This is a genomic window from Methylobacterium sp. Leaf456 (assembly GCF_001425465.1).
GTDB lineage: Bacteria > Pseudomonadota > Alphaproteobacteria > Rhizobiales > Beijerinckiaceae > Methylobacterium.
The window spans coordinates 280,986-336,779 of sequence record NZ_LMQV01000012.1 but is presented as its reverse complement, the minus strand read 5'-3'; the positions used below and the strand labels follow the sequence as shown (position 1 = coordinate 336,779).

The 55,794-nt window shown below is 68.3% G+C and carries 54 protein-coding genes, 2 tRNA genes and 1 riboswitch (1 of these 57 cut by a window edge); of the genes, 24 read left to right on the top strand and 32 right to left on the bottom strand.

Features of this window, described 5'->3' with window-relative positions; all coding sequences use genetic code 11:
• The first annotated feature begins 480 nt into the window (after window positions 1-480).
• A riboswitch (cobalamin riboswitch) is annotated at window positions 481-675 on the top strand.
• A gap of 120 nt (window positions 676-795) precedes the next feature.
• Complete coding sequence (locus tag ASG52_RS11535) at window positions 796-3,027, top strand: TonB-dependent receptor (protein WP_056243027.1); 2,232 nt, start codon at window positions 796-798, stop codon at window positions 3,025-3,027.
• A gap of 130 nt (window positions 3,028-3,157) precedes the next feature.
• A complete protein-coding gene (locus ASG52_RS11530; RefSeq protein ID WP_056243025.1) occupies window positions 3,158-5,140 on the top strand; it encodes a M57 family metalloprotease in 1,983 nt (660 codons plus the stop codon).
• A gap of 50 nt (window positions 5,141-5,190) precedes the next feature.
• On the opposite strand, the gene ASG52_RS11525 is transcribed toward ASG52_RS11530, so the two are convergent.
• Window positions 5,191-6,180, bottom strand: a complete 990-nt coding sequence (locus ASG52_RS11525; protein ID WP_162249994.1) for an alginate lyase family protein — start codon at window positions 6,178-6,180, stop codon at window positions 5,191-5,193.
• 358 nt (window positions 6,181-6,538) lie between these two features.
• On the opposite strand from ASG52_RS11525, the gene ASG52_RS11520 reads away from it, so the two are divergent.
• A complete protein-coding gene (locus ASG52_RS11520) occupies window positions 6,539-6,775 on the top strand; it encodes a hypothetical protein (RefSeq protein ID WP_056243022.1) in 237 nt (78 codons plus the stop codon).
• Between the two features lie 51 nt (window positions 6,776-6,826).
• Here ASG52_RS11520 and ASG52_RS11515 read toward each other — a convergent pair whose 3' ends face one another.
• Both ASG52_RS11515 and ASG52_RS11510 read right to left on the bottom strand, forming a co-directional pair.
• On the bottom strand, window positions 6,827-7,660 hold the full coding sequence (locus ASG52_RS11515; RefSeq protein ID WP_056243020.1) for an ABC transporter permease: 834 nt from the start codon (window positions 7,658-7,660) through the stop codon (window positions 6,827-6,829).
• Window positions 7,661-7,738: 78 nt separating this feature from the next.
• Window positions 7,739-7,927 carry a hypothetical protein gene (locus tag ASG52_RS11510; protein WP_156383891.1) on the bottom strand — a complete coding sequence of 63 codons (189 nt, stop codon included), beginning with the start codon at window positions 7,925-7,927 and terminating at the stop codon, window positions 7,739-7,741.
• A 240-nt stretch (window positions 7,928-8,167) separates the two neighbouring features.
• Here ASG52_RS11510 and ASG52_RS11505 point away from each other — a divergent pair, with 240 nt between their 5' ends.
• The gene (locus ASG52_RS11505) at window positions 8,168-8,428 is read left to right on the top strand and encodes a hypothetical protein (RefSeq protein WP_056243017.1); all 261 of its coding nucleotides are present in this window, start codon (window positions 8,168-8,170) and stop codon (window positions 8,426-8,428) included.
• Between the two features lie 13 nt (window positions 8,429-8,441).
• Here ASG52_RS11505 and ASG52_RS11500 read toward each other — a convergent pair whose 3' ends face one another.
• The 7 genes from ASG52_RS11500 to ASG52_RS11470 all read right to left on the bottom strand — a co-directional run bounded on the left by ASG52_RS11500 (window position 8,442) and on the right by ASG52_RS11470 (window position 15,819).
• Window positions 8,442-8,741 (bottom strand): hypothetical protein, encoded by a 300-nt coding sequence (locus ASG52_RS11500; protein WP_210170409.1) that lies wholly within the window; start codon window positions 8,739-8,741, stop codon window positions 8,442-8,444.
• Window positions 8,742-8,924: 183 nt separating this feature from the next.
• A tRNA-Val gene (locus ASG52_RS11495) sits at window positions 8,925-9,000 on the bottom strand.
• A gap of 136 nt (window positions 9,001-9,136) precedes the next feature.
• Window positions 9,137-11,560: an endopeptidase La gene (gene lon / locus ASG52_RS11490; protein ID WP_056243013.1), complete on the bottom strand. Its 2,424-nt coding sequence runs from the start codon at window positions 11,558-11,560 to the stop codon at window positions 9,137-9,139.
• Window positions 11,561-11,830: 270 nt separating this feature from the next.
• On the bottom strand, window positions 11,831-13,102 hold the full coding sequence (clpX, locus tag ASG52_RS11485; protein WP_056243011.1) for an ATP-dependent Clp protease ATP-binding subunit ClpX: 1,272 nt from the start codon (window positions 13,100-13,102) through the stop codon (window positions 11,831-11,833).
• Between the two features lie 253 nt (window positions 13,103-13,355).
• Window positions 13,356-13,982 (bottom strand): ATP-dependent Clp protease proteolytic subunit, encoded by a 627-nt coding sequence (locus ASG52_RS11480; RefSeq protein ID WP_056243009.1) that lies wholly within the window; start codon window positions 13,980-13,982, stop codon window positions 13,356-13,358.
• Window positions 13,983-14,156: 174 nt separating this feature from the next.
• Window positions 14,157-15,584, bottom strand: coding sequence for a trigger factor (tig, locus tag ASG52_RS11475; protein WP_056243007.1), 1,428 nt, complete (start codon window positions 15,582-15,584; stop codon window positions 14,157-14,159).
• A gap of 150 nt (window positions 15,585-15,734) precedes the next feature.
• Window positions 15,735-15,819 (bottom strand) — tRNA-Leu (locus ASG52_RS11470).
• 346 nt (window positions 15,820-16,165) lie between these two features.
• On the opposite strand from ASG52_RS11470, the gene ASG52_RS11465 reads away from it, so the two are divergent.
• A complete protein-coding gene (locus tag ASG52_RS11465) occupies window positions 16,166-17,674 on the top strand; it encodes a multicopper oxidase family protein (RefSeq protein WP_056243005.1) in 1,509 nt (502 codons plus the stop codon).
• Window positions 17,675-17,837: 163 nt separating this feature from the next.
• On the opposite strand, the gene ASG52_RS11460 is transcribed toward ASG52_RS11465, so the two are convergent.
• On the bottom strand, window positions 17,838-19,343 hold the full coding sequence (locus ASG52_RS11460) for a bifunctional ADP-dependent NAD(P)H-hydrate dehydratase/NAD(P)H-hydrate epimerase (protein ID WP_056243003.1): 1,506 nt from the start codon (window positions 19,341-19,343) through the stop codon (window positions 17,838-17,840).
• A 187-nt stretch (window positions 19,344-19,530) separates the two neighbouring features.
• Here ASG52_RS11460 and ASG52_RS11455 point away from each other — a divergent pair, with 187 nt between their 5' ends.
• The gene (locus ASG52_RS11455) at window positions 19,531-19,869 is read left to right on the top strand and encodes a P-II family nitrogen regulator (RefSeq protein ID WP_056243001.1); all 339 of its coding nucleotides are present in this window, start codon (window positions 19,531-19,533) and stop codon (window positions 19,867-19,869) included.
• Between the two features lie 92 nt (window positions 19,870-19,961).
• On the top strand, window positions 19,962-20,891 hold the full coding sequence (locus tag ASG52_RS11450) for a glutaminase (protein WP_056242999.1): 930 nt from the start codon (window positions 19,962-19,964) through the stop codon (window positions 20,889-20,891).
• Window positions 20,892-21,185: 294 nt separating this feature from the next.
• Here ASG52_RS11450 and ASG52_RS11445 read toward each other — a convergent pair whose 3' ends face one another.
• Complete coding sequence (locus ASG52_RS11445; protein WP_056242997.1) at window positions 21,186-22,232, bottom strand: glutamine synthetase beta-grasp domain-containing protein; 1,047 nt, start codon at window positions 22,230-22,232, stop codon at window positions 21,186-21,188.
• A 558-nt stretch (window positions 22,233-22,790) separates the two neighbouring features.
• On the opposite strand from ASG52_RS11445, the gene glnA reads away from it, so the two are divergent.
• On the top strand, window positions 22,791-24,200 hold the full coding sequence (glnA, locus tag ASG52_RS11440; protein WP_056242995.1) for a type I glutamate--ammonia ligase: 1,410 nt from the start codon (window positions 22,791-22,793) through the stop codon (window positions 24,198-24,200).
• Between the two features lie 90 nt (window positions 24,201-24,290).
• Here the strand turns inward: glnA and ASG52_RS11435 are convergent, their stop codons facing one another.
• Window positions 24,291-25,244 (bottom strand): GlxA family transcriptional regulator, encoded by a 954-nt coding sequence (locus ASG52_RS11435; RefSeq protein ID WP_056242994.1) that lies wholly within the window; start codon window positions 25,242-25,244, stop codon window positions 24,291-24,293.
• Window positions 25,245-25,376: 132 nt separating this feature from the next.
• Between ASG52_RS11435 and ASG52_RS11430 the strand changes: the two genes are divergently transcribed.
• Together ASG52_RS11430 and ASG52_RS11425 are read left to right on the top strand one after the other, a co-directional pair.
• On the top strand, window positions 25,377-26,294 hold the full coding sequence (locus ASG52_RS11430) for an alpha/beta fold hydrolase (protein WP_056242992.1): 918 nt from the start codon (window positions 25,377-25,379) through the stop codon (window positions 26,292-26,294).
• A 77-nt stretch (window positions 26,295-26,371) separates the two neighbouring features.
• Window positions 26,372-26,860 (top strand): DUF302 domain-containing protein, encoded by a 489-nt coding sequence (locus tag ASG52_RS11425; protein WP_056242990.1) that lies wholly within the window; start codon window positions 26,372-26,374, stop codon window positions 26,858-26,860.
• A gap of 189 nt (window positions 26,861-27,049) precedes the next feature.
• On the opposite strand, the gene ASG52_RS27105 is transcribed toward ASG52_RS11425, so the two are convergent.
• Complete coding sequence (locus ASG52_RS27105; protein ID WP_156383889.1) at window positions 27,050-27,523, bottom strand: hypothetical protein; 474 nt, start codon at window positions 27,521-27,523, stop codon at window positions 27,050-27,052.
• A 42-nt stretch (window positions 27,524-27,565) separates the two neighbouring features.
• Window positions 27,566-27,910 carry an FRG domain-containing protein gene (locus ASG52_RS26245; RefSeq protein ID WP_156383888.1) on the bottom strand — a complete coding sequence of 115 codons (345 nt, stop codon included), beginning with the start codon at window positions 27,908-27,910 and terminating at the stop codon, window positions 27,566-27,568.
• Between the two features lie 142 nt (window positions 27,911-28,052).
• On the opposite strand from ASG52_RS26245, the gene ASG52_RS11420 reads away from it, so the two are divergent.
• From ASG52_RS11420 to ASG52_RS11405, 5 genes are all read left to right on the top strand, one after another.
• Window positions 28,053-29,981: a putative bifunctional diguanylate cyclase/phosphodiesterase gene (locus tag ASG52_RS11420; RefSeq protein ID WP_056242989.1), complete on the top strand. Its 1,929-nt coding sequence runs from the start codon at window positions 28,053-28,055 to the stop codon at window positions 29,979-29,981.
• Between the two features lie 70 nt (window positions 29,982-30,051).
• Window positions 30,052-30,630: an NADPH-dependent FMN reductase gene (locus ASG52_RS11415; protein WP_056242987.1), complete on the top strand. Its 579-nt coding sequence runs from the start codon at window positions 30,052-30,054 to the stop codon at window positions 30,628-30,630.
• Between the two features lie 55 nt (window positions 30,631-30,685).
• On the top strand, window positions 30,686-31,024 hold the full coding sequence (locus tag ASG52_RS11410) for a hypothetical protein (RefSeq protein WP_056242985.1): 339 nt from the start codon (window positions 30,686-30,688) through the stop codon (window positions 31,022-31,024).
• A gap of 54 nt (window positions 31,025-31,078) precedes the next feature.
• A complete protein-coding gene (locus ASG52_RS27845) occupies window positions 31,079-31,216 on the top strand; it encodes a hypothetical protein (protein WP_200945596.1) in 138 nt (45 codons plus the stop codon).
• 170 nt (window positions 31,217-31,386) lie between these two features.
• Entirely contained in the window at window positions 31,387-31,593 is a 207-nt protein-coding gene (locus tag ASG52_RS11405; RefSeq protein WP_056242983.1) for a hypothetical protein, read from the top strand.
• Between the two features lie 19 nt (window positions 31,594-31,612).
• Here the strand turns inward: ASG52_RS11405 and ASG52_RS11400 are convergent, their stop codons facing one another.
• Entirely contained in the window at window positions 31,613-31,912 is a 300-nt protein-coding gene (locus ASG52_RS11400; RefSeq protein ID WP_502691046.1) for a hypothetical protein, read from the bottom strand.
• Between the two features lie 264 nt (window positions 31,913-32,176).
• On the opposite strand from ASG52_RS11400, the gene pstS reads away from it, so the two are divergent.
• From pstS to phoB, 6 genes are all read left to right on the top strand, one after another.
• Window positions 32,177-33,220 carry a phosphate ABC transporter substrate-binding protein PstS gene (gene pstS, locus ASG52_RS11395; protein ID WP_056242981.1) on the top strand — a complete coding sequence of 348 codons (1,044 nt, stop codon included), beginning with the start codon at window positions 32,177-32,179 and terminating at the stop codon, window positions 33,218-33,220.
• A 100-nt stretch (window positions 33,221-33,320) separates the two neighbouring features.
• Complete coding sequence (gene pstC / locus ASG52_RS11390) at window positions 33,321-34,298, top strand: phosphate ABC transporter permease subunit PstC (RefSeq protein ID WP_056242980.1); 978 nt, start codon at window positions 33,321-33,323, stop codon at window positions 34,296-34,298.
• Between the two features lie 25 nt (window positions 34,299-34,323).
• A complete protein-coding gene (gene pstA / locus ASG52_RS11385) occupies window positions 34,324-35,229 on the top strand; it encodes a phosphate ABC transporter permease PstA (RefSeq protein WP_056242978.1) in 906 nt (301 codons plus the stop codon).
• Between the two features lie 43 nt (window positions 35,230-35,272).
• Window positions 35,273-36,088, top strand: a complete 816-nt coding sequence (pstB, locus tag ASG52_RS11380; RefSeq protein ID WP_056242976.1) for a phosphate ABC transporter ATP-binding protein PstB — start codon at window positions 35,273-35,275, stop codon at window positions 36,086-36,088.
• Between the two features lie 166 nt (window positions 36,089-36,254).
• Entirely contained in the window at window positions 36,255-36,968 is a 714-nt protein-coding gene (gene phoU / locus ASG52_RS11375) for a phosphate signaling complex protein PhoU (protein ID WP_056242975.1), read from the top strand.
• A 187-nt stretch (window positions 36,969-37,155) separates the two neighbouring features.
• Entirely contained in the window at window positions 37,156-37,860 is a 705-nt protein-coding gene (gene phoB / locus ASG52_RS11370; protein WP_056242973.1) for a phosphate regulon transcriptional regulator PhoB, read from the top strand.
• A gap of 105 nt (window positions 37,861-37,965) precedes the next feature.
• On the opposite strand, the gene ASG52_RS11365 is transcribed toward phoB, so the two are convergent.
• Window positions 37,966-39,444: a carbohydrate porin gene (locus tag ASG52_RS11365; RefSeq protein WP_056243229.1), complete on the bottom strand. Its 1,479-nt coding sequence runs from the start codon at window positions 39,442-39,444 to the stop codon at window positions 37,966-37,968.
• A gap of 76 nt (window positions 39,445-39,520) precedes the next feature.
• Window positions 39,521-39,919 carry an MAPEG family protein gene (locus tag ASG52_RS11360; RefSeq protein ID WP_056242971.1) on the bottom strand — a complete coding sequence of 133 codons (399 nt, stop codon included), beginning with the start codon at window positions 39,917-39,919 and terminating at the stop codon, window positions 39,521-39,523.
• A gap of 228 nt (window positions 39,920-40,147) precedes the next feature.
• Between ASG52_RS11360 and ASG52_RS11355 the strand changes: the two genes are divergently transcribed.
• The gene (locus ASG52_RS11355; RefSeq protein WP_056242970.1) at window positions 40,148-41,047 is read left to right on the top strand and encodes a ParA family protein; all 900 of its coding nucleotides are present in this window, start codon (window positions 40,148-40,150) and stop codon (window positions 41,045-41,047) included.
• A complete protein-coding gene (locus ASG52_RS11350; protein ID WP_056242968.1) occupies window positions 41,037-41,567 on the top strand; it encodes a hypothetical protein in 531 nt (176 codons plus the stop codon). The genes ASG52_RS11355 and ASG52_RS11350 overlap by 11 nt, the downstream gene beginning before the upstream one ends.
• A 242-nt stretch (window positions 41,568-41,809) precedes the next feature.
• Here ASG52_RS11350 and ASG52_RS11345 read toward each other — a convergent pair whose 3' ends face one another.
• The gene (locus tag ASG52_RS11345) at window positions 41,810-42,673 is read right to left on the bottom strand and encodes an outer membrane protein (protein ID WP_056242966.1); all 864 of its coding nucleotides are present in this window, start codon (window positions 42,671-42,673) and stop codon (window positions 41,810-41,812) included.
• Window positions 42,674-42,994: 321 nt separating this feature from the next.
• Between ASG52_RS11345 and pyk the strand changes: the two genes are divergently transcribed.
• Window positions 42,995-44,431 carry a pyruvate kinase gene (pyk, locus tag ASG52_RS11340; RefSeq protein WP_056242964.1) on the top strand — a complete coding sequence of 479 codons (1,437 nt, stop codon included), beginning with the start codon at window positions 42,995-42,997 and terminating at the stop codon, window positions 44,429-44,431.
• Between the two features lie 34 nt (window positions 44,432-44,465).
• On the opposite strand, the gene ASG52_RS11335 is transcribed toward pyk, so the two are convergent.
• The 13 genes from ASG52_RS11335 to bchY form a co-directional block, all read right to left on the bottom strand.
• Complete coding sequence (locus ASG52_RS11335) at window positions 44,466-45,452, bottom strand: alpha/beta fold hydrolase (RefSeq protein ID WP_502691050.1); 987 nt, start codon at window positions 45,450-45,452, stop codon at window positions 44,466-44,468.
• 17 nt (window positions 45,453-45,469) lie between these two features.
• On the bottom strand, window positions 45,470-46,075 hold the full coding sequence (locus ASG52_RS11330) for a tetratricopeptide repeat protein (protein ID WP_056242960.1): 606 nt from the start codon (window positions 46,073-46,075) through the stop codon (window positions 45,470-45,472).
• 81 nt (window positions 46,076-46,156) lie between these two features.
• On the bottom strand, window positions 46,157-46,282 hold the full coding sequence (gene ykgO / locus ASG52_RS11325) for a type B 50S ribosomal protein L36 (protein ID WP_003601867.1): 126 nt from the start codon (window positions 46,280-46,282) through the stop codon (window positions 46,157-46,159).
• A gap of 379 nt (window positions 46,283-46,661) precedes the next feature.
• Window positions 46,662-48,008, bottom strand: a complete 1,347-nt coding sequence (locus ASG52_RS11320) for an HlyD family type I secretion periplasmic adaptor subunit (protein ID WP_056242959.1) — start codon at window positions 48,006-48,008, stop codon at window positions 46,662-46,664.
• Window positions 48,008-49,759 (bottom strand): type I secretion system permease/ATPase, encoded by a 1,752-nt coding sequence (locus tag ASG52_RS11315; protein WP_056242957.1) that lies wholly within the window; start codon window positions 49,757-49,759, stop codon window positions 48,008-48,010. The genes ASG52_RS11320 and ASG52_RS11315 overlap by 1 nt, the downstream gene beginning before the upstream one ends.
• 554 nt (window positions 49,760-50,313) lie before the next feature.
• Window positions 50,314-51,423, bottom strand: coding sequence for a photosynthetic reaction center cytochrome PufC (gene pufC / locus ASG52_RS11310; RefSeq protein ID WP_056242955.1), 1,110 nt, complete (start codon window positions 51,421-51,423; stop codon window positions 50,314-50,316).
• Window positions 51,420-52,397, bottom strand: a complete 978-nt coding sequence (gene pufM, locus ASG52_RS11305; protein WP_056242953.1) for a photosynthetic reaction center subunit M — start codon at window positions 52,395-52,397, stop codon at window positions 51,420-51,422. The genes pufC and pufM overlap by 4 nt, the downstream gene beginning before the upstream one ends.
• A gap of 114 nt (window positions 52,398-52,511) precedes the next feature.
• Window positions 52,512-53,336, bottom strand: coding sequence for a photosynthetic reaction center subunit L (pufL, locus tag ASG52_RS11300; RefSeq protein WP_056242951.1), 825 nt, complete (start codon window positions 53,334-53,336; stop codon window positions 52,512-52,514).
• Between the two features lie 78 nt (window positions 53,337-53,414).
• Window positions 53,415-53,603 (bottom strand): light-harvesting antenna LH1, alpha subunit, encoded by a 189-nt coding sequence (gene pufA, locus ASG52_RS11295; protein WP_056242949.1) that lies wholly within the window; start codon window positions 53,601-53,603, stop codon window positions 53,415-53,417.
• Between the two features lie 10 nt (window positions 53,604-53,613).
• Complete coding sequence (pufB, locus tag ASG52_RS11290) at window positions 53,614-53,844, bottom strand: light-harvesting antenna LH1, beta subunit (RefSeq protein WP_056242947.1); 231 nt, start codon at window positions 53,842-53,844, stop codon at window positions 53,614-53,616.
• Between the two features lie 159 nt (window positions 53,845-54,003).
• Window positions 54,004-54,228, bottom strand: coding sequence for a hypothetical protein (locus ASG52_RS11285; protein WP_056242945.1), 225 nt, complete (start codon window positions 54,226-54,228; stop codon window positions 54,004-54,006).
• A 70-nt stretch (window positions 54,229-54,298) separates the two neighbouring features.
• Window positions 54,299-55,765, bottom strand: coding sequence for a chlorophyllide a reductase subunit Z (gene bchZ / locus ASG52_RS11280; protein WP_056242943.1), 1,467 nt, complete (start codon window positions 55,763-55,765; stop codon window positions 54,299-54,301).
• Window positions 55,765-55,794 carry the end of a chlorophyllide a reductase subunit Y gene (gene bchY, locus ASG52_RS11275; RefSeq protein WP_056242941.1) on the bottom strand. It continues 1,500 nt past the right edge of the window, so only the last 30 of its 1,530 coding nucleotides appear in the window; its start codon lies beyond the right edge, outside the window; its stop codon occupies window positions 55,765-55,767. The genes bchZ and bchY overlap by 1 nt, the downstream gene beginning before the upstream one ends.

Genomic DNA, 55,794 nt, shown 5'->3' with positions numbered 1-55,794 from the left:
CCGCCGCCTTCGGCGGTGTGGGTGTCCTGGGTCCGGGTCAGGCCGGTGCCTTCAACAGCGAACACGACCACGAGCGCGGCGGGCAGCAGGGCAACGGAAATCAGATGGGCATCCAGCGGGGCGCCGGGGTCTCGGGGGCGGATTTCGACACGTCGTTCGTGAGCCGCCGGAGCGCCGGCTTCGCTTCTCGCCACGTTCTGACGCCGGTCGGAGGCCTCTCAATCGGTGATCCATGCGCCGGACGCATGGCCGGGATCGTCTTCGTCGGGATTGTTTTGTGCAGCGCACCGTGAGACGGATGGGCATGCGAGATCGCGATGGCGTCGCGGTCCCGTTGCCCTTCTTGGGCGTTTCCTCCCTAGACTTCGGGCCGCCCTCCATCGGGGCGGCCTTTTTTCTTGGGCCCGCTGCTTCGATGCTTGAGGCACAGGAATCCGCGCTGTCCGCGCGACATCCAGTTGACCTGTCCGGTCCCGCTCCCCTAGCTAGGCCGTAGACGGTTCCCGAGAGGGATCAAAAGGGAACGCGGTGAGGGCCTTGGCCCGACCCCGCGGCTGCCCCCGCAACTGTGAGCGGAGAGTCCCCCATCACCACGTCACTGGGCGCCTCGCCTGGGAAGACGATGAGGGACGGCGACCCGCGAGCCAGGAGACCTGCCGTCGGCCGTGGTCACACGCGAAACGCGCTGGGCGGGGTGCCTCGGCGGGTGTCGGAGCGCGGACCGTCGAGTCGGACCCGTGCCACGGCCTCGTTCGCGGTGACGTGCCACCGTCGCCGCCCGAGGCCCGTCTTCTCATGTCTCTCCCTAAAAGCCGCCGCGTGCGGCCGATCCTCGCGACGCTCGCGAGCGCCCTCCCCTTCGCCGCCGCGGCGCAGGTGGCCGCGCCTCTGGAAACCCGGCTCGACGAGATCGCGGTCGCGGGCAACATCGAGGTGCCCTTGGGCGCGCCCGCCGACGCCATCGGCGCCGAGGCTGCGGCGCTCCTGCGCAAGCCCAGCCTGACCCAGGCCTCGCCGGTCGGTCTCAACCTGCGCACGCCGTCGCGCGGGGCGAGCCGGTTGGGCCTCACGCCGCTGCAGACGCCGGCCAGCCTCGACATCGTCTCCGGCGAGACCATCCGCTTGCGCGGCCAGTCCTCGGTGCTGGAAGCGGTCTCGCAGAACGGCACCGGCATCTCGATCTTCGGCACGCCGGGCTTCGGGCTCGGCGCCTTCACCGCGCGGGGCTTTGCCGGGCAGAACTCGATTCAAACGCTGTTCGACGGCACCCGGCTCTATGTCGGCGCCAACACCCTGACCTTCCCGTTCGACACGTGGAACGTCGAGCGCATCGAGATCCTGCGTGGTCCGGCGTCCGTGCTCTACGGCGAGGGCGCCATCGGCGGCATCGTCAACGTCGTCTCGAAGAAGCCGCTGTTCACGCCGCTGAACGTCGCCCGCGTCGGGCTCGGCTCGGACGGGCTGGTGCGCGCGGCGATCGATACGACCGGGCCGATCGGCGAATCGGTCGCCTACCGCCTCAACGTCAGCGGCAACCGCGCCGACGGCTGGATCACCCCCAACGGCGAGTTCCGCAACCTCGCGGTCTCCGGCGCGCTGACGTGGCAGGCGAGGACCGACCTCGCCGTCACGCTCAGCCACGACCTCGGCTATCAGGAGCCGGTGCGCTACTGGGGCACGCCGCTGGTGAACGGACGCGTGCTGGATGCGGTGCGCTTCAACAACTACAACGTCCGCGATTCCAAGATCACCTGGGCGGACAACTGGACCCAGCTGCGCACCGAGTGGACGCCGTCGGCCGACGTCACGATCCGCAACACCGCCTACCGCCTGCAGAGCCGGCGCCACTGGCTCGATGCCGAACAATACGTCTACGATGCCTCGACCGGGCGCGTGAACCGCTCGGACTACATCGACATCATCCACAGCCAGGAACAGATCGGGAATCGCTTCGACGCGACGTTTCGTGGCTCGCTGTTCGGCCTGCCGAACCAGTTCACGGCCGGCTTCGACGTGAACCACATCACCTTCCGCCACACCAACAACTTCAGCGGGACCTTCAACGAGCCGCCCTCCAATGAGCCGCCGCAGAGCGTCCCCTTGATCGGCTACGATCCTGGCTTCTTCCCGGCCAACGGCCGCGCCGTCCCGGCCTACGCCACGACCACGAACCAGGCCTCCGTCTTCGCCGAGAACCGGCTCGAAGTGACCGACCGGCTCTCGCTCCTGGCTGGCGTTCGCTTCGACGCGCCGACCCTCTACCGCGCCAACCTCCTGAACGGTTCTTCCTTCGAGCGCTCGTACCAGTCGCTCGGCTACCGCTTCGGCCTCGTCTACGCGCTCACGCCCGACACCACGCTCTATGCGCAATACGCCACCGCCACCGATCCGGTGAACAGCCTGATCTCGCTGTCGCAATCGCTGTCGAACCTCAAGCTTTCGACCGGCGAGCAGATCGAGGTCGGGGCCAAGGGCCTCGCCTTCGGCGGTGCGGTCGAGTGGACGCTGGCCGGCTACCGCATCGTCAAGAAGGACGTGCTCTCCCCGGTGCCGGGCAGCAGCCAGCTCGTGGCCCAGGTCGGGCAGCAATCCTCCTACGGGGCGGAGGCCGCCCTGTCGTGGCTGCCTCTTCCGGGCTGGCGCATCGACGCCAACCTCGCCCTGCTGCAGGCCCAGTACGACGATTTCGGCGATTTCGCCGGCAACGTGCCGATCAACGTCCCAGAGCAGGTCGCCAACCTCTGGGTCAATTGGGCGTTCGCCCGCGACTGGGAGGCGCGGGTCGGCGTGCAATATGTCGGCGCGATGTTTTCCGACTTCGCCAACCTCGGCCGTCGCCCGGACTACGCCTTGGTGACGCTGGGCCTCGACCGGCAGGTTACGCCGGCCTCGCGCCTGTCGTTCCGGGTGTCGAACCTGCTCGATACGGTCTACGCCCTCGACGGCACCGTTGCCGGAAACGTGAACACCAACTGGTATCTCGGCAGACCCCGCACTTTCGAGGTCGCCTACACGGTCGCGTGGTAACCGTAACCATGAAAAGCTTCTTGTCGCCCGCGAGACACGGGCGGCGAGAAAGCGAGGATTGCGGCGGGCGAATGCTTGCGCGCGGAAATCCCCCCTCCTATCGCTTGAGAAAAGCGTCGGGGGATTTTCGATGGCGACGACCGTGTCCGATTACCGGGCCCTGATCTCGGGTGATTCGTGGTGGGGCGAAGGCACGGTCGGCAAAGCCGCCTTCATCACCTATTCGTTCGACACGGTCTCCTACGACACGGTCGCCGGCTCGGGCTACTCGGACGCGTTCCGCGCCTCGTTCCAGCCCCTGACCGACGCCGAGAAGGCGGCCGCCCGCGATGCCCTGAAGCAATGGGGCGACAACAGCGGCATCCGCTTCCTCGAAGCCGATGCCGGCCAGGGCGACATCCGCTTCGCCACCTACGACCTCGTCAAGGACCCGAGCCAGTCGGGGGCGGCCGGCTACGCCTATTACCCTTCGGTCCGCCTCGGCGGCGATTACAGCTACGATTCGGTGTTCGGCGGCGACATCTATCTCGACGACAGCGTCGCCCGCTACGGCATCGACGACATGACCCACGTCATCGTCCACGAGATCGGCCACGCGCTCGGGCTCAAGCACCCGTTCGACGACGACCCCGTGCTGGCGAAGGAGATCGACGACACCGACCACACGGTGATGAGCTACAACGGCTACGGCCCGAAGCTCGGCCCGCTCGACATCGACGCGATCCGCTACCTCTACGGCGGCCCGGACCGGGACGGGACGCAGGTCGCCTCCTGGGCCTGGGACGCCGCGACCGACACCCTGACCCAGACCGGCTTTTCCGCCGCCGACACGATCCGCGGCGTCGCCTCGGCCGACGTCATGTACGGCATGGGCGGCGACGACATCCTGTTCGGCGGTCGCGGCAAGGACCGGCTCGACGGCGGCGCGAACAACGACCGGCTGTTCGGCGACGCGGGCGACGACATCCTCGACGGCGGCGACGGCAACGACACCCTGCGGGGCGATGCCGGCAACGACCGGCTGACCGGCGGCGCGGGCGACGACGTCATCGAAACCGGCGACGGCGACAACGTCGCCTTCGGCGGCCTCGGAACCGACACGCTCAACGGCGGCGCCGGCCGCGACCAGCTCGACGGCGGCGACGGCAAGGACACGCTGTCCGGCTGGCTGGGTGGCGACCGCCTCGTCGGCGGTGCCGGCGACGACACGCTGTACGGCGGCGACGGCGCCGACGTGATGGTCGGCGGCCTCGGCAACGACTGGCTCATCGGCGGCGATCAGACGGCCTGGGTCGCCGCCGACATCGACACCGCGGATTTCAGCGCCGCGGTCGCCGCCATCGTCGTCTCGATGAAGGGTGCCTACGAACTCGTCGACAACACTTACGTCTATTACAACGCCAGGGGCGCCGACATCGGCCACGACCGCTTCAGCAGCGTCGAGAACGTCGTCGGCGGCGCGGGCGACGACACCATCGAGGGCAACGAATACGCCAACGACCTCGACGGGCGCGCCGGGGCCGACCGGATGGCGGGTGCAGCGGGCGACGACACCTACCGGGTGAACTCTGTCCGCGACGTCGTCATCGAGGCCAAGGGCGGCGGCCGGGACACCCTCGTCACCACCGCCTCCTACGCGCTGGCCGCCGGCCAGGAGGTGGAGACGCTCCTGTTCGCCGCCTCGACCGGTTCGGCCAAGCTCAACCTGTTCGGCAACGAGTTCGACCAGACCGTGACCGGCAATGCCGGCGTCAACGTGCTCGGCGGCGGACTCGGCAACGACGTCCTGCGTGGGGGCAAGGGCGCCGACACCTTCCTGTTCTCGACCAAGCCCGGCAGCAACAACCTCGACCACATCGCCGACTTCGCCACCGAGGACACGATCCGGCTGTCGAAGAGCGTGTTCACGGCGCTTGCCGCGGGCGACCTCGACGACACCGCCTTCAAGAACGCCAGCAAGGCGAAGGTCGATCTCGACGACCGCCTCGTCTACCGGCAGACGACGGGCGAGCTGTTCTACGACGCCGACGGCTCGGGCAAGGGGGCGGCCGTGAAGATCGCCATCCTCGACAACAAGGCGGCGCTGGCGGCGGACGACTTCTTCATCGTCTGATCCGCGCGCTCCGGATCGCCCCGGACACCGGTCCGGGGTGATCCGGAGGCTTACTTGCAGCGGGCCAGGGCCTTGGGGAGGTTGGCGGTCTCGCCGCCGAGCTTCTGCTCGAAGAACGTCTCCTGGCTCTCGCCGCGCAGGATCCTGACCACCGGATAGTGCTTGGGCACGCCCTGCTCCGCCCCCGCCCGCGCGGCCAGGAACTGCGGGTTCTGCTCCAGTTGCGGCAGGAGCGCGACGAGGCGCTTCATGCCCGCCCCCTGCGACGCCTCTACGCCGCCGCGGCAGCGCTGCATCAGGTTCAGGGCCGCCAGCGGCATCGCGGTGAAGAGGTGGTAGCTCGTGGCGCTCTTGCCGCGCTGCAATTCCCGCGGCAGCGTGCCGTCGTCCTGAATCTGGTCGGTGACGATGGATTCCCGGCCGAGCGCCCAGCGCCATGCGTCCTGATCACCGGTGATGTAGGCGGCCGCGCCGACGGCGACCGCCGCCCAAGCCGCATGGTTGTTCGTGAACGGCTTCGCGGTGTGGAAGGCCCGCACCCCATCGCTCATGGTGCGCAGCCAGTTCTTGACCTCCGGGGTGATCTTCACCCCCGCGGCCTGCGCCTTGACGACGGCGAGCGCGACCGCGCTCAGGGTCCAAGTCTGCTCGAAATTCGCCTGGCCCGATTGCGGCAGCGTGGCCGGGTTGTTGCGGACCCACCGGTCGAGGTTGGTGCCGAAGCAGGTGCCGGCGGCGGCGTCGCCGTTGATCGCGGCGTCGCTCATGCGCTCCAGGCTTTTGATGAAGGCGACCATGCCGCCCATCATCTCCCGGTTGAAGGCGCGGCCTTCCTCGTCGCGCTCGCCGTTCTTCTTGCCGAGCGGCTTGGCGTTGAGGAGAGCCGGCGTCTCCGGCGGGACCGGGCAGGCGCCGTCCCCGGGGTTGGGCGCCTGCGCGGCGGCCTCGCCCGAGGCCAGCGCGGCGATCAGCGCCAGCGTTGCCAGGGAGGCGACCGCGGGGCGCGGCCGACGGAATGCTGCCCGTTGACGTGTGTTCATGGTCGTCGCGTCCAAGCCCGTTGCGCATCCACGGTCCGCGGAGCGAGAGGGCGCCCGCCGACGATGCGCCCCTCCCATCCGCCCGAACGGCGGCGCGACGATGGCAGGGCCCGGCAGCCCGCCTGCGCGAACGGCGGGACGGGGTGTGGCGCCGCCGCCGCGGCCGGGGGACGGTGGCGCGGTTCACTGATTTTTGTTGTTTGTGGAGGACCTTGCGCGGTGTGACATCGGGCGTCGGCGGCCATCTCGGGCCGCGCCCCGTCACGTGATGGCCGCCGACGCGAAGCCGCGGGCTTGCGAACACAAGATCGAGAGGCGTCCTCCGGCGGGGACGGGGCGCCTCGCGAGGACCGGCGCCATGGCTTTCAACCCGTTCCGGCAGGTGGCCCCAGAGCTGCGGGCCCACGTGATCCGGGTCACCGGCGGAGAGGCCGAACGCTTCGCCGTGCTCGCTGCCGATTCCGGTCAGGCCCTGGCGGCAGTGGTCGCGGGCTTGAGACCCTGCGACATCGCCGAGGTCACGGGCGAGGTACTCGCCCCGGCTGCCGCGGCGCGGCTTCCCCTCGAACCGGGCCGACCGCTGCGCCTGGGCTGACGCCCGGACCCGATGGCGTCCCGGACCGTGTCCGGGACGAGGGCGCCGCCTTCAGCGGGCGACGACGTAGCGATCCAGCAGGAAGCCGACCGTGAAGGCGGTGAAGATCCAGCCGTAGACGTAGAGGTAGTCGATCGTGACCGGCAGGTTGGGATCGTATCCGAGCCGCACCCACTCGACGACCTGCACCATCGGGTTCCACTTCATGATCGCGTAAATGCGCTCCGGCATGTAGCAGCCCATGAACTGGACCCCACTGGTGATGTAGAGCACGATGGCGAGCACCACGTAGAGCATCATCCAGAACGGGAAGATCGCGGCCATGCCGACGTTGACGCTGCCGATGGAGAGACCCATCAGGATCGCCGTCAGGTAACCCGTCATCGACATGGTGATGTCGACCGGGATCGGATCGACGCCCATGAAGGTCAGGAACAGGCACACGACGCCGAGGCCCATGAAGCTGCTGCAGATCTCGACCGAGCCGCGGGCCACCATCGTGTCGACGCGCTTGACCTGAGGAAACCACGTCAGGGCCTTGTGGACGTTGTAGCCCTTCATCATCTCACGGGAGATGTATTTGAAGGCCAGGAACGGAAACGCTCCCGAGGCGACGAACAGCAGCGAGGACTCGCCCATCGGCGAGTCCATCTCGCGAAAATACATGATCGTGACGATGATCATGACGTGGGCGACCGGCCACAACATCTGGACGAGGTAGCCCCAGTACGACGCGCTGAAGCGGCTGCGCATGTCGCGCAGGATGAGCGCGTTGAGAACGAGAAGGTAGCTGTCGACCGGGCCCGGACGATCCGAGACCTTGTGGGCTGGCGGCTCGACCCAGTTCCGGTCGACCGGAACGGCGGCACGGGACGATGCACTCATGGGATCCGTCGTACGGGAGGGGCTTTCGCAGGCGTCATCGTCCGCAATCGCGCCGAAATCGAGGAAGCCGGCCCGCCGTCAGACGAAGTGGCGGAAGACGATGCGCTCGTCCCCCTCCGCCTCGTCCTCCATCGCCGTCTCGCCGGCCGACTGGGCGACGCCGAGGCCGATCACGGAGACGAGCAGCAGCGACAGCAGGCGGGTGAAGCGATGGGCCCTGCGCGGCCTCCGCCGAGCGTCGGCCCGGACGATGCGACGACCCATCATGACCATACCCCGCGCATCCGGCCCAGCGGACGACGGCCCTACCCTGCGGCCCGAGCTTGGCCCTTTTGTGACGCAACCCCGCTCCGCTCGGCGGACATGGGACGAACGCTCGGCATCACCAGTCGAAGCGTGACGATCGCGTGATGGATCGTCGCCCGAGCCGAACCGGACCCGATTGCCGTTTGCGTATCGACAATCGCCGTGCCTCTTCTGGTCACGAACGCGAATCGGGGGCAGGTCGTGTCTGAAGAGCGACGGCGTCTGACACGCCTCAACGGATTCAAGATCGCAATCTGTCGATCGGTCGATGAGTCGATCGAGACGGAATGCCTGATCTGGAACCACAACGATCAGGGCGCCCTGTTGGAGTTCACCGATCCGGCCACGCCGACCGAGACGTTTCGTCTCGTCTGTGCGGAACTCGGCATCGATACGCTCTGCCATGTGATCTGGCGCGACGGGCGCGAGCGGGGCGTCGTCTACCCGACCCCGTCTCCGTAACCGGCTGCTTGCGTCAATTCACCTGAGCGACCGAACCTTCCGTCTTCGACAGCAGAAGGGCGAGACCGTCGACCGCCTTGCTCAGGGCTTGCAGCGCCTCGCTGCTGGCGCGCAGATGGGCGACGGCGACGTGGCGGCTGAAGGGCTGGCCTCCCTCGTCGATGTCGTGGACATAGGCCGTGAGCGTGATCCTCCCGAAACTGCCGACGAGACCGAACACCGGTACCTCATCAAAGACCAAAACCGGCGCATGCTCCGATCCTTCGAGCTTCGGCACCGGCTGCGATCGGGTGGTGTATCGAACGGCAGGCATCGGCACGTCGCTCCAGATCGCAATGCGGCCATCGACATCGATCGAGGCGGCGGTCCAGATTGAATATCATTCGGTCAATGCAAAGTTACAAAAACACATCCGCTTCGATTGCTGTTGCAAGCGAAACGGTCTTTCTCGATTTCGACTGTCATGATGGCGCCGACGACGGGGATCGGGCGTCCGTGGTGGGCGGTGAGGGACTCGAACCCCCGACCCTCTCCGTGTAAAGGAGACGCTCTACCAACTGAGCTAACCGCCCGGCCGTGACGCGCGAAAGCGTTACGGAAGCGCGGGCGTGCGCGCAAGACGCTGGCCGTTGTCCCGATGGCCTCCGGCACGAAAAAGGCCCCCGGAGCCATCGCTCCGGGGGCCTTCTCATGCCTGCCGCGCTCGCCTTAATGGGCGACGAGCGTGGCGCTGTCGTCGTCGGTCCGGGCCGGGGCCTTGGCGGGGAGCGGTTCGTCCCACTCGATCGGCTCGGGCTGGCGCACGAGGGCGTGGGTGAGGACCTGATCCATCCGCGAGACCGGGATGATCTCCAGGCCCTGCTTCACGCTGTCGGGCACCTCGGCGATGTCCTTGGCGTTCTCTTCCGGGATCAGCACCGTCTTGATGCCGCCGCGCAGAGCCGCGAGCAGCTTCTCCTTCAGCCCGCCGATCGGCAGGACGCGACCCCGCAGGGTCACCTCGCCGGTCATCGCCACCTCGCGGCGCACCGGGATGCCGGTGAGCGTGGAGACGATCGCGGTCGCCATGGCGATGCCCGCCGACGGCCCGTCCTTCGGGGTCGCCCCCTCCGGCACGTGGACGTGGATGTCGCGGCGCTCGAACAGCGGCGGCTCGAGGCCGAAGTCGATCGCCCGCGAGCGGACGTAGCTGGCGGCCGCCGAGATCGACTCCTTCATCACGTCGCGCAGGTTGCCCGTGACCGTCATCTTGCCCTTGCCGGGCATCATGACGCCCTCGATCGTCAGCAGCTCGCCGCCGACCTCGGTCCAGGCCAGACCCGTCACCACGCCGACCTGATCGTCCGCGTCGATCTCGCCGTAGCGGAACTTCGGCGGACCGAGGAAGACCGGAAGCGTGTCGGGGTTGCCCTCGACGGACTTGACCTTGGTGATCAGGATCTCCTTCACCGCCTTGCGGATCAGGTTGGAGATCTCGCGCTCCAAGTTACGGACGCCCGCTTCCCGCGTGTAGCGGCGGATGAGCATCATCAGGCCGTCGTCGGTGATCGACCACTCGTCGGCACTCAGCCCGTGCTTCTTCACCGCCTCCGGGATCAGGTGGCGACGGGCGATCTCCAGCTTCTCCTCTTCGGTGTAGCCGGCGATGCGGATCACCTCCATGCGGTCCATCAGCGGACCGGGGATGTTGAGCGTGTTCGCCGTCGTCACGAACATCACGTTCGACAGGTCGTAATCGACCTCGAGGTAATGGTCGTTGAACGTCGCGTTCTGCTCGGGGTCCAGCACCTCGAGGAGCGCCGCCGACGGATCGCCGCGGAAGTCCATGCCCATCTTGTCGATCTCGTCGAGCAGGATGAGTGGGTTCGACGTCTTGGCCTTACGCATCGACTGGACGATCTTGCCGGGCATCGAGCCGATATAGGTCCGGCGGTGACCACGGATCTCGGCCTCGTCGCGCACGCCGCCGAGCGACATGCGAACGAACTCGCGGCCCGTGGCCTTGGCGATCGACTTGCCGAGCGAGGTCTTGCCGACGCCGGGCGGGCCAACGAGGCAAAGGATCGGTCCGGTGAGCCGGTTGGTCCGCTGCTGCACGGCGAGGTATTCGACGATCCGGTCCTTGACCTTGTCGAGGCCGAAGTGATCCGAATCGAGGACGGCCTGCGCGCCCAGCAAGTCCTTCTTGATCTTCGAGCGCTTGCCCCATGGGATGCCGAGCATCCAGTCGAGGTAGTTGCGCACCACCGTCGCCTCGGCCGACATCGGCGACATCTGGCGGAGCTTCTTCAGCTCGGCGGTGGCCTTCTCGCGGGCCTCCTTCGTCAGCTTGGTCTTCTCGATCTTCTCTTCCAGCTCGGCCAACTCGTCGCGACCGTCCTCGTCGCCGAGTTCCTTCTGGATCGCCTTCATCTGCTCGTTGAGGTAGTACTCGCGCTGGGTCTTCTCCATCTGCCGCTTGACGCGGGTGCGGATGCGCTTCTCCACCTGCAGCACGGAGATCTCGCTCTCCATCAGCGACAGCACGCGCTCCAGGCGCGCGGCCACCGTGGGAATCTCCAGGATCGCCTGCTTGTCGGCGATCTTGACCGCGAGGTGCGAGCCCACCGTGTCGGCGAGCTTGGACGGCTCGTCGATCTGCGTGACGGCGGAGACGACCTCGGGGGAGATCTTCTTGTTGAGCTTCACGTAGTTCTCGAACTCGGAGATCACCGAGCGGGCGAGCGCCTCGGCCTCGACGCGGTCGCCGAGGTCGTCGTCGAGGGTCAGCGCGCGGGCCTCGTAGAACTCGTCGGAGCGGACGAACTCCTCGATCTGCGCGCGGCCGGCGCCCTCGACCAGCACCTTCACGGTGCCGTCGGGCAGCTTCAGGAGCTGGAGCACGGAGGCGAGCGTACCGATCTTATAGATCGCGTCGGTCGCCGGATCGTCGTCGCTGGCGTTGATCTGGGTGGCGAGCAGGATGTGGCGCTCCGAGCGCACGGCCTCTTCCAGCGCGCGGATCGACTTCTCGCGGCCGACGAAGAGCGGCACGATCATGTGCGGGAACACGACGATGTCGCGCAGCGGCAGGACGGCGTAGGAGCCCGTCGAACCGGGAACGACCGGCTGGCGCGATTTCGACTGGGTCATGGGGGTTTCCCTTATCTGTTGACGCCGGGCATGCGCTCCTCGGATCGAGCAAGCATCCTGCCAGGTGCCGACCGGGCCGCGAAGGGTCGGGGGCGAATGATACGTCTGCGGCTGGTAGCGCAGCCCGCACCTTGGGTAGAGCGGGGGGAGGAGAGAAGCGTGCCGGCTGCGATGGACCTGAATTGGTCCTTCGCCGGCGCGCTTTCAAGCGGCCACCCCTGGAACGAAAAAGGGCCGCCGGCATTGCCGGGCGGCCCTTTTTCCTGCCGATCAGGCGCTGACGCTGGCCGGTGCGTCCTTGTTGCGGTCGCCGTGGATGAAGAGCGGCCTCGACTTGCCGTCCACCACCTCCGGGCCAATGACCACCTGCTCGACCGAATCGAGGCCGGGCAGGTCGTACATCGTGTCGAGCAGGATGGTCTCCAGGATCGACCGCAGGCCGCGGGCGCCCGTCTTGCGCTCGATCGCCTTGCGGGCGACCATCGACAGCGCCTCGTCCTGGAAGGTCAGCTCGACGTTCTCCATTTCGAACAGGCGCTGGTACTGCTTGACCAGCGCGTTCTTCGGCTCCTGAAGGATCTTCTTGAGGGCCTCCTCGTCGAGATCCTCCAGCGTGGCGAGCACGGGGAGACGGCCGACGAATTCCGGGATGAGGCCGAACTTCAGCAGGTCCTCGGGCTCGACCGAGCGGAACACTTCGCCGGTGCGGCGGTCGTCCGGCGCCTGGACGCTCGCGCCGAAACCGATCGAAGTGCCTTTGCCGCGCTGGGAGATGATGCGCTCCAGCCCCGCGAAGGCGCCGCCGCAGATGAACAGGATGTTCGTCGTATCGACCTGCAGGAACTCCTGCTGCGGATGCTTGCGCCCGCCCTGGGGCGGCACGGAGGCGACGGTGCCTTCCATGATCTTCAGCAGCGCCTGCTGCACGCCCTCGCCCGACACGTCGCGGGTGATCGACGGGTTGTCCGACTTGCGGGAGATCTTGTCGATCTCGTCGATGTAGACGATGCCGCGCTGCGCCCGCTCGACGTTGTAGTCGGAGGCCTGGAGCAGCTTGAGGATGATGTTCTCGACGTCCTCGCCGACATAGCCGGCTTCCGTGAGGGTCGTGGCGTCCGCCATGGTGAACGGCACGTCGAGGATGCGGGCAAGCGTCTGGGCCAGCAGCGTCTTGCCCGAGCCGGTCGGCCCGATCAGCATGATGTTGGACTTGGCCAGCTCGACGTCGTTGTGCTTCGTCGCGTGCGCGAGCCGCTTGTAGTGGTTGTGCACCGCCACCGAGAGGACCTTCTTGGCGAAGTCCTGGCCGATGACGTAATCGTCGAGGACGCGCCGAATCTCCTTCGGGGTCGGCACGCCGTCGCGGCTCTTCACCAGCGAGGACTTCGATTCCTCGCGGATGATGTCCATGCACAGCTCGACGCACTCGTCGCAGATGAACACCGTCGGGCCCGCGATCAGCTTGCGGACCTCGTGCTGGCTCTTGCCGCAGAACGAGCAGTACAGCGTGCTCTTGGAGTCGTTGCCGCCGGTCTTGCTCATGTCGGTCTCCGGTTCGCGGGCGCGGCCCCAGCCAGCAGGGCACGCGCTTCGGTCATAGGATGTAAGCGCATCCGCCTAAAGAAACAGTCACACCGCGCGGATGCGTCGGGAGTGAGGCGCTCGAATCCCGATGCAACCATGCTGCCGCCTCGGGATCAACCGGCCGGAGGGGCCGGGCAAGCGCCGAATGGCCGCATGGTTTGCCGGCGTGCCCCGGACGCCTCACTCTGAAAAGCGTCCGGGGTCATCCGCCTCAGGCGGCGGCGGGTTCCGGGCGCTTGTGCAGGATGTCGTCGATCAGGCCGAACTCCTTGGCCGCCTCGGCGGTCATGAAGTTGTCGCGCTCCAGCGCCTGATGGATCGTCTCGTACTCGCGGCCGGTGTGCTTCACGTAGATCTCGTTGAGGCGCTTCTTGAGGGCCTCGATCTCGCGGGCATGGATCAGGATGTCGGTGGCCTGTCCCTGGAAGCCGCCCGACGGCTGGTGCACCATGATCCGGGCGTTCGGCAGGGCGAAGCGGTGGCCGGCCTCGCCCGCGGCCAGCAGCAGCGAGCCCATCGAGGCGGCCTGACCGACGCAGAGCGTCGTCACCGGGCAGCGGATGAACTGCATCGTGTCGTAGATCGACAGGCCCGAGGTCACCACGCCGCCGGGCGAGTTGATGTAGAAGGAGATTTCCTTCTTCGGGTTCTCGGCCTCGAGGAACAGCAGCTGGGCGACGATGAGCGAGGCGCCCTGGTCCTCGACCGGGCCGGTCAAGAAGATGATCCGCTCGCGCAGCAGCCGGGAATAGATGTCGAACGCCCGCTCGCCGCGGCTCGACTGCTCGACCACCATGGGCACGAGCGAATTGTGGAAGTAATCGACCGGATCTCTCATGTCAGCCCTCGGCTCCGGGTCCGGCCCGGACGAATCGCCCAGGGCCGGAGGTTACAGCGAACACGGCGCACGTTAACGCCGTCTGATCTTCACGGCCCCCGGCGGCGCCCGTGACGGGCGCCGCTCGAGGATCGCGTTCCGATCGCCGCCCGCCGCGGAGCCGCTGGGCGTCGATCAGCCGGCCGCCTGCTCGGCCGCCGTCTCGTTCTTCTCGCCCTGGGTCTCGTCGGCCTTCGACGCGGAGGCGTCGGCTTCGTCGTCCTCGGCGAAGAGAGCCTCCTTCGAGACGGGCTCCTCGACCACTTGGACCTGACCGAGGACGTGGTCGACGACCTTCTCCTCGAACAGCGGCGCGCGAAGCTCGGCGAGCGCCTGGGGGTTGTTGCGGTAGAAGTCGTAGACCTGCTTCTCCTGGCCCGGGAACTGCCGGATCCGGGCGAAGAGGGCTTGGTTGACCTCGTCATCCGAGATCTTGATATCGGCCGTCTCGCCGACTTGCGCAAGCACCAGCCCGAGGCGCACGCGGCGCTCGGCGATCTTGCGGTAATCGGCCTGCGAGGCCTGCTCGGTGGTGCCCTCTTCCTCGAAGGTCTTGCCGCGGGTCTTCAGGTCCTGCTCGACCTGGGCCCACACGGCGGCGAACTCCTGGTGGACGAGGGAGGGCGGCAGCTCGAACGCGTACTTGCCGTCGAGCGCGTCGAGCAGCTCCTTCTTGAGCTTGCGGCGCGACTGGGCCTCGTAATCGGAGCCGATCGCCTTGGAGATCGCTTCCTTCAGCTTCTCCAGGTCGTCCATGCCGAAGCGCTTGGCCAGCTCGTCGTCGATCTTGGTCTCGCCCGGTGCCTTGACGCCCTTCACGGTCACGTCGAACTCGGCGTCCTTGCCGGCGAGCTGCTCGGCCTGGTAGCCCTCGGGGAAGGCGGTCTTGACGAGGCGGCTGTCGCCGACCTTGGCGCCGACGAGCTGGTCCTCGAAGCCGGGGATGAAGGTGTTGGAGCCCAGCTCCAGCGGCACGTCCTCGCCCTTGCCGCCCTCGAACTCGGCGCCGTCGATGCGGCCGACGAAATCGATCACGACCTGATCGCCGGTTTGCGCCTCGGCGCCCTCCTCGCGGTCCTCGAACGCGCGGCCGTCCTTGGCCATGCGCTCCAGCGCCTCGGTGATCTCCGCGTCGGAGGGGGTCACCACGAGCTTCTTGATCGACACGTCGGAGAGGTCGGCCAGCTCGAAGCTCGGCAGCACCTCGAGCTTCACCTTGAAGGCGAGGTCGCCCTTCGCGTCGAGCGCGCGCTCGATGATGTTCTGCTCCTCGTCCTTCGGGAACTCGATCTGCGGCTCGAGCGCGAGCTTGAGGCCCTTGTCGGCGACGATCTGCTGGTTGGCCTCGTTGACGGCGTTCTGCAGCACGTCGGCCATCACGGACTTGCCGTAGACCTTGCGCAGATGCGCCACCGGCACCTTGCCGGGGCGGAAGCCCTTGATCTGGACCTTGCCCTTGATGTTCGAGAGCTCGGTGTTGAGGCGATCCTCAAGCTCGTTGGCGGGGAGGAGCACCTGAAACTCGCGCTTCAGCCCCTCGGAGGTCGTCTCGGTCACCTGCATCGTCGTTCGTCCGCTTTTGTAAAAACCGCAATCTCGTCCTCGATGCCGCGGCGCTGCGGGAGACCCATCAAGGAGATCCTTGGGGGACTCCGACGGCGCGAACGCCCGGCGGGGACCGGCCCCGGTCCCGAGGCCGGGCCGATGCGGACTTGGTGCGGGCGGAGGGGCTCGAACCCCCACGTCTTGCGACACTGGAACCTAAATCCAGCGCGTCTACCAGTTCCGCCACGCCCGCGAGCGCTTGAGCGACATGGCCCTGTCCGGGCCTTCGAAGCGCGCGTCTATAGCACGCGCGTCCGGGCCCGCAGCAAAAATTTGTTCCTGCTCGGCCTCAAGCGCCGGCAGCCGCGTCTTCCGGCTCGGCCTCGGACGCCTGCAGCTGCCTCCGCGGCCTCGGCTTCGCTCTGCCGGACGCCTCGGCTCAAGGCCGAGGCCGCTCGCGGGGCGCTCCTCGCGCCCGGCCGGACGGCCAATTCTCGTGCAAGCGCTGCTTATTGGACGTCGCGCCCGGCCGTGATTGGCGCATCCCGGACGGCCCGGCTACAACGCGGGCCCCTTCCCCGCCAGCCGAACGAGCCCCCATGCGAACGCCCGCCCCCGAGGCCCGACCCGAGCCGATCCGGGAGGTGGAGGGCCCGTCCCGCCGCACGCTGATCGCGGGGAGCGCGGCGCTGGCGCTCGCCCCCTTCGCCGCCGCGGCGCAGTCGCCGGCCCGCAAGCCGGCCCCGGCGGTCAAGCCCGCCGAGGCGCCCGCTCCCGAGGCCAAGCCCGATGCCGGGCCGGCCGAGGCAAAGCCCCTCAAGGCCGCCCCGGCTCAGGCCCGGCTCAAGCCCGAGCCCGCCCCCGAGACCGCCGTGTGGCGCCTCGGCACGGGGACCGCCCCGCCGGTGCTGCGGATCAAGCTCGGCGAGACCGTGCGCCTGCGCGTCGAGAACAACACGGAAAAACCGCTGGCCTTCCACTGGCACGGCGTGCGCAACCGCAACGCCATGGACGGCGTCGGCGGCGTCACCCAGGAGCCGATCGCGCCGGGCAAGGACTTTTCGTACGAGTTCACGCCGCCGGACGCCGGCACCTTCCTGGTCCGCCCGCTGGTCGTCGGCGGCGCGAGCGAGCCGTCGGGCCGGGGCCTCGCGGGCCTGCTCGTCGTGGAGGAGCCGAACCCGCTCGCGGTCGATCAGGACGTCACGCTGCTGCTCCAGGATTGGCGCCTCGACGAGGCCGGTGCCCTGCTGCCGTTCGGACAGGTGGCGTTCGCGGCGGCCTCGGGCCGGCTCGGCAACGCGGTGACGCTCAACGGCGGGCCGATTCCCCTCGCCCTCGAAGGCCGCCCCGGCGGCCGCGTCCGGCTGAGGCTCGCCAACGCCTGCAACGCGCGGGCGATCCGCATCCGCTTCGACGGGGTGAAGGTCTACGTCGCCGCCGTCGATGGCCAGCCCGCCGACACGTTCGAGCCGCTGAAGGCCACCCTCCCCTTCGCGCCGGGCACCCGCTACGACCTGCTCCTCGACCTGCCGAAGGAGCCCGGCCCGGCCGGCACGATCACGGCCTTGGTCGGCCAGGGTCTGCCGCTGGCGACGTTCGCGGTGGCGGGCGAGCCTGTGGCGCAGACAGGCCGCGGGCAGATCGCCTCGATCCCCGAGAACAAGCGCCTGCCGAACGAGATCAAGCTCCAGAGCGCGTTCCGCCGCGACCTCGTCCTCACCGGCGGGGTGAAGCCCGACCGCACCAAGCCCGGCGCCGAGACGCCCTATGCCGGCGACCCCCAAAAAATCTGGCAGATCAACGGCGCGAGCGGCGCGGCGGGTGCGGCTCCGCTGTTCACGGTCAAGCGCGGGCAGGTCTTGGTGCTGACGATCCGCAACGACACCGGCTTCCCGCAGGTGCTGCACCTGCACGGCCACGTCTTCCGCCTGCTCCACCTCCTCGACGACGGCTGGGAGCCCTACTGGCTCGATACCGTGCAGATCCCGGAGGGCCGCCACGCCCAGATTGCGTTCGTGGCCGACAATCCTGGCCGCTGGCTCCTGTCCTCGACGGTGCTGGAGCGGTTCGACACGGGGCTGTGGGCGAGTTTCGAAGTCGGCTGAAACGCATATCCCACAAAATCCCTCATCCTGAGGTGCGGAGCGAAGCGCAGCCTCGAAGGAGGGCTCCAGCAGAGCGCGCGATACGCTGGAGCCCTCCTTCGAGGCCCGCTGATGCGGGCGCCTCAGGATGAGGGGGATGGGTGGGAAGTGCGTCGAACCGCTCTCAGGCCAAGTCCCGCAGAACCGCCGGCATCAATTCCGAAATATCCTCGGCGATCAGCCCCGGCCCGTGCCGGAGGCCGGCGTCGCCGTGGAGCCAGACGGCGGCGCACGCCGCCTCGAACGGCGCCATCCCCTGCGCCAGCAGCCCGCAGATCAGCCCGGCGAGCACGTCGCCGGAGCCCGCGGTGGCGAGATGGGGCGAGCCGTGGTCGTTGATCGCGATCCGTCCGTCGGGGGCGGCGATCACCGTGTCGGCGCCCTTCAGCACCACCACGGCCCCGGCGAGATGGGCCGCCCGTGCGGCGCGCTCCGGCTTGGAGAGGCCCTCGGCGACGGCCTCGGTGCCGGAGAACAGCCGGGCGAACTCGCCCTCGTGCGGGGTCAGCACACCTTGCGCCTCGCCGTCGCGGATGTGGCGGGCCAAGGTCCGCACCTCACTCCGAAAACTCGTCAATGCGTCGGCGTCGAGCACCAGGGCACGGCCGGCGGAGGCCGCGACCGCGACGAACGCGCAGGTGGCCGGGCCTGTGCCGAGGCCGGGGCCGAGCAGCAGGGCATTGAGGCGGTCGTCGACGAGGATGTCGTCGAGGTCGTCGGGACTCTCGCAGGGGCGCAGCATGATCGCGGTGAGCTGCGCCGCGTTCTCCGGCAGGCCCGAGGTCGGCGAGGCGACGGTGACGAGGCCGGCGCCGACCCGCAGCGCCCCGCGAGCGGCGAGCCGGGCCGCGCCGGTCTTGTAGGCCGGGCCCGACAGGACGAGGGCATGGCCGCGGGTGTATTTGTGGCTCGCGGCCGACAGGACGGGCAGCGTCCACAGCCCCGGCGCGTTGCGAAAGAGCGTGGGCGCGCCCTCCAGCCCGTCGGCGAGCGCGGCGGGGCCGGTGTCGATGTCGGCGAGCGTGATCGCGCCGCACAGCGAGCGGCCGGGCTGGAGCAGATGGCCCGGCTTGAGCGCCACGAAGGTCACGGTCTCGCGCGCCTGCACCGCGACGCCGCGGACGCGGCCGGTATCGCCGTCGAGCCCGCTCGGCACGTCCACCGCCAGGACGGGATGGCCGGACGCGTTCACCGCCTCGACCAGGGCGCGGGCCGCGCCGTCGAGATCGCGCGACAGCCCGGCGCCGAACAGCGCGTCGACGATCAGGTCGCAATCGGTCACCGGAGCGTCCGCCGCGGCGACCGGGCCGGTCCACTCGGCCGCCGCAAGGCCGGCATCGCCGGTGAGCGCATCGCGATCCCCCAGCAGCCGCAACTCGACGGCCCGGCCCGCCTCCGCCAGCAGGCGGGCGGCTATGAGCCCGTCGCCGCCGTTGTTGCCCGGTCCGCATAGGACCAGAATCCGCTCCGACCCGAGCGCCAGCGCTCGCTCGGCCAAAGCCGCGCCGGCCCGTTGCATCAGCGTGAAACCCGGCGTGCCGGCCCCGATCGCCGCCGCATCCACCCGTCGCATCGCCTCCACGGTGAGCAGCCGCAGGGCCGACTTCGGGGGGTGGGCCGGCTCATGCATTCGTGGCGCTCACTCTCTGTCTAAAAATTCATCGAAAGCGGGGGAATTGCCTGCATATTCCGCAGCCAATGCCTGCGCGATGCGCAACTTCACCTGCCGGCAACGCAAATCGCCGTGGCGGTCGGGCGGTCGCGATGATAGACATATCAGCATCTAACAGACGACGCGCGCATCGGACCGAGCCGGGATGAAGAAGATCGAGGCGATCATCAAGCCGTTCAAGCTCGACGAGGTGAAGGAGGCGCTCCAGGAGGTCGGCCTCCAGGGCATCACCGTCATCGAAGCGAAGGGTTTTGGCCGGCAGAAGGGCCATACCGAGCTGTATCGCGGCGCGGAATACGTCGTGGACTTCCTGCCCAAGGTGAAGCTGGAGATCGTCCTGTCCGACGCGCTGGTGGAAGGCGCGGTCGAGGCCATCCGCAAATCGGCCCAGACCGGCCGCATCGGCGACGGCAAGATCTTCGTCTCGACCATCGAGGAAGCCATCCGCATCCGCACCGGCGAGACCGGCGCCGACGCGATCTGAGCCGCAGGCTCCCTCGACCTCCGACGACTTGGCGCGCTTCGTGAACGGGCGTTCGCGCGCCCCCTGAGGCGCGTGCCTCAGCGAGCCAGCCCGTGCCCGATCTCGACAGCATCGTGACAGAGATCGCCGACGAGATGCGGGCGCGGCCCGACCGCGGCGCGGTGGCGAGCTACATCCCCGAACTCGCCGGCGTCGATGCCCAAAAGTTCGGCCTCGTGGTGATCGACCGCGAGGGGCAGGTCGCGGCAGGCGGCGATGCCGACATCCCCTTCTCGATCCAGAGCATTTCCAAGGTCTTCACCCTGACGCTGGCGCTCGGCATGGTCGGCGACCGGCTGTGGCGGCGGGTCGGGCGCGAGCCCTCCGGCAGCCCGTTCAACTCCATCGTCCAGCTGGAGCGCGAGCAGGGGATTCCGCGCAATCCCTTCATCAACGCGGGTGCCATCGCGGTCACCGACGTGATCCTCTCGGGCCACCAGCCGCGGGAGGCTTTGGGCGAGATCCTGCGCTTCATGCAGTTCCTGGCACAGGACAACGCAATCGCCATCGACGAGACCGTGGCGGCCTCGGAGAAGCGCACGGGTTTTCGCAACGCGGCCCTCGCCAACTACATGCGCTCGTTCGGCGTCCTCGAGAACCCGGTGGACTACACGCTCGGGGTCTATTTCCACCACTGCGCCATCGCGATGACCTGCCGCCAGCTCGCCACCGCCGGGCTGTACCTCGCCTATTCCGGGCAGCACCCGCTGGCCGGTTACTCGGTGATCTCGGCCGAGCGGGCGCGGCGCATCAACGCCATCATGCTGACCTGCGGCCATTACGACGGCTCGGGCGACTTCGCCTACCGGGTCGGCCTGCCGGGCAAGAGCGGCGTCGGCGGGGGGATTCTGGCGGTGGCGCCGGGGCGTGCCTCGATCTGCGTCTGGTCGCCGGGGCTGGATGCCGCGGGCAACTCGCATCTCGGGCGCATCGCCCTGGAGATGCTGGTGAAACGGACCGGGTGGTCGATCTTCGGAGTGTAGGCCGTGCATCCCCTCTCCCCGCACGCGGGGAGAGGGCTTCGGCGACCCCGTCGTCGCCGAAGCGAGGCGGCAGCCGAAGGTGAGGGGGCTTCGACGGAAACGACTCCTTCGGAAGCGCCCCCTCACCCCCGCTACCGCTTGTCTCGCCCCCGACGAGGGGGGCTCGACCCTCTCCCCGCGTGCGGGGAGAGGGGGTGGTTCCGGCGCTCCGCACGGCCGACAAACAAAAAACCGCCCCCGCCTTGCGGCAGGGGCGGCTGTGTCTCCGGGAGCCGGCCGACTCCCAAGAAAGACTTACGCGACGGCCTTCTCGGCGGCCTCTGCGGGGAGCGGAACCTCGGAGATCGTCTTCAGGACCTGCGAGGCGATCTGGTAGGGGTCGCCCATGGAGTTCGGGCGGCGGTCCTCAAGGTAGCCCTTGTAACCGTTGTTCACGAAGGAGTGGGGCACGCGCACCGAGGCGCCGCGATCGGCCACGCCGTAGGAGAACTTGTTCCACGGGGCGGTCTCGTGCTTGCCGGTGAGCCGCATGTGATTGTCCGGGCCGTAGACGGCGATGTGGTCGTCGAGGTTCTTCTCGAACTGCGCCATCATGGCCTCGAAGTAGTCCTTGCCGCCGGTCTCGCGCATGAACGTCGTCGAGAAGTTGCAGTGCATGCCCGAGCCGTTCCAGTCGGTGTCGCCGAGCGGCTTGCAGTGGTACTCGATGTCGATCTCGTAGGTCTCGCACAGGCGCTGGAGCAGGTAGCGGGCCATCCACATCTCGTCGGCGGCCTTCTTGGAGCCCTTGCCGAAGATCTGGAACTCCCACTGGCCCTTGGCCACCTCGGCGTTGATGCCCTCGTGGTTGATGCCCGCCGTGAGGCACAGGTCGAGATGCTCCTCGACGATCTTGCGGGCGATCGGGCCGACGTTCGAGGCGCCGACGCCGCAATAGTACGGGCCCTGGGGGGCGGGGTAGCCGGCTTCGGGGAAGCCGAGCGGGCGGCCGTTCTTGTAGAGGAAGTACTCCTGCTCGAACCCGAACCACGCGCCGGCATCGTCCAGCACGGTGGCGCGCTTGTTCGACGGGTGCGGGGTCTTGCCGTCGGGCATCATCACTTCGCACAGCACGAGCACGCCGTTGCTGCGGGACGGATCGACGAAGTGGCGGATCGGCTTGAGCACGCAATCGGACGAGGAGCCCTCGGCCTGCATCGTCGAGCTGCCGTCGAAGCCCCAGAGCGGGAGCTGCTCCAGGCTCGGGAAGCCGTCGAACTCCTTGATCTGCGTCTTGCCGCGCAGGTTCGGAACCGGAGTGTAGCCGTCGAGCCAGATATACTCGAGCTTGTACTTCGTCATTGCTTGTCTCTCGTTCCTGATCGACGAAATCCGTCTGACAGCCCCTAGGTCCGGCGCCCTGTTCGCCTCCGCCTCGGCCCAGGACCGTCGCCGCGTCGCGGGCGCCGATACCCTGGCTGGCTCGAAGGCTTTCGCCCGACCCCGAAACGTCCGGTCAAAACCCGTCCGCTTCGGATGGGCCTAAAGCATGGGCCGTGCCAACCCGCCGCGAAATGCGACGCCGGTTCCCGCGTGAAAGCGTCGCTCCGATCGGCGCAGGTGGGGCGATCTTTTCCGCGAAAGGCCCGCCGGGGCGGAGATTTTTGTCTCAGGACGGGTGGCGGCGGCGGGGCGTGGGCAGTAACGTCCGCGCCCGTCGGCCGGACCGGCTGGGGCACGAGGAGGGATGCCGGCTCGCACGACCCGTGCCGCGCTCGTCGCGCGTGGGCCTGCGAAACGAGCCCTCTCCCTCTCCCCTGCCCCCGGGACGATCCGACGACCGGCCGGGATCAGCCCCGGCCCGGATGCGGCCGCTCCGGCCGCGCCCGCCTGACGAGACGACCCGAGGAGACGCACACGATGAAAACGGCCGCTGATGTGCTGAAGGCCATCAAGGACAACGACGTGAAATACGTCGACTTCCGCTTCACCGACCCGCGCGGGAAGTGGCAGCACGTGACCTTCGACGTCTCCCTCGTCGACGAGGAGATCTTTTCCGAGGGCACGATGTTCGATGGCTCCTCGATCGCCGGCTGGAAGGCGATCAACGAGTCCGACATGCTGCTGATGCCCGACCCGGTCACCGCCTGCATGGACCCGTTCTTCTCGGCGTCCACCATGTCGATCGTCTGCGACGTGCTCGAGCCCTCGACCGGCGAGCCCTATGCGCGCGATCCGCGCGGCACGGCGAAGCTCGCCGAGGCCTACCTGCGCTCGACCGGCATCGGCGACGACATCTTCGTCGGTCCCGAGGCCGAGTTCTTCGTGTTCGACGACGTGAAGTTCGGTGCCGACCCCTACCACACCGGCTTCCAGCTCGATTCCACCGAGCTGCCGACCAACGGCTTCACCGACTACGAGGGCGGCAACCTCGGCCACCGCATCCAGACCAAGGGCGGCTACTTCCCCGTACCGCCGCAGGATTCGGCCCAGGACATGCGCGGCGAGATGCTGGCCGCGATGCAGTCGATGGGCGTCAAGGTCGAGAAGCACCACCACGAGGTGGCGAGCGCCCAGCACGAACTCGGCATGAAGTTCGACACGCTGACCCTGCTCGCCGACCACATGCAGATCTACAAGTACTGCATCCACAACGTGGCGCAGAGCTACGGCAAGTCCGCGACCTTCATGCCGAAGCCCGTCTACGGCGACAACGGCTCGGGCATGCACGTGCACCAGTCGATCTGGAAGAACGGCAAGCCGCTGTTCGCCGGCGACAAGTACGCCGACCTCTCCCAGGAATGCCTGTGGTACATCGGCGGCATCATCAAGCACGCCAAGGCGCTCAACGCCTTCACCAACCCGTCCACCAACTCCTACAAGCGTCTGGTGCCGGGCTACGAGGCCCCCGTGCTGCTGGCCTACTCGGCCCGCAACCGCTCGGCCTCCTGCCGTATCCCGTGGACGACGAACCCGAAGGCCAAGCGCGTCGAGGTCCGCTTCCCCGATCCGATGGCCAACCCCTACCTCGCCTTCTCGGCGCTGCTGATGGCCGGGATCGACGGCATCCTCAACAAGATCGATCCGGGCCCGGCCATGGACAAGGATCTCTACGACCTGCCGCCGCGCGAGCTGAAGAAGATCCCGACCGTGTGCGGCTCGCTCCGTGAGGCCCTGCAGAACCTCGACAAGGACCGCGCCTTCCTCAAGGCCGGCGGCGTGTTCTCGGACGACCAGATCGACTCGTTCATCGAGCTGAAGATGACCGAGGTGCTGCGCTACGAGATGACCCCCCACCCGATCGAGTTCGTGCAGTACTACTCGCTGTAAGCGGCGCGCGGGCCGGCCCGCCCGGCCCGCGACTTTCGAGAAACGACCTGTAGCGCCGGGGCCTCGCGAGGGGCTCCGGCGTTCGCGTGTTCAGGCGGTCGGGCCGGGCTCGTGATGGCGGACGCTGCGCCGGATGACCTGGGGCGGCTGGCCGAACGCCCGCAGGAAGGCCCGCCGCATCCGTTCCCGGTCGGCGAAGCCCGTCTCCCGCGCCACCGTGTCGAGGGAATGCCGGCCGTCCTCCAGCATCGTCCGGGCGGCCTCCAGGCGGAGGTTCTCGACGGCCTTGGCCGGTGATTGGCCGGTCTCCTCGCGGAAGATGCGGCTGAACTGGCGCGGACTCAGATGGGCCGCCTCCGCCAGTTCCTCCACCGACAGCTCGCTCCTCAGGTTGGCCCTGGCATGGGCCAGCACCGTCTGGACCCGGTCGGAGCGCGGTTGCAGGTCCAGCAGCGCGGAGAACTGCGACTGCCCCCCCGTTCGGCGGTGGTAGACCACGAGCGTCCGGGCGATGCCCTTCGACATCTCGGGGCCCAGGTCGTCCTCGACCAGAGCCAGCGTCAGGTCGATTCCCGCGGTCATGCCGGCCGAGGTCCAGACGTTGCCGTCCGCCACGAAGATGCGGTCGTCGTCCACCTTGATCGAGGGATGGCGCCGCTGGAGGTCGCGGGCATGGGCCCAGTGGGTTGCCGCCTTCCGCCCGTCGAGCAGGCCCGCCTCGGCCAGGAGGAACGCCCCCGTGCAGGTCGCGGCGACCCGGCGCGCGCCGGCCGCCGTCTCGCGCACCCGTTCGACGAGGCCCGGCGCCGACGCATCAACCCGGACCGATCCCACCACGATGAGCGTGTCGAAGCGCCGGCCGGAAAACGGCTCCGTCTCGATGACCATGCCGATGGAGGTCCGGACCGGCCCGCCTCCTTCCGACAGGAAGGTCACCTCGTAGAAGTCCCGGCCGAGTTCGAGATTGGCCAGCTCGAAGGCCGTGAGAGGCGCGAGGTTCATCACCTGGAACCCCGGAAAGAGCACGACACCGATGGACGGCATGGGGAGCCCCGCGGCGAATGTCCTAAAAGGTTGGATGTTCGACATATGGGATATGCCGGGGCACGTCTAGGTTCGATGGCGACAGGCGTGGGCGACACCCCCGCCGGACCCGCCGCCCAGGAGCTTCCTTCCATGACCACGCCCAGCATCGCCACCCTCGGCCGCGACGCCGAGACCTACACGCGCCGCTGGCTCGCCTCCGGCGAGATCGCCGTCGCGACTCTGCGGGACGGGACCCGCCTCCGCTACGTCCGGGCGGGGAGCGGGCCGAACCTCGTCCTGACCCACACGGTGCGGACGCAGCTCGACCTGTTCCAGCGGGTGATCCCGCTGCTCGCGCCCCACTTCACGGTCTACGCCCTCGATCTGCCGGGCTTCGGCTGGTCGGACCTGAAGCCGGAAGCCCCGAAGGACGAGCCCACCCTGCGGGCGGCCTTGAAGGATTTCATCGCGACCCTCGGCATCGAGCGCCCGATCCTGGCGGGCGAGTCCATCGGTGCGACGCTGTCGCTCTCCGTGGCTGCCGATCTCGGCGACGCGGTCGAGCGGGTCTTCGCCTTCAACACCTACGATTACTTGCCCGGCCTGGAGCGCTCGAACCTTCTGGCCTCGATCATCATCAAGAGCGTGCGGGCGCCCCTCGTCGGCCCGGTCTTCGCGGCGCTTGAGAACCGGACCATCACCGGCGGCATCATGAAGGGCGGCTTCCACGATTCCCGCAGCCTGCCCTCCGACCTGCTCGACGAGTACGCCCGGGTCGGCGCTCGGGCCGGCTACGCCCGGGCGGCGCGCACCCTGCTCAAGGCGCTCCCGAGCTTCGTCGCGGCCCGCACCCGCTACCCTTTGGTCACCGCGCCGGTCACGCTGGTCTGGGGCGACAAGGACTGGGCGAACCTTCGGGACCGCGCCGGCGTCGAGGCCGCCCTCCCCGCGCCCGAGGTCGTCACCCTCGACCGGACGGGGCATTTCAGCGCCCTGGAGCGCCCCCAGGCCTGGGCCGACATCATCCTGGCCCTGACTTCGAGGCCGAAGTTTTCGGCCGTCGGCTGACGGCCACGAAGCCGCGCGGGCGACCGTCGCGGCACGCGCCACATTCCCCTCTACTGAAGAAGCGAGGATCGACATCCATGTCCGAACCGATGACTTCGACACGCATCACGGTCGAGCACGTGACGCTACGGTCCCCAAAAACCTTCGAGGCGGTGCGCGCCGCCCTGGAGGCGTCGGTGCCGCCCCTCGACCACGCCTATGCCGGGCTGCTGCGCGACGGGAAGGTGGACGCCGCGCGCGATCTCCTCGAACGGCAGGCGCCGCTCTCGATCTTCGGCGCCCGCGACCATGGCGGTCTGCTCCTCACCGCCGGGCTGACCCGCAAGGCCGTCCAGTACGACATCGGCAACCCGCTCACGGCCGCCCGGATGACCCGGCACGTCCTTTCCGCCGCCCTCTACGCGCCGATCCGGGTGCTCCTGCGCGAGGATGAAGCGGGCGGCGTCGCGTTCGAGTACGACCGCCCGGCCACCACCTTCGGGCAGTTCGGGAATCCGGAGGTCGATGCCGTGGCCATCGACTTGGACGCTCAGCTCCGGGCCGTCCTTACGGCCGCGGCCGCCTGACCCCGTCGCTCCCGGCGCCGGGGGGCGCATGTCCGGCCTTGCGGCGTGACCGCCCGAACGGCCGGGCGGCCTTCCGGAATGCCCTGCCGGCCGAACGCGTTCGGGGCTCGCCGACGATGGCCGGGTCTGCGCCACCGACAGTCGAGGCGACGGATGAGAAACCAGGAAAGCGGGGCCGGCATAAGCAATTCAAGCGGGAAGGACTTTACTCATAATATATTTTGCAGCAGATTCTATCTCTGGAAACATGGTGCTGCCATTTATATTTATTAAATCTAGTTCGTCCGAGATCTTCTTTTTAAGATCGGCAGGCACAAGGAGCCGCAAAATTGCTACCTCATGTTCTTCGGGCCTCAGCTCGTGTGGCAGCCCAAATATGAAAAACGCTCCCTGTTGAGCAAGTATGCGTCGATTATTTTGCTTTGGCTTAACGAGTATGATCCTGTGAAGGTCCTCTCGACGTATTGCAGGAAGAAAGTAAGGTTTTTCAGTCTTGATAAAATGCAGAAGCCTTCTGCCGGTGTCCGATGCATTCAATTCCTCATCAGTTGCAAAATGCCTAATTTCATTGCGTTCCTTTGATGAAAGACTAGAGAGGTTTGCAATGCAGCTGACCGTATCGCTGTCAAAATATTTAACTGCACGTTTTTCTACGTCAAACAATATTACATGACCGTCATCTGTCGGGTTGCTTTTTGTAGCGAATTACAGTGCAACCAAATGATTTAAACTTACGTCAAACAATCTCGTCTCAAGTGAAAAATGCTGCATTCGAACTAGCTGATCGAACGCACTTCGATCTTTCTCAAATTCGCTCGGATGCAGGCTGACCAACTCTCGCAGTATATTCTTTTCTTCGCGGGAATTGCCGCTCGTACGATAAAGGCTTGGTTTAAGTAGGTAGCTTGTCTTTGCGTGTCCCCTGTATGTGCGAATAATACCTGAGCGGGGCGCCAGCTCCACGATTTTGGAAATGTACTGCGAAACCGAGGTAATCTCTATTCCTTCAGCCGATGTCTTTTTGCTTTTCTTAGTTGCAGGCTTCGCCATGGTATCCCCCACTCCCTGAGCGGTTCATCAGAGCATGGCTGCTTGAAAAATTCATACTGACCCACTGCCGAGCGGCGTCCCAATTTATTAGGAAATGTTGGTTTCAAGCCGGTTCATCCGACGTGCCGTTCACGAGTGTACGATGTTCCTCCCGGGGCTCCGCCGCCTCATCGGCCTCTACGCCGTGCGCGAGAACGATCCGGTTCTGGCCACGGCGCAGTTCCAGGCGCTCGCCCGCCAGATCCTGATGCTCTACGCGTTCCTCGGCCTCAACGCGGTCGGGCTCGCCTACGCCCATTACGGTCTGGCGCCGGACTGGGTCGTGATCGGGCCGCCTTTCGTGCTGGTGCTGGCCGTCGGCGGGCGCTCGCTTTCCTGGATCCGCGCGGCCCGCCGCCCGCTCCAGGGCCGGCAGGCCTTCGCCCAATTGCGGATGGTCAACCGCTTCACCGTGATCCTCGGCCTCAGTGCCTCGCTCTGGGCCAGCCTGCTCTACGGCCGCGGCGACAGCGCCAGCGACATGCACGTGATCTTCTTCCTCACCATCACGATGATGTTCTGCATGCAGTGCCTCGCGCATCTGCGCAGCGCCGCGCACATCCTCACCACCATCGCGGTGCCTTACTGCCTCTACTTCATCGCGTTCGGCGAGCCGATGGTGCAGATGGCGGTGGTCAGCTACGTCCTCGTCCTGATCGGCTCGACGGCGATGCAGAGCTTCGCCTACCGCGACTTCTGCCATCTGGTCGATCTCACCGCCGAGAACGGCCGGCTCGCCCTCACCGACATGCTCACCGGCCTGCCGAACCGCCGCGCCTTCACCGCCCGGCTGGAGGAGGCCGTGGCCCAGGCCGCCGCGACGGGCGGGCGCTTCGGCGTCGGCATGATCGACCTCGACGGCTTCAAGCCGGTCAACGACAGCCTCGGCCACGGGGCCGGCGACGCGGTGTTGCGCGAGGTCGCCCGGCGGCTGGAGGCGGCCGGACTCGGCTGGGTCGCCCGGCTCGGCGGCGACGAGTTCGGGCTCATCGTCGAGGGCGAGGCCGACCTCGAGGCGATCGGCGGGCAGGTCTGCGCCCTGCTGCGCCAGCCCTACCTGCTGCGGGAAGGCTCGGCCCAGATCGGCGCCTCGGTCGGCTTCGCCCGCTTCCCCGAGGCGGCGGCCGGCGCCGAGACCCTGGTCGACCGCGCCGACTTCGCGCTCTACCACGCCAAGACCTGCCGCCGCGGCTCGGCGGTGTGCTTCGCCCCCGCCCACGAGGCGGCGCTCCGCCGCGACGCCGCCATCGAGCAGGCCCTGCGCCGGGCCGACCTCGCCCGCGAATTCCACCTGCTCTACCAGCCGATCGTGGACGCGGTCAGCGGCCGGGTCGAGGCCTACGAGGCGCTGGCGCGCTGGCAGAGCCCGACGCTCGGCGCCGTCTCCCCGGCCGACTTCATCCCCGTCGCCGAGCGCAGCGGCCTGATCCGCGATCTCACCCGGGCGATGCTGGGGCAGGCCCTCGACACGATGCGGCGCTGGCCCGCCGACCGGCGGCTCTCCTTCAACCTCTCGGCCCACGATATCGCCGCTCCCGAAAGCGTAGACGGCTTGACCGCGATCGTGGTGGCCAGCGGCATCGATCCGGGCCGGATCGTGTTCGAGGTGACCGAATCGGGCCTGATGCGCGACCTCGGCGACGCGAACCGCGCGCTCGCCTCGCTCAAGGCGCTCGGCGTGAAAATCGCGCTCGACGATTTCGGCACCGGCTATTTCTCCTTGAGCTATCTCCAGCGCCTGCCCGTCGATCGCCTCAAGATCGACCGCAGCTTCGTCACTCGGCTCACCGAGGACGCGACCTCGCTCGCTATCGTCCGCTCGATCCTCGACCTGTGCCGCCACCTCGACCTCGACTGCGTGGTGGAGGGCATCGAGACCGCCGACCAGATGCTGCTGCTGCGCTCGGTCGGCTGCCGCATGATGCAGGGCTACCTGTTTCACCGGCCGATGCCGGCCGACGCGATCCCGGCCTTCGAGGCCGCCGCCGCCGAGCCGACGCGCTGGCCCGGACCGTGCTCGGAAGCCGCCTGAAGCGCGGGACGGATCGGGCAGGGTCGGGTAGGTTTTCGGTCTGAAATCGAGAACCGCGAGGCCAAAAACGATGTCCCTGACGATACCCGTGATCCTCGGCTCGGTCCGCTCCGACCGCAATGGCATCCGCGCCGCCCGCTTCCTCGTCGGCCAGATCGAGGCGCGGGGCCACGCCGCGCCGTTGGTCGATCCGGCCGAACTGGACCTTCCGCTCCTCGACCGGATGTACAAGGAGTACCCGAAGGGAGAAGCGCCGGCCCCGCTGGAGCAACTGGCCAACCTCTACCGCCGGTCGGACGCCTTCATCGTGGTCTCGGCCGAGTACAACCACTCGATCCCGCCGGCTCTGTCCAACACGCTCGACCATTTCCTCGAAGAGTATTACTGGCGCCCCTCGGGAATCTGCTGCTACTCCGCCGGCCAATACGGCGGCGTGCGCGCGGCGATGCAGCTCCGGGCGATGCTCGGCGAACTCGGCACCCCGAGCATCCCCTCGCTCCTGCCGATCCCGCGCATCCACAAGGCGCTGAGCGAGGCGGGCGAACCGGCCGAGGAATGGCTGAGCAAGGCGGCCAAGAAGTTTCTCGACGAGCTGACATGGTACGCCGAGGCTCTTCAGGCCAAGCGCGCCACCGGCACGCCGTATTGAGCGCTCTGGCATCGCCCTTGCCCGTGCTCCTCTTCGCTTCGCGAAAGAGGAACCGATGAACGAGAGCGTCGAGCGCGTTAGGGATATCCTGGCCGAGCTGATCAAGGCGGCCCTGGTCTCCGACGATGGTCGGAGTCTTACCTTCCGGCAAGCGGCGGAGACGGGACTCTCGTCCTTGCGGGAGGACCCGCCGGACCCGGCCGGGCTTCGCATGGACGGCGCCTGGACCCTCGCGTTGCCGATCGCGGAGGCGCCGGACCTCCAGCCCCAGGAGGGCCGGGTCAACCTCACCCTGCCGCGGGCCTGCCCCTTCACCCTCGACGAATTGCTGTCGCCCGGCTTCGACCGCGACGCGGCGATCGAGCGTATTCGCAAGAGCGCCTCGACCGGCTGAAACCGAAACGCCCCTCGGACGATTGTCGGCGGAAGGCCATTTAAGGAGAAGCCCTTGTCCGCCAACGATTTCACCCACCGCGTCGGCCACGACGTGAACAGCGTCGATCAGGTGTCGAGCGTGGTCCTGCTCGGCATCGCCGTGGCCGGCGGCATCGCCGTGGTGCTGCTCGACATCCTGTTGATCGGCTGACGATTCCCGCCGTGCCCGCAAGGGCGCGGCGGCCTGCCGCAGGGTGGATGAAGATTTCTATAACCAGCTCGGCGATAAACTTTCATTAACCATCTCGGTGCAGGCTGCACCCTCGGTTGCCGATCCGCATCCCCGCGGTGACGAAACCTTCATCCTCGCTTCGGTCCACCATGGCACAGCTCGCGACCGACTACGCCGCCGATACCCTCGCCCCGGCGCCGCTGCCGAACCTCAGCGGCGAGACGCGCAACCGCCTCGGCCACGCCCTGCGCGAGGCCTATGTCGGCGCTTGCGAATCGCAGCCGATCACCGACGTACAGGTCGAGCTACTGCTGCGCCTGCGTCAGAAGGAGCGGGACCGGCGCCGCGGCCTCTGAGTGGCACTGCCTCTGAGGTTCACTGCCAACGCCGCGCCTTCGGCTGGCTGCGCCGGATCTCCGCGGCGCGGATCAGCGTCATCACCCGGTCGAGATCCTTGAGCAACGCCGTCTCGCTGTGACGGGCGGCCTCGGAGTCGTCGTCGTCGCCGAAGCGTTGCCGCTGCTGCGCCAGCGTAAGCGCCTGCTCCAGAGCCTCCCGCTCGCCGTGCAGCGCGCGGTAGGCCGTCTCCTGCGGATCGAGCGTCTCGATCTCGGCCTGCGGCTCGCCCGTCGTCGGACCGGCCGCCCGGTCGTCCCTGCGGGATGGCTGCGCCACGCTGTCGTCCTCCGTTGCATCGCGCGATCGACGGTCGCGTCCGGCCCGATCGTTGATCTCCCTCAACGCCCGAACGCCGCAAACCGGTCCATCCTCGACGGAATTTGGCGAGAAGAGGGCGTCGGCCTGCGCTGTCATGTCCCCGTCATGTGGCCGTCATAGACGCGGCGCGTCGGAGGGCTATGGCTGCCCCGCCGCGGTGCAGCGCCGGTCCCGGACCGGCACGTGCCCCCAGGCAGCGCCCGACCCGTTACGGAGATGCTTGTGAAACCCTTCACTTACGCCCTGGCCGCCGGCCTCGCGGTCGCCCAGCTCGCGACCTCGGCGCTCGCCGCCGACATCACCGGCGCCGGCGCCACCTTCCCCTTCCCGGTCTACTCGAAGTGGGCCGAAGCCTACCGCAAGGAGAGCGGCAACGGCCTGAACTACCAGTCAATCGGCTCCGGCGGCGGCATCAAGCAGATCCAGGCCAAGACCGTCGATTTCGGCGCCACCGACGCCCCGCTCAAGCCCGCCCAGCTCGAGAAGGACGGCCTCGCCCAGTTCCCGACCGTCATGGGCGGCGTCGTCACCGTGGTGAACATCCCCGGCCTGGAGCCGGGCAAGCTCAAGCTCACCGGCGAGATCGTCGCCGACATCTACGCCGGCAAGATCCAGAAGTGGTCCGACCCGAAGATCGCCAAGCTGAACGAGGGGCTGAAGCTCCCCGAGGCCAACATCACCCCGATCTACCGTTCGGACGCGTCGGGAACGACCAACATCTTCACCACCTATCTCTCGGGCGTCTCCGAGGGCTGGAAGAAGGAGTTCGGCGCCGCCACGACGATCTCCTGGCCGGTCGGTCAGGGCGGCAAGGGCAACGAGGGCGTCACCGCCACCGTCAAGCAGGTTCCGAACGCCATCGGCTACGTCGAGTCGGCCTACGCCAAGCAGAACAAGCTCGCCTACGCCCTGATCCAGAACAAGGCCGGCAAGTTCCCGCAGCCCGACGACAAGGCCTTCCAGGCCGCCGCTGCCAGCGCCGACTGGAAGTCCACCCCTGGCTTCGGCATCGCGCTGACCAACCAAGCCGGCGACGACGCGTGGCCGATCACGGCGGCGACCTTCATTCTCGTCCACAAGGACCCGGCCGACGCCGCCAAGGCCGGCGAAGTGCTGAAGTTCTTCGACTGGGCCTACAAGAACGGCGACAAGCTCGCGACCGAGCTCGACTACGTGCCTTTGCCCGACAACGTGGTCGGCCTGATCCACGAGGAGTGGAAGACCATCAAGACCAAGGACGGCAAGCCGGTCTTCGGCGGCATGTAAGGCGTACCGGGGCTCCTTCCCAGAAGGGGCCCCTTTTTGCACCGGCTCGCCTCGCGCCCGCGACCGCGCTACACGCCCCGCACTCGATGAGCATTCGCGGATGACCGCCTTGACCCAATCCGTCGCCCTGGCCCGCGAGAGCGGTGTCGCCGCCCGCATCGCCCCGAGCAAGACCGGCGACCGCCTGTTCCAAGGGCTGTCCTACGCCTCGGCGCTCCTGGTCCTGCTGGTGCTCGCCGGCATCCTCGGCTCCATCGTCTACGGGGCGTGGCCGGCCTTTGCCGAGTTCGGCTTCGGCTTCCTCACCTCGTCGGCCTGGAACATCGGCACCGAACAGTACGGGGCGCTCCCCGCCGTGATCGGCACCGTCGCCGCGGCTTTGCTCGCGCTCGTCATCGGCGTGCCGATCTCGCTCGGGATCGCGATCTACCTCACGCAGCTCTGCCCCGGCTGGGCCCGCAAGCCGGTGGCCATGACGATCGAGCTGCTCGCCTCGGTGCCGAGCATCATCTACGGCATGTGGGGCCTGTTCGTGTTCGCGCCCCTCTTCGCCCGCTTCGTGCAGGTGCCGGTGTCGAACGTCGTCGAGGGGCTGCCGATCGTCGGCACCCTCCTCTACGCCCGCATCCCCTCGGGCGTCGGCGTGCTCACCGCGGGCATCATCCTCGCCATCATGATCGTGCCCTTCGTGGCCTCGATCACCCGCGACATGCTCGACCAGATCCCGACGGTTCTGCGCGAGAGCGCCTACGGCATCGGCTGCACCACTTGGGAGGTCGTGCGCCACGTCCTCGTGCCGCAGGCCTCCGTCTCGATCATCGGCGCGATCATGCTCGGCCTCGGCCGCGCGCTCGGCGAGACCATGGCGGTCACCTTCGTGATCGGCAACGCCAACCGGCTCTCCGCTTCGATCTTCGATCCGGGCTCGACCATCGCCTCGCGCATCGCCAACGAGTTCAACGAAGCCGACGGCCTGCAGCTCTCCTCGCTGATGGCGCTGGGCTGCCTGCTCTTCATCATCACCTTCATCGTGCTGATCGTCGCGCGCCTGCTGGTGCGGCGCACGAAGGTCGCCTGATCCAACTGCCGGGACGAGCGCCACCATGGACGCCACCAACCACATCACGACGACGGCCCAAGCGCCCGGCCCCGCGCCCCGCGCCAGCCGCGTCCGCTCCGGCCGCCGGATCGCCGACCGCATCCTGATCGTGGCGAGCACGCTCGCCACCCTGCTCGGCATCATCGTGCTCGGCTCGATCCTGCTGATGCTCATCGTCGAGGGCGTGAAGGGTTTCACCCCGGCGCTGTTCACGGCGCCGACCCCCGGCCCCGGCTCGGAAGGCGGCGGCATCGCCAACGCCATCCTGGGCAGCCTGATCATGACCTTCATCGGCATCGTCATCGCCACGCCGATCGGGCTGATGGCCGGCACGTTCCTGGCCGAATACGGCAAGACCTCGAAGATCGCCGACGTCATCCGCTTCCTCAACGACGTGCTGCTCTCGGCGCCCTCGATCCTGATCGGCCTGTTCGTCTACACCCTGATGGTGCGGCCGATGGGGACCTATTCCGGCTGGGCCGGCGCGGTGGCGCTCGCCATCATCGCGGTGCCGGTGATCGTGCGCACGACCGAGGACATGCTGCGCCTCGTGCCGAGCCCGATGCGCGAGGCCGGCGCGGCGCTCGGCGCCCCCCGCTCCCTGGTGATCCGCGCGATCACGTGGCGGGCGGCTTCTGCCGGCATCGTCACCGGCATCATCCTGGCGCTCGCCCGCATCGCCGGCGAGACCGCACCGCTCCTGTTCACCGCGCTCAACAACAACTCGTGGTTCAACGCCAACCTGCTCGGCGGCGTGCCGAACCTGCCGGTGATGATCTACCAGTTCGCGCTCTCGCCCTACCCCAACTGGCAGAGCCTCGCCTGGGCGGGCGCGCTCCTCATCACCGTCACCATCCTCGCCCTCTCGGTGACGGCCCGCTTCGTGATCAAGGAACAGCGGCAGCGCTGAGCGCCGTTCGCGTCCCGAACTCCTACCCGACGAGAGACCTCCGATGAGCGCCTCCCCCGCGATCCGCAGCCAGCTCGACGGCCGCAACCCGGCCGACCACGCCGCGCCGGTCCGCATCGCCGTCAAGGACCTGAACTTCTACTACGGCCAGTTCCACGGCCTGAAGAACATCAACCTCGACTTCCGCGACCGTCAGGTCACCGCGCTGATCGGCCCCTCCGGCTGCGGGAAGTCGACCCTGCTGCGCACCTTCAACCGCATCTACAGCCTCTATCCGGAACAGCGCGCCGAGGGGCAGATCCTGCTCGACGGCCAGAACGTGCTCGACCCCAAGATCGACCTCAACGAGCTGCGCTCGCGGATCGGCATGGTGTTCCAGAAGCCGACGCCGTTCCCGATGTCGATCTACGACAACGTCGCCTTCGGCCTGCGCCTCTACGAGAAGCTGCCCAAGGCCGAACTCGACGTGCGCGTCGAGGAAAGCTTGCGCAAGGCCGCCCTGTGGGACGAGGTGAAGGACAAGCTCAAGCAGTCCGGCATGGGTCTCTCCGGCGGCCAGCAGCAGCGCCTGTGCATCGCCCGCACCGTGGCCCAGCGCCCGGAGGTGATCCTGTTCGACGAGCCGACCTCGGCGCTCGATCCGATCTCGACGGGCCGCATCGAGGAGCTGATCGAGCAGTTGCGCTCCGAGTTCACGATCGTCATCGTGACCCACAACATGCAGCAGGCTGCCCGCATCTCGCAGTTCACCGCGTTCATGTATCTCGGCGAGCTGATCGAGTTCGACGCGACCTCGAAGATCTTCATGAACCCGGCCAAGCGCCAGACCCAGGATTACATCACTGGTCGCTTCGGCTGACCGGATCGTCCGCTCAACCATTCGACTAGAGCATCATCCCAGATATCGGATCCAGGACGATGCTCTAGGTTATTGTGCCGCATCGTCTTCTTCCGAAAGCCGGCGACCACCTTTCGGGACGATGCTCTAGGCGACGGGTGGCGACGCCCGACCGGAGAGTCCGAAGATGCCCGAACATATCGTCTCGTCCTACGACAACGACCTCGAGAACCTGCGCCGCTCCATCGCCGAGATGGGCGGCGTCGCGGAGAAGATGCTGGCCGAGGCCACCGAGGCGCTGGTACGCCGCGACACCACGCTCGCCCAGGCCGTGATCGTCGCCGACAAGCGTCTCGACACGCTCCAGCGCGAGATCGAGGAGCGCTCGGTGCTGCTCATCGCCCGGCGCCAGCCGCTCGCCATCGACCTGCGCGAGACCATCTCGGGCATCCGCGTCGCGGGCGACCTCGAACGGATCGGCGATCTGGCGAAGAACATCGCCAAGCGCGTCGTCGCGATCAGCGATCAGGCCCAGCCGCAGAAGATCGTGCTCGGCGTGCAGCACATGAGCGACCTCGTGCAGGAGCAGCTCAAGGACGTGCTCGACGCCTATGCCAGCCGCGACACGGCCGCCGCCCACGACGTCTGGGAGCGCGACGGGGCCATCGACGCGCTCTACAACTCGTTGTTCCGCGAACTCCTGACGTACATGATGGAGGACCCGCGCAACATCTCGTTCTGCACGCACCTGCTGTTCTGCGCCAAGAACGTCGAGCGCATCGGCGACCACACTACCAACGTCGCCGAGACGATCCAGTATCTCGCCACCGGCGAAGTGCCGACGGGCGAGCGCCCGAAGAACGACGCCTCGAACTACGCCACCGTTCAGCCGGGCGCCTGAGCCATTTAAGTAGACGCAACCTGCATGGTCTTCGCGCTCCCCGTGTCTCGGATCGCGCGAAGGCCGACGTGAGACGCTGTTTGCCGGGACTGTCCGATCGCCGGGACTGGATTCCCGCGCGCGCCTCGGTCACCGTTGCGGTGAACGCGGAGGCCCCTGGCAAACAATGCGAATGGGACAACGTCCGATGACGAGCGCGCGCATCCTGATCGTCGAGGACGAGGAATCGCTGACCACGCTGCTGCGCTACAACCTCGAAGCCGAGGGCTTCGTGGTGGACGTGGCGATCCGCGGCGACGAGGCGGATCTCCGCCTGCACGAGACCACCCCCGACCTCGTCCTGCTCGACTGGATGGTGCCGGGCCTGTCCGGGATCGAGCTGTGCCGCCGCATCCGAGCCCGCCGCGAGACCGAACGGCTGCCGGTCATCATGCTCACTGCCCGCGGCGAGGAGGCCGACCGGGTGCGCGGCCTCTCGACGGGCGCCGACGATTACGTGGTCAAGCCGTTTTCGGTGCCGGAGTTGCTCGCCCGCGTGCGTTCGCTCCTGCGCCGGTCCAAGCCCGCCCACGTCGCCGACATGCTGACCGCGGGCGACATCGAACTCGACCGGGTGAGCCACCGCATCCGCCGCCAGGGCCGCGAGATCCATCTCGGGCCGACCGAATTCAAGCTGCTCGAATACCTGATGCAGAGCCCCGGCCGCGTCTTCTCCCGCGAGCAGCTCCTCGACGGCGTGTGGGGCCACGACGTCTACATCGACGAGCGCACCGTCGACGTCCATGTCGGCCGCCTGCGCAAGGCCATCAACCGCCCCCGCCAGAGCGACCCGATCCGCACCGTGCGGGGTTCGGGGTATTCGTTCGACGAGATGTTCGCGGTGGCCGAGTAGTTTTTCACAAGCAGCCTCCCACCCAACTACCTCATCCTGAGGTGCTCCGCGAAGCGGAGCTTCGAAGGAGGGGGATGGGTTAGGAGCAGCCGGTGAAACGGCGCCTCAATAGTTCACCGTCGCTCGAAGCCCGATGACCGTCGCATTGCGGATGCGCCGTCCGCCCGCATCCGGCAACCCGCCGCCGGGGCGCATGACGTATTGCAGGTCCGGCTGGAGCGTGAAGCCCGGCACGATCTCGGCCTGATAGGTCGCCTCGATCACCGTCTCGCTGCTGCGGATCGGGCCCGTTCCGGTGCCCAGAATGATGGCGTCCCGGTCGAAGCCGCGTGCGGCGGGCGCGATGCGCGAATGGATCACCCCGAGGCCCGCGGTGTCGTTGGGGCGGCCCGGAATCAAGCCCTTGTAGGCGATGCCGGCATCCACGTAGAGGTCGATGAGGTTGCGGTCGCCGGGCACCGCCGAGAGGCGGACGAAGGCCGAGGCGCCCTCCCCCGGCGCGCCGGGCTCGTTGTAGAGCGTCTGGTCGAGGATGGCGTAGACGCCGCTGTCGCCGCGGAAGCGCCGGGCGATGCCGCTGGCCTCCGGATCGGCCAGGAGCCGCCCGCCGACGCTGTCGAGCCGCGGGCTGTCGAACCGGCCGAAATGGTGCCAAGCGCCGAGCGTCGCCGTGCCGGGCAGCCCCGCGGTGCCGGGCAGCGAGGGGTAGGCGTAGGCGGCCTCGCCGATCAGCAGGGCCGGATCGCTGACGCGGAAATCCGTGCCAGTGCGGTTGCGCCGCTGCGGATCGGTGCCGTCGTCGAAGCGCGGCGTGCCGGCCGGGTCGCCGTTGAAGATCGCGGCCTGGAACGACAGGGCGTCGGTCGGCACGTATTTCACCCGGATCGCGGGCGTGGCCAGCGGGTAGATCGGCCCGCCGCTCGGCATCACCACGGCGCCGACATTGGGCCAGCCGAAGCCGGCGTTGAGGAACACCACACCCGACTGGGCGATGGCGAACTCGGTGTCCGCCGAGACCTGCCCGACCTTGATCGAGAGCTTTTCGCCGAAGAAGCTCTGTTCGACCCACAATTCGAACAGTCGCGTGGAGGGCAGTGCCTCGATGCCGCTCACCGTCGTGAGGTTGTTCACGAACGAGCGCGACATCCCGTGGCCGTGGATCTGAAAGAAGTCGGTGTGAAACCGCGCGCCCTCCCAGCCCATGAAGCGGTCGAGATCGATGTCGAGCCCGGCGTCCAGACGGCCCCCATAGGTCGCGCCGCGCCTGAGGCCGCCGGACACGTCGGCGAGGCCTTCGCCGATATAGGTGAGCACATAGGTGATGCCGCGCCGGGCCAAATAAGCCCGCAGGCCGAACGGGTCGCCGTTCGGGCCGAGCGCGGATTCGATCGAGCCCTTGTTGGTGACCGAGACATGATCCGAGGTGCGCGACTGCGCCACCGCGGTCTGCGGATCGCCGCCGGCACCCGTGAGCGGTAGCAAAAACTCCTGAGACGCGGCCGGACCGGCGGCGAGACAGGCCGCGAGCGCGGCGAGCCGCGCCCATCGTTCCGCCGCGCCCCGGCGCCGAGTTTCGCGTCTCACTTTCAAGACCTGTCGCCCGGCTCTCCGTCTCCCTATCAAGCAGAAGCGGATGACAGAGCCGAGACCATCCAGAACTTCAGCCGGCGCGCAGCAACAACAGAATCGCCGTGACCGCCATGACGGCGATCGTCGCGATGATGCCGCCGCCACGGCAGGCGAACTGGCGCGGGGTGTTGGTGCCGGCGAACATGCCGATCGGGTGCAGGATGCGGGCGATCACCAGCACGATCAGCAAGCCCTGAACCCAGCCATGCGCGCCGCCGCCGGCCTCGTAGAGTGCGATCAGCAGGAGCGTGAACGGCACGAACTCGCCGAAATTGGCGTGCGAGCGGATGCGCCGCTGCAACGCGTCCTGACCGCCGTCGCCGAACAGCACGTTGCCGGTCAGCCGCCCGCCGATCACCCAGGCCGAGAGGCCGGCATAGATCAGGCCCAGCAGGCCGGCATAGAAGGCGGTGGTGGTCGGAAAGATCACAGGCTCAGGTCTCCATCGTCGATCAGGCAACGCACCAATCGGTGCCGGCCCCGCTTGTTCCGGCGCCCGCGCGGACGTGAACGGCTCCGTTTCATGCCCTGTGGATTGTCCCGGCAGGCTCGCGCGTCCGCATCGCGGGGGAAAGGCGAAGCCTGACATAAGTCTGTCTCGCTTCGCGCCGATGTCGGTGCCGAGAGAGTTGAGCGTGAGACCTGAGGAGGACACCCGTTGAGCGGCAAGCTGATCGCGGTCGCCAACATGAAGGGCGGTGTTGGCAAGACGACGACGGTCGTCATGCTGGCCGAGGCGCTCGCCGCCGACGGGGCGCGGGTGCTCGTGGTCGATCTCGATCCGCAGGCCTCGGTCTCGGTCTGCCTCGCGGGCGACGACCTTCTGGCGCAGATGATCTCCCGCGGCCGAACGCTGGAGGCCTACCTCGCCCTCAAGCTCATCACCCGCCACAAGCCGGACCTGCGCGCCCGCATTCAGCCCGGCGTCAGTCTGACCACGCACAAGAACCGGCCGCTCGAACTCTCGCTGCTGCCGTCGGGCCCGCATCTGCGCCTCGTCGAGCGCGAGATCCTCTACGAGCTGACCGAGCGGAAGTTCTCGATGAGCGACATCGAGGGCCGGCTTTGGACCCTCTTTCAGGACGAGTTCGCGCCGCTGGCGCTGGATTACGATTACGTCTTCTTCGATTGCGCGCCGGGCATCTCGCCGATGACCGAGGTCGCGGTGCGGACCGCCGACCTCGTGCTCGTCACCTCGATCCCCGATTTCCTCTCGACCTACGGCCTCAACGCCTTCGTCGAGACGATCTGGCGGCGCAGCGGGCGCAAGGACGGGCATATCGCGCCCCGCAGCGCGCCCTACGTGCTCGTCACCCGCTATCAGGCGCAGGTGCGCCAGCACCAGCAGACGTTGGCCCGCCTCATCGCCGAGGCCGGCGCGGCGGATGCCGGCTTCCACCTGCTCGACACCCGCATCCCCCAGGCGGCGGCGCTCGCCGATGCGCTCGTCCCGGTCGGCGGCGCCCCGCCGACCTTCTCGGCCAAGTACGGCGCGCACGTGCCGAACGTGCTGATCCCCCTCGTCGCGGAAGTGAAGGACATCCTCCATGGCCCTTGATGTCGATGGATACGCGGTGCTGCAGGCGATGGCCGCCGCGCCCGAGGCCTTTCCCGACATCCGCGCCGAGATCCCGAAGGCCGCCCGCGCCCTCGTCGTGCGCCAGCTCAAGGCGCGCGGCCTCAAGGCGCACGCCCTGCGCAACATCCGCGACGTGATCGGGACGGAGGCCTTCGCCCTGATCGCCGACGGCATGACCGATGCCGAGGTGAAGGCGGTGGTGGCCCGCCTCGACCCGCACCACCCGACGCTGAAGCAGGCTACCCCCGGCTGGCTCCGCCGCCGCCTCGCGGCGCTCGCCGCGGGCGAGGCGCCCCTGCGCCGGGGCGAATCGGTCCCGCCGGAGCCCGCCGCCCCCGTCCCGCCTCGCGCATTCGGCAGCCGCCCGTTCGCGGCGGTCTGGGACGGCGTCGATCACGACGCGCCCGCCGCCTCGAAGGCGGACCGGAAGGAGGCGAAGGCGGCGGCCAAGAAGGAGCGGAAGGAGCCCGAGAAGAAGAAGGGCAAGAAGAAGGATTGAGCGCGGCGCCGGGCGCCCGTCGTCCCATCAGACCCCCTCATCCTGAGGTGCTGAGCGGCTGCCTTGAAGGAGAGTTCCAGCTCGCGCGCGATCCTCGGAGCCCTCCTTCGGGGCTCCGCTTCGCTCCGCACCTCAGGATGAGGGGGTCTGATGGGAGAAGCCGACCCCCCAAGGCGACGCTCAAACGAAAACGGGCGCCCCGAAGGGCGCCCGCTCCGTCTCGCCGGTGAGGCGAAATCCGATCAGTAGGCGCTGAACTTGTAGTTGAAGCCGGCGCGGATCAGGCTGCCCTCGGTGCCGAAGCGGGCGGCGTAGCCGTTGGTGCCGGCCGGGTTGAGGACGGCGATGGTGCGGCTGCCGAGATCGTAGCGGATGTACTCGGCCTTGATCGTCACGTCCGACTTGATGCCGAGCAGCTTGCCGAAGGCGAAGGTGTTCAGGAACGAGTCGGTCGGGATCGCGTACTCGATGCCGCCGCCATAGTTGTAGCCGGTCTCGAACTGCTTGTCATAGCCGCCGAGGAACTGCAGCGGCAGGCCGTTGGCCGGGGTGCCGAACAGCTGAGCGCCGTAGGCGACCTGACCGAAGGCGAGACCGCCGGTCCCGTAGACGAGGAACCGGTCGAAGGCGTAGCCGAGCTTGCCGTTGACGGTGCCGAGGTAGTCGAGGTTCTGCGTGTAGACGCTGGCGTTCGAGCCGGCCTGGGCCGGGTTGAAGGCGCCGCCGAAGCCGGTGTTCTTGTGCAGGTCGGTCCAGGTGATGTCGAAGGCCGCACCGACGACGAAGCCCGAGCCCGGCGTGAACTGCAGGTTATAGCCCATGCCGCCGCCGATCTTCGAGAAGCCGTCGACTTCGCTCTTGAGCGAGGCGGGGCGGAAGTTGGCGTCGACGTTCGCCTGCGTCACCGCCGAGAGGCCGGTGGTGCGGATGTTCGGGTTGTCGGTGAAGGCGTAGCCGGTGTGCAGGCCGGCGTAGAAGCCCGTCCAGGTGAAGACCGGGACAGGGGTGAAGACCGGCGCCGGAGCGACGCGGCGCGGCAGGTCGGCGGCCAGAGCCGCGGTGGAAGCGAGCGCGGCTGCGCCGCCGAGGAGGAGGGATCTGATCACGGGAAGGACCGCCTGGAACTGCTGAATTCGTGAGCGAACGTAGCAGCACAATGGTCAAGCTGCCTATGGCAACGGAGCAACACGCAGCCGCCGCTTGCAGTCGTGGAGCCGTCTTTCGCGTCCCCCTTCCATGAAACCTGCGCGGGCAGTGGGTCCGCCGCTGCCCGGAGCGCTGCGCTTGACCTACGCGGCGCAGGGATGCTTCTGGCCCGGCAAGCCCCCGTCCGGCCGCCGACCTCCCGATCCGTCGCGCGTCATCCGGGCCGTTCCCGCCCTCGCGCTCCCGCGATTCGGCGGGTCCAGCGGGTCATGGAGGCTGGATTGAAGCGCTCGCGCCGCACCAAGATCGTCGCAACCCTGGGCCCGGCATCGGAATCGCCGGAGATGATCGCCAAGCTGTTCCAGGCCGGCGCGGACGTATTCCGCATCAACATGAGCCATCTCGACCGCGCCAAGCTACCTGAGCGCATCGAGGTGATCCGCACGATCGAGCGGGAGGCCAAGCGTCCGATCGGCATCCTGGTCGATCTGCAAGGGCCGAAGCTGCGGCTCGGCACGTTCGTCGATACCGCCGCCGAGCTGGAGAACGGCCAGAGCTTCGTGCTCGATTCGGACCCGACGCCGGGCGACGTGCATCGCTGCTACCTGCCCCATCCCGAGATCCTCTCGGCGCTGGAGCCGCAGCACGCGATCCTGATCGACGACGGCAAGCTGCGCCTGGTCGTGACCGAGGTGAGCGAGGGCCGCGCGGTCACTCGCGTCGAAGTCGGCGGGCGCATCTCGAACCGTAAGGGCGTGTCGCTGCCCCACACCGTGGTGCCGCTGCCGGCGATGACCGAGAAGGACCGCGCCGACCTCGATGCCGGCCTCGCCGCGGGCGCCGACTGGATCGCCGTCTCCTTCGTGCAGCGCCCCGAGGACGTGGCCGAGGTGAAGAAGGTCGCCGCCGGCCGCGCCCTGGTGATGGCCAAGATCGAGAAGCCGCAGGCGCTCACCCGCCTCGACGAGATCATCGAGATCTCCGACGGCATCATGGTGGCCCGCGGTGATCTCGGCGTGGAGATGCCGCTGGAGCAGGTGCCCGGCGTGCAGAAGCGCATCACCCGCGGCGCCCGTAGGCTCGGCAAGCCCGTCGTCGTCGCGACGCAGATGCTCGAATCGATGATCACCGCGCCGGTGCCGACCCGCGCCGAGGTCTCGGACGTCGCCACCGCCGTCTACGAGGGGGCGGACGCCGTGATGCTTTCGGCCGAGAGCGCCGCGGGCGCCTTCCCGGTCGAGGCCATCTCCACGATGAGCCGCATCGCCGAGCAGGTGGAGCGCGACGCGCTCTACTGGTCGATCCTGACGGCGCAGCGCACCGGCCCGGAGGCCACCGCCTCCGACGCCATCGCGGCCGCCGCCCACCAGATCGTCGAGGCCCTGGACCTTCGCGCCATCATGGCCTGGACCCATTCGGGCTCGACGGTGCAGCGCCTCGCCCGCTCGCGGCCGAACGCCAGCGTGATCGCCCTGACGCCCAAGCGTGAGACCGCGCGTCGCCTCACCATGGTGTGGGGCACGCACCCGATCGTCACGAAGGACGCCAGCGACATCGACGATATGGCCTTCCGCGCGGCGAAGTTCGCCGTGCGCGAGCGCTTCGCCGAACTCGGCGACCGGGTCATCGTGGTGGCCGGCGTGCCCTTCGGCATTCCGGGCGCTACCAACATGGTCCGCATCGCCTTCGTGACCCGCGAGCACGCCGAGCAGGCCTAACGGTCCGGGCCCCGCGTTCCGCGCGGGGCCCGGCTCACGAACGTCCGGGCATCCGGGCGAGCAGGCTTTCCGTCTCCCGCACGATGGCCTCGGGGGCGGTGTAGGTGATCATGTGGCCCGCGCCCGGCAGGGTGACGAGGCGGGCCTCCGGCACGGCCCGGCTCAGCGGCTCAGCCTGTTTCTCGGTCACCACGACCGGATCGCCCACCCCCGACACGATCACGGTCGGCACCCGAAGCGAACCGTAGCGCGGCGCCTGCTCGGCCAAAGCCGCGGGCAGGCCGGCGAGGTCCTGGATGTTGGCGAGCGCCGCGCCCGGCCGCAGGATCAGCAGCGCGCGACTCTTCTCGACGTAATCCTCCACCGGCGGCTCGGGCCGAAACACGCTCTTGGCGATTCCGGGGAGGTAATACATCCCGAGCGGCACCGCGACGGTCCGGGTCAGCAGCCACGTCACCGACGGCTTCAGCGCAAGGCCGGCCCACCACGGCAGTGCGGTCGGCGGGAACGGCATCGCCACGGGCGCCAGCAGGACGAGGCCCGCCGCCTGCTCCGGCCGGTCGAGCGCCATACGGAGCGCCAGCGCGCCCGACCACGAATGGCCCATGAGGATCGCCGGCCCGAGCCCGAGCCGGTCGATCGCCTCACCGATCGCCCGCGCCTGGAAGGCCGGCGTCGCGGCCTCCCCGTCGGCGAGCCGGTCGCTGTTGCCGTAGCCCGGCCGGTCGAACGAGACGACGCGGAAGCCGGCCGCGGCGAGGCGGCGCCCGACCCCTTCCATCGGATCGTAGGCGTTGGCCGAGGCCCCGTGCAGCAGCACGACGGTGCCCTGCGCGCCCTGCCGCGGCCCGTCATCGAGATAGGTGAGCATCCCGCCGGTGACGGCGACTTCGTTCGAGGCCGGCGGGTAGCGAGCCTCGACCCGCGCGGCGATCAGCACGGTCGCCGCCGCAGCGGCCCCAAGGACCAAAAAAATCAGCCCGGCGGCGAGCGCGAGGAAGACGGCCGCGAAGCGGAAGATGTCGGACACGGGGCGCGTCAGAGGTCGCGGCCGTCCACGTCGGGTCTCAGCCGGTCGATCGCCTTCTTCAGGATGTCCCAGCGCGGATAGAGCGCCTCCGCCCGGCGGAAGGCGTCGAGGGCGCGGCCCTTGTCGTCGGCGGCGAGGTAGAGCTTGCCCAGCGCCGCCCAGGCCTCGAAGTGGCGCGGCTCCAGCACCAGGGCGCGCTGGAGGTCGGCGATGGCGGTCTGCGAATCGGACAGGCGGAAGAACAGCGTGGCGCGCCGGCTCCAGCCCTCGGCCCAGTTCGGCTCCAGGGCGACGGCCCGGTCCATCAGCTCGACGGCGAGCGGCAGCTCGTTGCCGGCCATGGCTTGGCGGGCGCGGTCGGAGAGGAGGTCGGCGGTGGCGCTGCCGGAGCGGCCGAGGCGGCGCTCGATCAGGGTGGCGACGGCCTTCGATTCGGCCTCGTCGTCCGATTCCTTGAGCCGCTTGTAGAGATCGTCGAGGCTGACCGGCGGAGGCGCCTTGCGCTCCTTGTCCGGCTGCTCGCGCCCGCCCGGCTCGGGCGCCGGGGCGGCGATGGCACTCGTCCCCGCCAGCGCGAGGAAGACGATGAGGATCGGGAGCGGGCGGACGGGCATAGGCCCAACATCCACCCGGTCACAGGGGGCGTCAACGCGCCCGCACGCCGCGCCTTGTTCGGGCGCCGACGTGGAAGGCTTTTAGCCCTGGCGGGCCTTGAAGCGCTTCTGGGTCTTGTTGATGACGTAGACCCGACCCTTGCGGCGGACGAGCTGGTTGTCGCGGTGACGGCCGCGCAGGGACTTGAGGGAGTTGCGAATCTTCATCGGTCTCACGTCGGCGCGGATCGAGACCGGCCGCCTGTTGTCGGAAAGAGTTTCTCGGAACGGAGCGCCGCGGACGGCACTCCGGCGATGGCGGTTCATGACATCGCGGGAAGGCCGCCGCCTTACCAGACAACGGGCTTCGCAGGCAAGGTGTCGCGGCTCGGCGATCTCGGGCTTCCGATCATGCCGCGACGCGGATCGGTCTTCGATCACCCTCGGCCGTCATTCCGGGGCGCCGCAGGCGAACCCGGAATCCACGACGGGCCGCGACGGTTGATGTAGCGGCGCATCACGGGTGGATTCCGGATTCCGCTTCGCGGCTCCGGAATGACGGCGGAGTGATATGCAATGTCCTATCGACCCCGGAACGTTGCTCGCCTTAGCGCTCGCGCCACGCCTTCGCCAGCTGATCGGTCAGCGGCTTTACCAGATAGGACAGCACCGAGCGCTCGCCGATCTGGGTGTAGGATTCGACCGGCATGCCGGGTACGAGGCGCAGGCCGTTGAGATGGTTCTTCTCGTCGTCGGCGATGCGGATGCGCGCCGTATAGAAGCTCATCCCGGTCTTCGGGTCGGTGGTCACGTCGGCCGAGACCCGCACAACGACGCCGTCGATCTCCGGCGTGGTGCGCATGTTGAAGGCGGAGAAGCGCAGGTTCGCCTTCTGGCCGACGCGGACGTTGTCGATGTCCTGCGGCTGCACCCGCACCTCGACGAGGAGCTGGTCGGCGGCCGGAACGATCAGCATGGCCGGCTCACTCGGCGTCACGAGGCCGCCGATGGTGTGCACGGTCAGCTGGTGGACGTAGCCGTCCTGCGGTGCGCGCAGGTCGATGCGCTTGAGCTGGTCTTCGGCCGCGACGCGCTTCTCGCGAAGCTCCGACCATCGTCCGCGGATTTCGGCGAGATCCTTGCCGACCTCGGTGCGCATCTCCTGATCGATCTGGAAGATCTGCAGCTCGGTCTCGGCGATCTTGCCGCGGGCCGACGCCGTCGAGGCGATGAGCTGGCCGCGCTCGCCCTCGATCCGGGCACCGTCGCGCTCCAGCGCGGTGACGCGCGACAGCGGCACGAGGTTCTTGGAATAGAGTTCGCGCACGCCCTTCAGCTCCTGGCCGATCAGGACGATCTCGCGATTCTTGGCCGCCGCCTGCTCGGTGAGGCCGGAAATCTCTTGGCGCAACTGATCGATGCGCTCGCGCAGCTGCGCCTTCTGCCCCTCGCGGCCGGCGACGCGGGAGGCGAACAGACGCGATTCGCCGTCGATCAGGCGGGCGACCGAGGGGTCGCTGTCGATCCGCGAGACCAGATCGTCGGGGAACGCGATGGTCTTGTGGCCGTCGCGCTCGGCCTCGTCGCGGGCGCGCCGCGCGGTGAGTTCGTCCATCGCCTTCAGGACGATGTCGAGGTTGGCCCGCGTCTGGGTCTCGTCGAGGCGGATCAGTACGTCGCCCGCCGACACCTTCTGCCCCTCGCGCACGAGAAGCTGGCCGACGACGCCGCCGGTGGGGTGCTGCACCTTCTTGATGTCGGTCTCGACCACGAGCTGGCCCGGCGCGATCACGGCGGCCGAGACATGGGTGAAGGTGGCCCAGCCGCCGATGCCGAAGACGAGGACGACGGCGAGCCCGACCGTCACGGCGAGGTGACGGCGGATCGAGCCGTGGGCGGTCGGCCGCGGCAGGGCGGGCGCGAGCCCGGTGAGGGGCACGAGGCTCGTGGACATCAGGCGCTCTCCTGCCGGGCATTGGCGACGGCTTGCGCGGCGGGCGGGGCCGCCACCGGGGCGGGGGCCGGGCGCAGCACGCGCTTCAGCACCTCGTCCTTCGGCCCGAAGGCCTGGGAGCGGCCGTCGGCCATCATCAGGATGAGATCGACGGCGGCGAGTGCGCTCGGCCGGTGGGCGACGACGACGCAGACGCCGCCGCGCTGGCGCACGCCGAGGATCGCCTGGGTCAGGGCGTTCTCACCCTCGCTGTCGAGGTTGGCGTTGGGCTCGTCGAGCACCACGAGGAACGGGTCGCGGTAGAGCGCGCGGGCGAGCCCGATGCGCTGGCGCTGGCCGGCGGAGAGCCCGGCCCCGCCCTCGCCGATGCGGCTGTCGTAGCCCTCGGGCAGGCGCAGGATCAGGTCGTGGACGCCCGCGGCGCGGGCCGCCGCGATGACGAGTTCGGATGGCGGGTTCGGCTCGAACCGGGCGATGTTCTCGGCGACCGTGCCGGCGAACAGCTCCACTTCCTGGGGCAGGAAGCCGACATGCACGCCGAGATCGTTGCTCGACCATTGGTCCAGCGCCGCGCCGTCGATGCGGACCTTGCCGCGCACCGGCGGCCAGACGCCGACCATGGCGCGCACCAGCGAGGACTTGCCGGAGGCGGAGGGCCCGATCACGCCGACGCCCTGGCCGGCCTTCAGGGTGAAGGTGACGTCCTGCACGACGATGCGCGCGGTGCCCGGCGGGGCGATGCTGACCCCCTCGACCGTGATCGTCTGGCTCGGGGCCGGGAGCGCGTGCGGCTGATCAGCGGCGGGCAGCTTGGCGAACAGCTCGGACAGGCGCCGCCAGCTCTGGCGGGCGGCGACAAAGCCCTTCCAGTTGGCAATGGCGAGTTCGGCCGGGGCCAGCGCGCGGGAGACGAGGATCGAGCCGGCGATGATGATGCCGGGGGTCGCCTCGGCGTGGATCACCAGCCACGCGCCGAGCGCCAGCACGCCCGATTGCAGCGCCATGCGAAACACCTTGGAGCCGGCACCGAAGCCGCCGCCGACATCGGCCACGCTCTGGTGCGATTCCATGTAGTCGCGGTTGGACACGGCCCAGCGGGCGGCGAGCCGCTGCTGCATGCCCATGGCGGCGAGCACCTCCGCGTTGCGGCGGCCGGATTCGGCGAGCCCGTTGCGGCGCAGGCCATGGCCGGTGGCGGCCTGGGTCGGCCCCTTGGTGGCCCGGTCGGTGAGGAAGGTGAGGCCGGCCAGGATCGCCATGCCGACGATCGCCGCCATGCCGATATAGGGATGGAACAGGAAGCAGATGCCGACATAGATCGGCATCCAGGGCAGGTCGAAGAAGGCCGACGGGCCTGTGCCCGACAGGAACGAGCGGATCTGGTCGAGATCGCGCAGGGGCAGCAGGCCGTCGCCCGGCACCGCGCCCTTGAGGGGGGCGCGCACGACGATGTCGAACACCCGGCCGCTCAACGATTCGTCGAGCGCGGCGCCGATGCGCGCCAGGATGCGCGAGCGGATCGCCTCCAGCACGCCCTGGAAACCGTAGAGCACCAGCGCCAGCACGCTGAGGCCGACGAGGGTCGGCACGCTCCGGCTCGGGATCACCCGGTCGTAGACCTCGAGCATGTAGAACGAGCCGGTGAGGTAGAGGATGTTGACGAGGCCGCTCATCACGGCGACGCCGATGAACGCCGCCTTGCACTGCCCCAGCGCCGCGGCGATCTCGTTCCTGTCGCGCCCTTTGCTCACCGCCCCGCCCCCCGACTTCCGGTGGCCCTGCGCCCGCCGTCGCGGCCGGCTCCGTTCGGAGACTGCGACCGTCCTGCGTTCATAAGGCCAATCGTGTCCAAATTTAAGCGATCGATCAGCCTATTTCGCGCCGATACTGCAAAGCTACTGTCGAAGTGAGTGCACCACCCCGGCGTTTTTCGAGCTGAGGGGCTGCAAAAATCAGTCGATCGCCGCACGGATATGCGGTTCGATGGACTTCGGTGCCGGCCGCGGCGGTTCATGCACGTATTGACCCATGACGAACCGGCCGGAGCCTTCGCGTCTGTAGTCGCGAAGGCGCGGACGGCGAACGATGTCGGCGCGCCGCCCGAGCGGAGCGCCGTGCGAGCCTTATCGCACCGATCGGTTTCGGAAAGATGGCGAGACCGGCGGGAGCGTATCTAGCCGACGGCGCTCGGAGCGGCATCGGACTTCCGGCGGACGGTTCTGCATCGACCGAAAAGAAAACCGCCGGCCCGATCGCTCGGGCCGGCGGCTTGGTCTCTCGGGGTCGTTCGGGGCGCGCGGGCCCGCTATTGCGGGGGCGGGCTCGGAGCGGGCGCCGGGGCCGGAATCTCCCCATCCTTTGCCGGGGCCGCACCGGCCTCGGCCGTCACCTGGGTCAGCTCCGGATAGGTCTCGACCACGTGGGCACCGGCGAGCGGCTTGTTCTGACCGTTGTGGCAGGTGGCGCAGTTCAGCTTGGGCGCGTCACCGGTCGGACCGAGGCGGTTGGCCGGGAAGGTCGCCGTCAGCGGCTCGATGTAATCGCCGTTGAGGTCCCGCACCATCCGGATCGCGTGCCAGGCCAGAGTCCGCTGCGGCGTGCTCTGCGACCAGTCCGAGATCGCCCGGGTGTTGTGGCAGTAGGTGCAGTTGACGCCCAGCGCCGACGACATGTGGATCATCAGGCCAAAAGTCTTCTCCGCCTCCTGGATTGGCTTGCCCTTGCTTTCGGGCAGAGCCGTCGTGGCGTTGACGCGGATCAGGTTGTTGTCGACGTCCTTCTTACCGAAGTACTCGCTCATGGTGTTGTACGGCAGCGAGGCGAGGCCGACCGCGGTCGAGGCCATGTTCTGCCCGTTGTTGCGCGGAGTGAACGCGGTCTTGTGGTTCGGGCCCGGATTCTCGAACCAGATGTTCTTCGGCACCGGCTGTCCGCGGTGGCAGGTGTAGCAGTTCACCCCCGCCTCGCCGACATGCTTCTCCTTCCAGGTGGTGTTGATGTGCTGCACCATCTGGATCATGCGCCGGGCGACCTTCTTCTGGTAAAGGCTGTCGTCGGCCATGTTCTCGGTGTTGTGGCAGTAGGTGCAGCCCTGCTCAGGGCTGACCCACTCGGTCATCGAGGTCATCAGGCGGTTGAATTCCTCGACGCTGACGTCCTTCAGCACCTGGACGTTCTGGTAGGTCGCGCCGGCCTTCTCGGTGCCCTGCTCGACCGGCTCGGCCGGATCGGGGGCGACGTTGGCGGCCTTGAGCGCGGCCGCCCCCGCCTTAGTCTGGATCTGATCCATGCCCGTGCCGCGGAAGCCGTGCTGCTGGGCCAGGATCGGGGGCCTCGTCCAGCCGGCGGTGCCGAACTGGGCGATGGTGAGGAAGGCGGCGACGACCGCAGCGGCGACGAGGAGCAGGGTCTTCATGGCGTGCCCCCCGGCGAGCTGAGCGGATCGGTGATCGGTCCGAAGACCTGCGGGTAGGCCGGCGCCACGCCGTGCTTGACCGCCCAGAGATACCAGTTGTCGACGACCGTGCCGGTGAGCAGGATGCCAATGCCACCGGTGATCGTGGTGAGCACCGCGAACCACCACGCCCAGCGGTGGATCGATTCCATCGTGGCGTTGAAGCCCATGGTCCAGCGCCAGAACAGGGCGGCGCGTTCCGTCGCCGTGCCGCGATCGACGATCTGGTCGATCTCACGCTCCGCGCCGTAGCGGCTGGTCGCCAGGATGGTGGCGCCGTGCATGGCAAACAGCAGCGTCGATCCGTAGAGGAACGTGATCGAGAGCATGTGGAACGGGTTGTAGAACAGGTTGCCGTAGCGCAGCGAGAACGCGGCGGTCCAATCGAGATGCGGGAAGATGCCGAAGGGCACCGCCTCGCTCCACGATCCCATCATCAGCGGGCGGATGAAGCCGAGCACGAGGTAGAGCCAGATCGCCGCCGCGAAGGCCCAGGCGGTGTGCGAGCCGAGCCCCAGCGCCTTGGCGCGGCGGTACATGCGCACCCACCACAGCAGGATCGAGGCGGTGAGGAAGAAGCCGGCGATCAGCCACCATCCGCCTTCGGCGAGCGGCGGCAGCACCTTGAGGCCGTATTTCGGCAGAGGCGGCTCCAGCGCCAGCCACGGGAGCTGGCGCACGAACTGAATCGGGTCCCAGTTTACGGAGGCCAGCATGTTGAGGCCGATGATCTCGAAGGCGATCAGGCCGCAGGTCAGCGACAGCGCCCCGAGATAGCCGCCGTAGATCGGCCCGACCTGCGAATTGCCGATGAGCCCGAACAGGTAGCTGTTGAACGGCCGGCCGACGCGGTTGTCGACCGCCACCGGGATGCCGCTCTCCGGCTCGCGCGGGCGCACCTGCACCGCGGTGAAGATGTTCTGGTAGTAGGCCACGGGTTCTCCCTCCCTGGACCTACGGTCGCCCGAGGTTGACCCTCGTGCCCGTCGATCGATCGTTCCGGATGGGACGGCCGGCGGAGTCGCCGGCCGCGGGTTGTCGGTGTCGGGTCAGCGCCAGATCGGCAGGTTGAGCCACCAGCCCCACCACTCGGGCCACCCTTGCGTCCAGAACGGCCCGCTGATGACGATGCAGACCGCGCTCCAGAAGCCCGCCGAGAGCGCCAGGAACAGGCCGAGCCGGTGGATGCCGAGCGTGCCGATCGAGTAGCCGATCGTGTCGCGGAAGTAGGTGTCCTCGTGCTCCGGCGTCTTGACGGTCTCGCCTTTCGGCGGGTTCGTCGAGGACAGGATCAGAGAGCCGTGCAGGGCCAGCGCGAAGGTCGTGGTGAAGAAGAAGCTCACCGCGAGCATGTGCGCCGGGTTATAGTGGAAGTGCAGATACTGGTATCCGGTGTTCGACACCCAATCGAGGTGACTGAGGATGCCGTAGGGGAAGCCGTAGCCCCAGGCGCCCATCAGGAACGGGCGGATCACCACCAGCGTCACGTAGGCGAAGATCGCCACCGCGAAGGCGAACGGCACATGGTAGCCGATGCCGAGCTTGCGGCAGATCTCGACCTCGCGCAGAGCCCAGGACGAGAACGCCCCGACCGCGCAGAAGGTGATGATCTGCCACAGGCCGCCTTCCTTCAGCGGCGCCAGCGCGAGACCGTATTTCAGGTCCGGCGGGGCGATGTTGATCTGCCAGATGTTCCAGGTCGGGCCGATGGCCGCGCCGTAGACCACCAGCGCGGTGCCGAGCACCGAGAAGAACAAGGTCGTGACCCCGAAGAAGCCGACGTAGAACGGCCCCAGCCAGAAGTCGAACAGGTCGCCGCCCAGCAAGGTGCCGCCGCGGACCCGGTATTTTCGCTCGAAACTCAGCATCGCCATGGGCCGGTTCCTCCCGGGGGGTCGGAGAGGGAATGCCGCGGGCGGGTCGAGACCGGCCCGCGGCGGGTTGTTCGCGCGTCAGCCCGGCATCGACGGGAGGACGAGGCTATGGGCGGCGGCCGCCTTGGCGTCCTTCGGGCCTTCCAGCCAGTTGAACCGGTCGGTGCTGAGCAGGATGAAGTGGATCAGCAGCGCCAGGATGAACAGGAAGGTGAAGAGCGCCACCAGCGTGCGGCGCGGATCGAACAGAAGCCAAACCTTGTGCATGCGATCCTCCTCAGCTGATCATCGAGACGAGGCCGTGGGCGGCCTGCTGCACGCCGTCGAGCATGGCGTAGCCCTTCGGTCCGGGAAGCCAGGGGCGCCACATCCAAACGAGGATGTGGGCGACCACGGCGATCGCCGTGAAGATGATGAAGCTCGTCAGGAAGATCGCGTGGAACTCCTTGGCTTCCGGCTCCGTCAGCCCCGACAGGCTGCTCGGTCTTTCGGTCACTCCGTTGGCCATCGATAACCTCCGCTGGTTAGGCCCACGTCCTCGGAGGGACGGGGCGGGTGACGCCGCAACTCGATGACATCGCGGCGCAGGATCCCCCGTGACACCGCACGGAAGGTTCGAGCACGGGCCGGCGACGGGGGCCGGCAGCCGAAAGGGTCGATCCGGGCCTCAGCCCATGAAGGCGAAGGGGATCGCCGAGACCGCCATGGCCTTGGCCTCGCCGAAGACCGAGCGGCGCATCACGGGCAGGCCGCGGCGCGCTTGGGCGCGCCCGGGGAGCACCCGCTGCGCCAGGGCAGCGGCGAGGAAGAACGGGTAGGTCGCCGCCAGGATGATCCGGAACTGGATCGCCTCGTTGTGCTGGCGCGACGGTGCGGTCAGGGAGCGTTGCATGGAGTGGCTCTCCGCGATGGGTCCGCCGCTTGCGCGCGCCGGACGGTGAAGGGGGACGTGGCGGCGACGCTCATGCGGCGGCCCCCACGGTGAGATCGGCCTGCGCCCGCTCGACATGGGCGGGGGCCACCCGCTCGGCGGCGGCGCGGCGGGCGGCGCGCTCGGCGGCGTCGCGCAGACGCTTGGCCGCCGAGATGCGCACCAGCACCGGTTGGGCCTCCACCAGCGCGTCGAGTCTTTCCCGCGCCGCGGCGTCCCAGGGAAGCTCGCGGTGGGTCCGCGCGGGCGTCGCCTCGACCGCATCCATGTCGCGGGCGAGCGGCAGGATGTGGAAGAGCATGTCGAACAGGGCGTTGCAGACCTCCTGCACGAGGTAGGTCGCCCCGGCGTAGCCCATGAACGGCGTGCCGGTGTGCCGCCGGATGATCGCGCCGGGGAAGGAGGCCGGCACGTAGACCGCCCGCCCGCCGGCTTCGGCGAGGTACATCCGCTCGTTGAACGAGCCGAACAGCACGAGCGGCGGGTTCGCCTTGATCGCCGCGCGCACCGCGGCGTTGTCGGGCTTCTGCCCGGCGGTGCGCGAGAACGCGAAGTGGCAGGGCAGGCCCATCTCGTCTTCGAGGAAGTGCCGCACGCCGCGGGCGTAGGTTTCGGTCGCGACGATGCCGAAGCTCGCGGTGCCGAAGAAGTCCTGGGTCACCGAACGCCACAGGTCCCAGACCGGCTTGATCGTGGTATGGCGCTCGCGTTCGATGAACGGCTCCGGATCGATCCCGAGGATCTCGCCGAGCGTCCGCAGGAACTTGGTGGTCGAGAGCACGCCGATCGGCGCCTGCAGGTAGGGCCGCTCCAGGCTCTCGCAGAGCAGGCGCCCGAACTCGCGGTAGAGGCAGATGTTGGCGTCCGCGTTCACGAGCTTGGGCACGTCGGCGAGATGCGAGCCGAGCGGGAAGGTCAGGTTGATCTCGGCGCCGATGCCTTCCACCAGACGGCGGATCTCGGCGAGATCGGACGCCATGTTGAAGGTGCCGTAGGCCGGGCCGATGATGTTGACGCGCGGCTTCTCGCCGGCTTTCCGCTCGGGGCGAGCCGGAATGCCCTTCTTGGCGAAGCGCTTGGCCCCGTATTCCTGCCAGAGCCAGGACATCGCCCGGTCGGCCGCCTGCCACTGGTCCTCGTCGATGGTGCGCGGCAGGAAGCGCTGGAGGCCGGTACCCTCGGGGGTGACGCCGCCGCCGATCATCTCGGCGATGGAGCCGGTGACGACGACGCTGGGCTGGCCCGGATCGAGCGTGGCATGCGCCCGCTTCATCGCGCCTTCGGTGCCGTGGCGGCCGAGTTCCTCTTCCGCCAAGCCGGTGACCACGATGGGCAATTCGTGCGGCGGCAGCGCGTCGGTGTAGTGCAGCACCGAGGTCACCGGCAGGTTCTCGCAGCCGACGGGGCCGTCGATGACGACCTGCAGGCCCTTGATGGCGGTGAAGACGTAGACGGCGCCCCAGTAGCCGCCGGCGCGGTCGTGATCGAGGACGAGCATCAGGCCATCTCCCCGACAGGTTTCACGGG

Coding starts and splice junctions, on each gene's coding strand:
- ASG52_RS11525 (WP_162249994.1), bottom strand. CDS start 6,180: ATGAACACACGTCAACGGGCAGCATTCCGTCGGCCGCGCCCCGCGGTC.
- ASG52_RS11405 (WP_056242983.1), top strand. CDS start 31,387: ATGGCACAGCTCGCGACCGACTACGCCGCCGATACCCTCGCCCCGGCG.
- phoB (WP_056242973.1), top strand. CDS start 37,156: ATGACGAGCGCGCGCATCCTGATCGTCGAGGACGAGGAATCGCTGACC.
- ASG52_RS11320 (WP_056242959.1), bottom strand. CDS start 48,008: ATGTCCACGAGCCTCGTGCCCCTCACCGGGCTCGCGCCCGCCCTGCCG.
- pstA (WP_056242978.1), top strand. CDS start 34,324: ATGGACGCCACCAACCACATCACGACGACGGCCCAAGCGCCCGGCCCC.
- bchZ (WP_056242943.1), bottom strand. CDS start 55,765: ATGCTCGTCCTCGATCACGACCGCGCCGGCGGCTACTGGGGCGCCGTC.
- ASG52_RS11455 (WP_056243001.1), top strand. CDS start 19,531: ATGAAGAAGATCGAGGCGATCATCAAGCCGTTCAAGCTCGACGAGGTG.
- ASG52_RS11515 (WP_056243020.1), bottom strand. CDS start 7,660: ATGAGTGCATCGTCCCGTGCCGCCGTTCCGGTCGACCGGAACTGGGTC.
- ASG52_RS11510 (WP_156383891.1), bottom strand. CDS start 7,927: ATGATGGGTCGTCGCATCGTCCGGGCCGACGCTCGGCGGAGGCCGCGC.
- pufB (WP_056242947.1), bottom strand. CDS start 53,844: ATGGCCAACGGAGTGACCGAAAGACCGAGCAGCCTGTCGGGGCTGACG.
- ASG52_RS11500 (WP_210170409.1), bottom strand. CDS start 8,741: ATGCCTGCCGTTCGATACACCACCCGATCGCAGCCGGTGCCGAAGCTC.
- ASG52_RS11465 (WP_056243005.1), top strand. CDS start 16,166: ATGCGAACGCCCGCCCCCGAGGCCCGACCCGAGCCGATCCGGGAGGTG.
- ASG52_RS11420 (WP_056242989.1), top strand. CDS start 28,053: ATGTTCCTCCCGGGGCTCCGCCGCCTCATCGGCCTCTACGCCGTGCGC.
- ASG52_RS11460 (WP_056243003.1), bottom strand. CDS start 19,343: ATGCATGAGCCGGCCCACCCCCCGAAGTCGGCCCTGCGGCTGCTCACC.
- clpX (WP_056243011.1), bottom strand. CDS start 13,102: ATGAGCAAGACCGGCGGCAACGACTCCAAGAGCACGCTGTACTGCTCG.
- ASG52_RS11445 (WP_056242997.1), bottom strand. CDS start 22,232: ATGACGAAGTACAAGCTCGAGTATATCTGGCTCGACGGCTACACTCCG.
- pstC (WP_056242980.1), top strand. CDS start 33,321: ATGACCGCCTTGACCCAATCCGTCGCCCTGGCCCGCGAGAGCGGTGTC.
- ykgO (WP_003601867.1), bottom strand. CDS start 46,282: ATGAAGATTCGCAACTCCCTCAAGTCCCTGCGCGGCCGTCACCGCGAC.
- lon (WP_056243013.1), bottom strand. CDS start 11,560: ATGACCCAGTCGAAATCGCGCCAGCCGGTCGTTCCCGGTTCGACGGGC.
- pufL (WP_056242951.1), bottom strand. CDS start 53,336: ATGGCGATGCTGAGTTTCGAGCGAAAATACCGGGTCCGCGGCGGCACC.
- ASG52_RS11330 (WP_056242960.1), bottom strand. CDS start 46,075: ATGCCCGTCCGCCCGCTCCCGATCCTCATCGTCTTCCTCGCGCTGGCG.
- ASG52_RS11430 (WP_056242992.1), top strand. CDS start 25,377: ATGACCACGCCCAGCATCGCCACCCTCGGCCGCGACGCCGAGACCTAC.
- phoU (WP_056242975.1), top strand. CDS start 36,255: ATGCCCGAACATATCGTCTCGTCCTACGACAACGACCTCGAGAACCTG.
- glnA (WP_056242995.1), top strand. CDS start 22,791: ATGAAAACGGCCGCTGATGTGCTGAAGGCCATCAAGGACAACGACGTG.
- ASG52_RS26245 (WP_156383888.1), bottom strand. CDS start 27,910: ATGGCGAAGCCTGCAACTAAGAAAAGCAAAAAGACATCGGCTGAAGGA.
- ASG52_RS11435 (WP_056242994.1), bottom strand. CDS start 25,244: ATGCCGTCCATCGGTGTCGTGCTCTTTCCGGGGTTCCAGGTGATGAAC.
- ASG52_RS11520 (WP_056243022.1), top strand. CDS start 6,539: ATGGCTTTCAACCCGTTCCGGCAGGTGGCCCCAGAGCTGCGGGCCCAC.
- ASG52_RS11480 (WP_056243009.1), bottom strand. CDS start 13,982: ATGAGAGATCCGGTCGATTACTTCCACAATTCGCTCGTGCCCATGGTG.
- ASG52_RS11285 (WP_056242945.1), bottom strand. CDS start 54,228: ATGCAACGCTCCCTGACCGCACCGTCGCGCCAGCACAACGAGGCGATC.
- pstB (WP_056242976.1), top strand. CDS start 35,273: ATGAGCGCCTCCCCCGCGATCCGCAGCCAGCTCGACGGCCGCAACCCG.
- ASG52_RS11535 (WP_056243027.1), top strand. CDS start 796: ATGTCTCTCCCTAAAAGCCGCCGCGTGCGGCCGATCCTCGCGACGCTC.
- ASG52_RS11415 (WP_056242987.1), top strand. CDS start 30,052: ATGTCCCTGACGATACCCGTGATCCTCGGCTCGGTCCGCTCCGACCGC.
- ASG52_RS11425 (WP_056242990.1), top strand. CDS start 26,372: ATGTCCGAACCGATGACTTCGACACGCATCACGGTCGAGCACGTGACG.
- tig (WP_056243007.1), bottom strand. CDS start 15,584: ATGCAGGTGACCGAGACGACCTCCGAGGGGCTGAAGCGCGAGTTTCAG.
- ASG52_RS11530 (WP_056243025.1), top strand. CDS start 3,158: ATGGCGACGACCGTGTCCGATTACCGGGCCCTGATCTCGGGTGATTCG.
- pufC (WP_056242955.1), bottom strand. CDS start 51,423: ATGAAGACCCTGCTCCTCGTCGCCGCTGCGGTCGTCGCCGCCTTCCTC.
- pufA (WP_056242949.1), bottom strand. CDS start 53,603: ATGCACAAGGTTTGGCTTCTGTTCGATCCGCGCCGCACGCTGGTGGCG.
- ASG52_RS11410 (WP_056242985.1), top strand. CDS start 30,686: ATGAACGAGAGCGTCGAGCGCGTTAGGGATATCCTGGCCGAGCTGATC.
- ASG52_RS11350 (WP_056242968.1), top strand. CDS start 41,037: ATGGCCCTTGATGTCGATGGATACGCGGTGCTGCAGGCGATGGCCGCC.